This is a genomic window from Gemmatimonadota bacterium (genome assembly GCA_026705765.1).
Classification (GTDB): domain Bacteria; phylum Latescibacterota; class UBA2968; order UBA2968; family UBA2968; genus VXRD01.
Genome location: JAPPAB010000011.1, coordinates 1 through 57,671, shown reverse-complemented (window position 1 = coordinate 57,671; position 57,671 = coordinate 1). Strand labels below are relative to the sequence as shown.

Here is a 57,671-nt window from a genome sequence, read left to right as displayed (position 1 = left end):
ACTTGTATCTTTGGGGCAATCAGTTGAGTGGCGAGATTCCAACAGCATTGGGCAACTTGTCCAATCTCACTTACCTGGACCTCGGCGACAATCAGTTGAGCGGTGCGATTCCAACAGAATTGGGCAATCTATCTAACCTTACGCTATTGGCTCTTCACAACAATCAGTTGAGTGGTAGGATTCCAACAGAATTGGGTAAACTCTCCAATCTTGAGTTTCTGAGTCTCCAGGATAACACATCCTTGATGGGTGCGCTTCCTCAGAGCCTGAGGGGGCTGACAAAGCTGAAGGAATTTTACTTTACTAATACAGGGCTATGCGCGCCGCTTGATGCCGCCTTTCAAACGTGGCTTCAGGGTATTACAGATGCCAGTGGCTCGAATTGCTCGGGATAGGCGTCTCTCAGGCAGATTACAATAAGATGAGATAAACCCCAACCCATCTCCCAGGCGGTATTATCAGGCATAGGATTGGGACAAGACGGGCGTCGGCAAGGGAATGGATAACCCGTCGCTGTTCTTTATCTTATTGAATATACCTCAACGGATCAAGTCCATTTTGGACAAAAAAAGGGACGCGATTGTTTTGCGTCCCTTTAAGCATGATCATGATACCGCTCGTAGAAATCTTTTATCTTTTTCGGCGTGTTGGGTGATTCGCATAGCCCTCGACAGATTCTCTGCAACACATCAGAGGATATATCTGGTTGATATATCCCATTACGGAGAATAGTGGGAACCATTCGTTCGGCAAATAAGCAAGCATGCTGATAAAGAACGACGGACTTTCTAATAATAAATGGATGATCATTGGGCTGCAAAACAAATGTATCATCTATTCCAAAACGCCATGAACTGACATTCACCATGATTATTTGTAGCGGTGTCCCTGCGCCATCCGTTATTACAATCCATAAATGACTACTACCTGAATCGTCAAGTAAGACACATTTCCCTGCAAATGCCATATAGTATCGTACCTTACTCTCTTGTCTTTTCACTCACAGTCGTATTATCAATCATGTTTTCAAACATTGCTATGGCGTTAAACTCTTTTCTTATTGCGACTAAGTCATCACCAGTCCACCCCACGGCTTTGAGTAGCCTGTCCCACTCCATCGGCGCAGAAGAGTGACCAGGGTCATCAAATTCTGGCAAAGAATGAACATATTTTTTTAATTCATTAAACGATTTATTTTTAAATTTTTCATATATTTCACGTATTAAATTCATCTCAAATTGGGATAATTCTCCGTCACCTATATCATTATTGAGTAACCTGATAATGTTTTTTTTCGGAAGCGAAAAAGACCGAGACCAATACTCCCCGTCCCACGGATTCCAAATCAAATGATAAGTATGACTCGGTGTAGGTCCCAATGGAAGGTTATAGGGCCGGTCAAACGTCACGGGATGGCCCCTGCGTTTCAACGACTCTCTATCAATAAGATAAATTAGCTTAATTAGCTTATACAGATCAATTTTACCACCACTATACTTTACTAATAACACTGCAATTTGAGTCGTTTTATGCTCTTTGAATCGAGGGACAGCCATCTCTGAAACTGATTCCTCGGTAAAAATGGGAGGCTTCATGGTATTGTCCGAGATTATGGTTTGATTTGCAGGTTGTTGTGTTATTGCGATTTGTTTTGATAAAATATCATATCTCAAATTTTATGCAAGCCTTTAAGCATTTTTTGCATAGTGGATCAGTTGGGCTACCAGAATAATAAACCGTCGGTTTTTCCGGCGGGCTTTGTCTGTTCTGTTTGCGGGCGGGCACAGGGGCATAGCCCCTACTAATCCACGGGTTCAAAAATTTCTTTTCCCCCCAGATAGGGGCGCAGGATTTCGGGGATGGTGACGCTGCCGTCACTGTTCTGGTTTTGTTCGACGATCGCGGGGATGATGCGGCTGGTCGCCAGGCCCGAGGCGTTGAGGGTGTGTACGAGTTCGTTTTTGCCGGTTTCTGTGCGTTTGAATCGGATGCTGCCGCGTCTGGCCTGATAGTCGCTGGCATTGGAGGCGGAACTGACTTCTTTGTATTCGTTCATGCTGGGGATCCAGACTTCGATGTCGTAGGTTTTGGCCATGGATGCGCTGACGTCTTTTGCGGCGAGCATGGAGACGCGGTGATGCAGGCCCAGGTCCCGGGTGAGTTGTTCGGCTTTGTGGATGAGTTCTTCGAGCGCGTCTTCGGAGTCTTCGGGGCGGGTGAATTGGAACATTTCGATTTTGTTGAATTGGTGACCGCGAATCATGCCCCGTTCCTGTGCCCGATAACTGCCGGCTTCTTTGCGATAACAGGGGGTGTAGGAGAAGAATTTTTTGGGCAGGTCTTGTTCGGGGATGATTTCGTCCCGGTAGAGGTTGATCAATGCGGTTTCTGAGGTGGGCAAGAGGAATTGCACTTTGTCGTCGCCGGTTTTGAGGTGGAATACGTCGTCGGCAAATTTGGGGAATTGTCCGGCGGTAAAGCCACATGCTTCGTTGAGTATGTGTGGGGGGAGTACAAATTCGTAGCCGTCGTCAATGTGGCTGTCGATGAAGTAGTTGAGCAGTGCCCATTCGAGGCGTGCGCCGTCGCCGATGTAAAGCCAGAATCCGGTTCCGCCCATTTTGACGCCGCGTTCGTAGTCGATCAGGCGCAGATGGGTGACGAGTTCGATGTGGTCCTGAGGATCAAAGTCGGGTGCGGGTTTTTCGCCCCAGGTGCGTACGACGCGGTTGTTTTCTTTGTCTCCGGGGGGTACGTCGTCTGCGGGTATGTTGGGGAGGCTTTCGATAAACAGATGGATGTTTTGCTCGATTTCCGCGAGTTCGGTTTCAATGGTTTTGATGCGGGTCGAGACGTCGCGCATTTCTGTTTGTATCTGGGCGATATCTCCGCCCGCTTTTTTTATTTCGGGGATTTGGGCGGAGACGCTGTTGCGTTTTGCGCGTAGCTGTCCGGTTTCTGCGATGTGCGCGCGGCGTTTTTCATCCCAGACGAGCAGGTCCGTGAAGTCGATGTCGTCCATGCGTTTTTGCAATGCCCGGATGACGTATTCGGGGTTTTTGCGAATGAGGTTGATGTCGAGCATGAAGGATTACTCCTGAAGAGAATAGGAAAAAATGTGCCAATTTGTTGGGTTACAGGTGGTCATTTTGACCATAATGTTCCATTTTTGCCACATGAATTTTTTAGCTATATATGAGCGTTTTGGGATAAGTTCTGTAAAATCAGCTATTAAAAAAATATTATAAAAAATAGTAAAAGTGGCACGGGATTTGCTTATGAATAAAGGTAAAGAAAAACTGTCACCCACAGAAGGAGAAATAACATGACGTGCATCGATCTGGAAAAACGCGACCAAATGGCGTATCGCGCGCTGTTTTATGCGATTCACGGTGATGTTGACCGGTCCGAGAAGATTCGGACAATGTTGCGCTGGGATCACGAGATACGGGAACGGGTTCCCGTTCGTGAATTTGTTCCGGTTTAAATGAGGCCTCTTTTCTGTAGTGCGTTTTGCGCTTTTGCAAAGCCGTCTATGGCTTCGCGGTCTCGTCCCCATTCGACGAGTTCTTCCATGCCGTGTTGAAAACTGACACTGGGCTTAAAGCCCAGTGTTTTTTTTATGCGTGAGATGTCGGCAATGCTGTGGCGGGTGTCGCCCTGGCGATAGGTTCCGGGGATGTCGGGCGCGAGGTGTTCCGTACCCAGGATGTTGGACAGGGTCCGGGCGATGTGTTCAATGGATGTGCCGATTCCGCTGCCGACGTTGAAGGCCTGATAATCTCCTTCAGATTTTTCCATGGCGAGGATGTTGGCCCGTACGATGTCGTGGACGGAGATGAAGTCGCGCGATTGTTTGCCGTCTTCGTAGATGACGGGTCGTTTGTTGTTTTTGAGGCGGCTCATGAAGATGGCGGTTACACCCGTGTAGGGGTTGGAGAGGGACTGCCGGGGTCCAAAGATGTTGAAGTAGCGCAGGGCTATTGAGGGGATTTTGTAGGCGCGGCCTATGTTGAGGACCATGTCTTCTTGATGCGTTTTGGTTTGTGCGTAGATGGTGTGGCAGATGCGTTCGGTATTTTCAGGTACAGGCGCTGGGGGCATGTCCTGGTTACATATGGGACACTTGTGTTCCCAGTGGGCATTTTTTAGCTGGTTTTCTGGGCGGAGACCCGGGTGTTGCGTGCCGTGTTCTGCACAGGTGTAGCGGCCCTCGCCGTAGCTGGTTTGCGAGGCTGCGACGATGAGTTTTTCTATGTTGTGTTTGTTGTTGACGAGGATGTCGAGCAGGTTCGCGGTGCCGCCGGTGTTGATGTCAACGTATTTTTTGATTTCGTATTGCGATTGTCCCACGCCAACGGCGGCGGCTTTGTGAAAGATGATTTCAATGCCTTGAAGGGCTTTTTTTAAGGCGTCGTAATCGCGCACATCGCCCTGGATAAATTCGGCATGGGGGTTGGCGTAGTCCGGCAGTTCGCGGTTGGGGTGTACCTGAGGGTCCAGGTTGTCAAAGATGCGGACGCGGTGTCCGCGTTGGATGAGTTCATCGGCGAGGTAGGAGCCGACGAATCCCATGCCGCCGGTGATGAGGATGTTTTTGGTGGTCATTTATTCCAAAATTTTTCGAATGTTGAATTTTTCATTGGGCTGGGGACCCCGGGTCAACATGTCGGCGAGCAGGCCCGTGCAGACGAATTGTACGCCGAGTACGGTGAGGAAAACCCCGAGCATGAGCAGGGGATACCGGTATTGAATGGTGCCGGTTTGGAACCAGAGGGATGCGATGTATGCGTTGACGAGCATGCCCGTGATGCCAAAGATGAGGCCCACTGTGCCAAAGAGGTGAAGGGGACGGCCCATGTATTTGCCGATGTACATGACGGTGAGAAGGTCAAAGAAGCCTTTGAGCAGGCGTCCCCAGCCGTATTTGGTTACGCCGTATTGTCGCGGGTGATGCTGGACGGGGATTTCACCGATGCGATATCCCTCCAGGTGGGCGAGTACGGGGATGTAGCGGTGGAGTTCGCCGAGTACGCGTATGTCTTTTGTGACTTCGTTGCGATAGATTTTGAGGCCGCAATTAAAGTCGTGTATGTCTATGCCCGATACAAAGCCGGTGACCCAGTTGAAGAATTTGGAGGGGAGGGTTTTGCCCAGGGGGTCAAAGCGTTTTTTCTTCCATCCCGAGACGAGGTCATAGCCTTCTTCGATTTTGGACAGGAGGTTGGGAATTTCTGCCGGGTCGTCTTGCAGGTCGGCGTCCATGGTGATGATGTATGTGCCGCGTGCGCGTTGAAATCCGGCGGTATAAGCGGCGGCTTTGCCAAAGTTGCGTCGGAATTGGATGACTTTGACTTCGGGATAGGTGTTGTGGAGGTCTTCCAATACGGTGATTGACCCATCGGTGCTGCCGTCGTCGATGAAGATGACTTCGTAGGTGCGGTTCTGGGTAGAGAGTACGCCGCGGATTTGTTCCATGAGCGGGCGCAGGCTTTCTTCTTCGTTGAGCAGGGGTATGACGAGGCTGAGGTCGGGCATGGGGCGCGTGTTGTTGAGGTTAGAAAATGAGAGTTAAAAAACAAAGATAGCAAAGGGCGCGTTTTTTTACAAATGTGAATGTCATTTGAATTTTAAGACGTAGGTGTTGGGATTGCGCGCGATGTGGATGATTTTAAAGCGGTTTTCATGTGCCTGGACCGCGGGGACGAGAAATTCGGATGTGGATTGATATCCGATCTGGTCGATGACGACGATGTCGATGTTTTTTTGTTCAAATTCGGCAATCACCTCATCTGGGGTTTTCCATGCATAGCCCGTAGCTTTGCGGTTGGCAATCGCGTTCATGAGATACGGCTTGCGGCAGGCGATTTTGACATCGGGTTCGGTGTTGTTTTTTATCCATTCTGCAGCGGCAAAGTAAGTGTCCCAGTTGGGTGGCAACCATCCGATGCGTTCGGTGAGGTAGTTGGTCTCAAGGATATTTGAGCCGAGGAGAAAGAGAAAAAATAGTACAGTGCCCGCGCGCGAGGCGGTTTTTTTGAGTGCTCGGGCGAGAAGTCGGAGCAGTTCGTCCATGCTGGTGAGGATGGCGTAGAAGAGGATGGGTATGGCCGGGACGAGAAAGCGCGTGTCGGACCACATATCAGGCCAGAGGATGTAGAGGCCCAGATAGCAGGTGAGATACACGATGAGCAAATGCCGTTTTATGAGTCCGACGATCAGGGCATAGAGGATCAGGGCGGAGAAGAAGAGTCCGACGCCGACAAAAGCGCTGGTGTCGATAGAAAAGGGTAGCAAGATGTAGGGGATGACGAGCATGCCGTAGAGTTCGAGATTTGCGAGGATGCGTTCGATCAGGGCGGTGAATGTGAGCATGCCCTCTTCCGGACGATAGGGGTTTATGCTGAGGAGTTGTTTGATATAGGGGGTGCCGCCGAGTGATGCGTTGCGGATTTGCCAGGGCAGGGCGAGGAGAAAACTGCCTATGGCGATGAGTCCCGCTTCTTTCCATTTTTTGTGCAGGGCAAAGTAGATGATGCCGGTGGCGATGAGGATGATGCCCGCGCTGCGGATGTAGTAGGCTGCGATTATGGCGATGATTGCAAGTGCGAGTGTAGATAGGGTATTGGATGCGCGTGCGCGGTGGAGGAGGAGAAGCGCAATGAGAGAGCACAGGAGAAAGGGGATTTCGGACATGACCTGATGCGAATAATCCAGGAGGAGGGGAGAGGCGAGACATAGCGCGCTTACGCCGAGTGCCATGGGGGGACTGGCAAAGCGGCGGATGAGGAGATAGGTGAGGGGGATTGAGATGGCGTAGAGGAGGACAACGAGGCTTTTGAGTGCGATGAGGTTGCCCGGGAAGATGATGTCGGTGATGGCGAGGAGGAGCGGAAATCCAAAGGGGTATTTGGTGTGTGGGATGGGTTCGCCTTCGATGGTTTCCGAGAGTCCATACCCATCGGCAAGGGATCGGCCCAGGTTGATGAATTGGGCATTGTCGCCAGTGAGGGAGAGGTTTGCGTCAAAGAGGAGGATGCCCATGAGCAAACCGCACAGGCCGAGTGCAGGCAAGAAATAGGGTTTGCTTTCGTGCTGCGCGAGGTTAAAGAAAGGAGAGGATGTCTTTTGTTGATGTTTTGAGCGTTTTTTGTTCATGTTGCGCGTAGCCGTTTTTGCCAGCTTGTGACAATTTCGGCAAAGGTGTCTTCGAGGGTTTTTGTGATGTCCCAGTTGGGATAGTGCGATTTCATTTTGCGAAGGTCGCTGTAATAGCATATATGATCGCCTTCGCGGTTCTGGTCGGTGTAGGTGTATTGCATTTTTTTTTCGGAGTATCGGGCGACGAGGTCAAAGGCTTCGAGGATGGAGCAACTGTTGTTTTTGCCGCCGCCGAGGTTATAGACTTCGCCGAATCGGGGCGATTGGACAAAGGCCCACATGAAACGGGCGACGTCGAGGGCGTGGATATTGTCGCGTACCTGTTTGCCTTTGTAACCGAAGATGGTGTATGTGCGGTTTTCCATGTTGCATTTGACCAGGTAGCTCAAGAAGCCGTGTAGTTCAACGCCGCTGTGATTGGGTCCGGTGAGGCATCCGCCGCGCAGGCAACAGGTGGGCATGGAAAAATAACGCCCGTATTCCTGCACCATGATGTCGGCGGCGACTTTGGATGCGCCGAAGAGCGAGTGTTTGGACTGGTCAATGGTAAATGTTTCGGGGATGCCGTGTTTGTATGCAGGGTCGTCGTAATCCCAGCGGGTGTCCAGTTCTTTTAAGGGAATGTGGTTGGGGGCATCGCCATAGACTTTGTTGGTGGACATGTGGATAAAGGGGGATTCGGGACAGGTTTGACGCGCGGCTTCCAGGAGGTTGAGTGTACCTACGGCGTTGGTGTCAAAGTCGTCGAAGGGGATGCGTGCGGCGAGGTCGTGCGAGGGTTGGGCGGCTGCGTGTACGATGGCGCCGGGTTTTATTTTGGATAGGAGTTTGCAGATGCCCGCACGGTCGCGGATGTCTATTTCGTGGTGGTGGAAGTGTTTTAAGACGCTGTTTAAGCGCTTTTGATTCCAGCGGGTGTCTCCCTGGAGACCAAAAAAGACGGCGCGCTGGTTGTTATCTATGCCGTGGATCGCATATCCCTGTTCGGCAAAATAGATGCAGACTTCTGAGCCTATGAGGCCCGATGAACCAGTGACGAGGAGGGTTTTCATGGATGAACTCTCAGTGCTCAGCTATACATTATTTTATAACTTTTTTAAAAAATTCTTCATACTGCGATGCCACGAGCCGATAGTCGCATTTGGCCAATACGTTTTCGCGTGCTTTGCGGCCTATTTCTGGATTGACGGGTGTGCTGGTGAGTTGGAGTATTTGTTTGGCAAAGGCGTCGATATCGTAGCGGGGGATGAGGTACCCGCTTTTTTCGTGTTCGATGACTTCATGTAGGGACGGGAGATCAAATGCGACAATATTGCGCCCGAGTGCCATTGCGCCCAATAGCGAATGCGGGATGAGGTTGAAGGTGGTGGTGATTACAACGCACCGCGCTCTGGCCTGGTAGTCGGGCATTTCGTTTTGGAGGACGGCGCGCTTGGATACATTGGGGTAGTTGTTGGGGTCAATTTCGGGATTGATGCCCAGGAATTCGAAGTGTACTTCGGGGTCTTGTTCATAGACTTTGTGAATGATGGGTTCCAGATATTCCCAGCCCATAATGTCGCGGGAGGCAAAGTGATTGCCCACGCATAAGACGCGCTTAGGGTCGGGGTCTTCTTCTCTTAAGGCGAAGATGTCCGGATCTACGGGGCAGTACATGACTGCGGAGTCCATGTTCCAGTGTTTCAGGAGATATTCGCGGCCCCATTCGCATACGCTGATTTGATGGGCAAATTTGTACACGGTTCCCGCAAGTCGCCTGATTGATGGGACCCACCAGTGGGTGAGTACTATGGGAATAGTGGGACGGAGTTTTTTCCATTTGTACAGCAACGCGTATCCCACGTCCTGTGTTGAGCCGACCCATATAACATCGGGATTGCTCGGCTCTTCGCGTTTGACGCCTTCGGGTATCGGAGCCTGGTTGTCATCCCACGGTCCAACGCCTTCGGTGACGTAGATTTCATGATCGCGTGCGACCCATTCACGCAATAAGCTTTCATGGACACCTGAATGGCAGGCATAGACCTGAATTTTCATAACAAAATTCCTCGTTCTATTTGTTTTCAGAGAATGATTGAATATAGGATTTTTTGATGCGTAAAATCAAAAAAAGTCAACTTTTACCCTAAAATAAGAGGTATCAACTTATTCAGGTGTTGTTTTCGGGTAAAGGTCTCGCGGTATCGGTCAATGGATGCCCGACTCATCGCTTCAAACTTGCCTGGTTCTCGGATGTACGATTCGATTGCGCGTGCGATTTTCTCAGGTTGATCAAAGGGAATCAATTCCGCGACCGTACCTTCTTCTACCATTTCCGGTATCGTGCGATAGGGTGTTGTAATCACAACCAGCCCAAATGCAAGTGCTTCGATGATCGATATCGGTTGTCCTTCGTACACATAGCGGGTTGGAAGTAAGAAGAAGTGACTTTTTTGGAGGAAACGAAGTTTTCGATTTCCATCGACGGGACCATGCCAGAACGCGTGTTCGTCCAGTCCCAATTTTTCAATCCGCTGCAGAAAATCGGCTTCCGCTTCTTCGGGGGTTGAGTACGGGCAGATGTCGGATGCCAGGACGAAGCTGCCGCAAAAATGACATTCGGCGTCGGTTTCCAAGTCATGTACCAGGATGTGCAGTGCTTCGAGTACCTGAAGGTAGCCTTTGCTCACGATCAAGTTGGAGAGGAAGAGGAGCTTTGGGCGTTCTCCCGATGGCAGATGCTTTGGTTCAACGGATAGGTCCTCTATGTCGTACGGCAGGCCGTTAAAGACGACCCGTGTTTTATCCCGCAGGGCAGGTTCAAAATCGAACATGCCGCGCAGACTTTTTCCAAGGATCAGTATTGTGTCCACAGGTTTGAGAAAGGCGCGCACCGCATGTTGTTGCCAGGGCGAGAGGGAGGCGTAGAAGCCGTCGTAATTTCCTCCGTGTACGTGAATCACAATGCGCTGTCTGCCGATGGTGGCCAGGAGTATGAATATGCTGTCTCTGAGAAATCCCACCCAATTTTGAGCGGCACTGAGGTATAGATTTTTTTTGCCAAATAACAGGATCAGTGCTCTGAAGAAGGGGTTGAGAAGTTGTATGAACCGCCTTAGAGTGAAGCCGCCCTCTGGCCTTGTGTGTTCTCCTCCGCTGAGGTTGATTACCCGATATGGCAACTCGCGCTCTTGAAATTCCTCGCAGACCATCTGAAATGCAATGGTTTGTCCTGTGAGAGGGGGAGGCAATGATCCGATCAAAATTGTCTCTGGCATAACTTTTTCAGGCCTGGAAAAACCCTCATGCGTTTTGTTGTGTATCCCGAAGTTTTTTGTAAATATCCAGATAAGACTTTGCGGCTCTGTCCCAGCTGTATTGGTTGGCCCATTCGATCATTTTGTTGGCTTTAGATTCATTAAAATTTTTGAGACCCACCTCAATGACATCTGCCATTTTATGAGGATCAAAACTCGTAAAATAATGCGCGTGGTTCCCGCAAATTTCGGGCAGGCTGGTCTTGCGAGAGACGAATGTTGGTTTTCCCTTTGCCATACTTTCAATAGGCGGAATGCCAAATCCCTCCAAAAGTGATGGGAATACGAAGGCATTACAATTTTCAATGAGATAGGATTTTTCTGCTTCGTTCACTGTGCCGACCAGGAAAACCCGATTTTCTAAATTTTTTTCTTTTATTTGCTTGCGGATCATGTTTGCATAAGGTCTTTCTCTATTTAAATGTGTGGTGCGTGTATCACCCACGATGATGAGAGACTCATCGCGCAGTTCCATTAAATCAATTAGCGTATGGAAGTTCTTTTTTTCTGCAACGACACCAATAGTCAGGAAATATTTTTCTGGGATTTGAAAGGTGGGTTTGACTATGCTTTCACTGAAGGTCACGCCGTTATAGACGACAGACATCTTGTCTTCGGGAATATCAAAGTAGTGAAGGGCTTGCTGCTGAGCAAATTTTGAAATGAAGACAATATGTCCTCCTCTTTCCTCCACGTGTTCTATTTTTTCTTCCAATTGGCGAAGAAACCGCTTTTTGAAACTCTCAGACTTGTTCATGCACATATTGTTCAGGTCATGAATGGTTAACACGAGGTCTGAATATTTGGGAATATATAGGAATTCCTGGTGCATGGCATGCCAAATTTTAGATTTGGGGAGTAGCGTGGGAAAAATCCGATGCAGGGGATTGGCCCGGTAACACATGCCCCTGTGCATTTCGATATTGGAACCGTAAAAGCCAAAAGTCAGGTCTTCATTTAGCTTTAACAGAGCCTGACTTAGATTCAGACTAAATCGTCCAAGTCCGGTATAGGGACGCACGGCTGCTTCCATGTCGAGGATAACGTCTTTCACAATATGTCTCCTGAGGTATGAGAAGGGGTATTCGCCCCTATTTTTTATTATTCTTTTTCATAATAATTATTTTTAGAATAATAATGAGAATGGATGCAAATGCCAATGGCGTTTCATGATTTGATGGCGCGGATGACGGTTTTGATTTCGTCGATGAGTGTTTTGCGTTCGACGATGAGGAGGCCGATGGCATAACCCGTGGTGAAGATCGCGCTGCCTGCGAGGACGCCCATTGGGATTGGCAATGTGTTGAGCCATTCGGCAAGGGCATAGTGCATGCCCGTGCCAATGGCTGCGGCGATGAGTGGGGGGGCATAAGTTTTGGCGATGGGGATATCGACATATGCGCGGACGAGGATGAGTGCGAGGATGAGGCCGACGATGGCGATGGCGTTCATGCTTATGGCAATGCCGATTGCTTCCATGTGATGGGCGAGGTAGGGGGCGAGGATGAGGAGGATGAGGGCTTGAGCCGAGGCGAATTTTGCAATGCTTTTTGGGCTGCCGATGCTGTAGAACAGGGCGTGTACGTCGTCGAGTATGGGGCGACAGAGGGAGTAGATGATGAGCCATTGAAGCAGGGGGGCGGCAGGTGCCCAGTCGGGTTTGAAGATATGTATCCATCGGTTGGCTTCGAGCGCGAGTACGAGGGAGATGGGGACTGTGGTGCGGAGGATGAGGCGCGTGGTTCGGCGGTATGCTGCGGAGAGTTGGTCGCGGTTGTTCTGGTAGCGCGCGTACACTGTGGCGGTGATGCGTACGATGACCATGGTGATGGCCCCGCTGGGTATTTGTGCAAAATTGTGTGCGGCGTCGTATATGCCGCGCAGGCTTAACCCGAAGAACAGGCTGATGATGAGTTTGTCGTAGTGTTGGACGAAGATTTTGGGTATGCCGCCGATCCAGAACCAGATACCGTAGCGGATCATGCGCTGCGCGGCTTGCGCGTTGAAGGTGTGTAGCTGGTTCAGGGGAGGGGGATGGCGGAGCCAGACGACGGTGCAATAGAAGAGGATATAGGTGACGCTGTACGGGAAGAATCCGAGGATGAGTGCCCATTTGCCATATCCGAGGTAGGCAACGGCGAGGCCGACGAGGGCTGCGAGAGTGGTTCCTCCTGCATGTGCAACGGCGAGGCGTCCAAATTCGAGGTCGCGTTGAAGCTGGGTTTCTGCGGTGAGTGCGGCTGTTCGGAGGAGTTCGAAAGCGCCCAATATGCCCAGGGCTATGGCGACTTTGGGGTAGGTTAGGGTATCTGTAAAGCCGAGGTAGGTGTTGAATGTGTGGGTGAGTTCAAACAGGTGTTCGGAATAGAGGGCGATGCACAGGGCGAAGAGTGTGCTGATGCTGCCCAGGCCAATGCTGAGTACAAAATGGGTGGGGGCGAGGTCGTGGACGCGGTCGTGTTCGTGCAAGAGGGCGTAGTGCAATCCGAGGTCGCGGATGGCGATGACGAGGGCGAGGATGGAATAGGCCGTTGTGATGGCGCCAAAGTCTTTGGGTACGAGGATCTGATAGAGCAGCAGGAGGACGGCGAAGTTGATGAGTCGCGCGGGATAGGTGCTGCCGAAGGTTTGTATTGCGCCGTGCGCTATGCGCTGGATGGCGGATTTTTCAGTTGGTGGTTTTTTCATTGTATATGCAGAGGGGAATTGCGATGAGGAGGATGGCGATACCGCCGAGTGTGATCCATCGCGTGGGGGCTACGATGGGGTCGCGGTAGGTGAGTTCGACGGTGTGTTCGCCGGGTTCAAGTGCGACTGCGGTCCAGAGGTAGTTGGCGCGTATGAGGGGTTTGGGTTCGCCGTTGACGGTGGCAGTCCAGTTGGGGTGGTGGTTTTGCGAGATGACGAGGATGCGGGGTCCTGGGGCTGTTGTGCTGAGTTTGAGATGGCCCCGATGTTCGTTGTATTCGAGGCGTTCAATGCTGCCTGTTTCGCTGGTGTTGGGGGTGGAGGTGATGCCGGGATTTTCTTCGAGTAGTGCTGTTTGCTCGGGGTTGGTATTGGGGTCGCCCAGTTTTTGGAGGATCTGGTTTTCATCGGGGATGATTTCGTATTGGGGCGCGAGATAAAACCATGGTAGTGCGCCGGGGTTGCGGTAGATGTGCAGGCCCTGACGTCCGGCAATTTTTTGGAGATATGGATCACCCAGTTCAGATGGGGCGACGATGTATCTGGTGTTGAGGAGGTTGCGGATCGCGGGGTTGGGGTTGTAGAGTGCATCGGATTTGAGGATGTGGTCGTAACGCCTGATGGCGAAGTCGTGAAATCCAGTTACGAGGTCTATGCCGGGCAAGGGCATCTGGTTGTGGTCGGGTAGCGCGAGTACGCGGAAGAGGCTGTTGTCGCGTTTGAGGAATGCAACGGCGTCGGCGTTGACGCGCTCGCGGGGTGGAACGCGGTTGGGGTTGACGTAGTTGAGAAATAGTTTGTCAATGCGCCAGGTGTCGATGAGGAGGACGGTGAGGAGTACCAGGACAAAGGTGTGGATTTGGAGTTTGTTTTGTGCGCGGAGATACGAGATGACGGTGAGTATGCCGACGAAGAGGGCTGCGAGTAATGCGCCCTGTCCTGTGAGGGGAAGATTATTTCGGGCGATTTGGAGGCGGGGGGCGGGTATGTCCGTCCAGACGATGTTTTGCCAGAGGGATAGGAGCGCGGAAGGGGCAAAGGCAAATAGGAGGAGGATTGCGGTGCATATTCCGCCTGTGATGCCGAGTTTTTTCGCGGTATCAGAGGTGATGTCGTCGGTTATGAGGCGGTGGAGGCCGTACGCGCCGAGGGCGCATAGCGCAAAGGAAAAGAGGAAGGCGATCATGCCGGGTGCGCGCAGTACGTTGACGCCGGGGACGATGTGAAAGAGGAGTTTGTGCAGGGGGATGTGGGGACCGAGTGCGTAGGCGACTGCGAGTATGAAGAGGCCGAGGAGGAATGCGATGTGGGTTTTTTTGCGTATGCGCGAGAGGGCGAGGATGGCGAAGAAGAGGGGGACGATGCCGACGTATTCCGAGTTGATTTTGAAGGCGTTGCGTCCCCAGTATTTGTGGGTTGTTGTGTTTGTGTCAAAGCCGACGAATTCAGGGATGACGAGGGCGAATATTTCTTCGGGGTGAAGCGACCAGGATGAGGCAAATTCATATCCGTCTTCTTGTGCGGTAGCGGCGCGTTTTGACGATGTTTGTGCGTTCCAATATTGGGGGATGACGCCTTCTGCGCCTATGGCGAGGCCCAGGCAGATCGCGCCTGCCGATAGGAGGGTTTGATAGAGGGCGGTTTTTGTGTTTCGGGTGCGGGACAATCCCCGTATGAGTTTGTAGAGAAAGAGCAGGCCCAGTGCCCAGAGGGCAAAGTAGGCCATCTGGAGGTGCGGGCTGTAGATGGCGATGCCGACGGTGCCGCCGAGGATTAAAAAATAGATGATGCGCCGCGTGTCCATGCCGCGGTTGAGTGCCCAGTACATGAGGGGGAAGAGGCCAATGACGGTCATTTTTGCATAGTGCCCGGCATGGGTGAAGGTGAGGAATGCAGGGGCAGAGGCGTAGGCCGCACCCGCGATGAGGGCGGCGAGGGGATGGAGGCCAAAGCTGCGTGTGCAGAGGTACATGAAGTATCCGGCTGTGAACATGGCGAAGATATAACGCCAGCCAAAATAGCGGTGTTCGCTGGTGAAGAGGTCGATGATGACGAGGGGATAGTATTGGGATCGCAAGGCGGACGATGCTGGCATGCCACCCATGTATCGACTCCAGTTTTTTGGTGGCAATTTGCTCAGGGCCTCTGTAAAGGGTTCGTTGCCTTTGTGAAATTCTGTACCGGTGTCGGTGCCGTAGATTACATCGCCCGTGATGAGGAAGTGATAGAAATAGATAGTCGTGAGCAGGGCAAAAAAGACAATGGGTACCCAGGGGCGGGATAGGAAGCGGGTGAAGTCAAACGCCGATTTGGTCTGGGTGGATGGACTACGCCTGCGTCGTTTGCTCATTGTTGGGGTTCCTGTAGTGAGTTATTGGCAACTTTCAGATAGACCTCTTCTTGCGCTTGTGCTGTGCGGTCCCAGGTGAATTGTGCAGCCCATTTGCGGCCCGCTGTTCCCAGGCGTTTGCGCAGGATAGGATCGCCGAGCAGGCGTTTCATGGCGCTGGCGAGTGCCTGGGGATTTTCCGATGGGACGAGGAGGCCGGTTTCATTGGCGCGGATGGCATCTGTTAAGCCGGGGATGTCGGTGCCTATGACGGCTTTGGCTGCGGCTGCGGCTTCAATGGCGACGATGCCCCAGCCTTCGTAGCGCGAGGGGATGCAGACGAAGAGGGCGTGGCCTATGAGAATGTTTTTTTGTTCGGGTGTGACGGCGCCGGTGAATCCGACGCGGTTTGCGATGTTGAGATCATTGGCGATGGATCGTATTTCGCGTTTGCTTTGCGGGGTTCCGCGTCCCGAGAGGATGAGGCGAATATGCGGTGCGTTGAGTTTGGCAAAGGCGGATAGGAGGATGTCGATGCCTTTGTTGTGGATGTCCATGCGCCCAAAATAGAGGATGTAGTTTTCTTCTGCCCAGGGGGCGTCGAAACAGATTTGATCGACGCCGGTATAGACGAGGTGAAATTGTGCGTTTGTCGCGCGTTTTTCAAGCTGGCGCGTGACGGTGGGCGAGATGGTCAGGATGTGCGGGTGAAGGCGCAGAGCGCGCTGTTCGGCTTTGCGGGCAATGTGGCCGAGCACGGGATATTTTGCAGTGGCGTGGTCGTCCATGAAGTGGAAGAATTCGAGGAGGCTGTCGCGCCTTTTTTTTTCGGAGACGTAGAGGGGGGCAAAGGCCGAGAATTGATGGACCCACAGGTCGGTGTTTGTTCGGGCGATTTCGCGGGAGGCATAGTGGGCAAAGCTCATTCGGCTGAGGAGATACGAGCGGTCCGATCCCACGCGGCGGATGTGTACGCCTTCTCGGGTTTCTTCTCTGGGTGCGTTGGGATACGCGCCTGATAGAAGGGTGATCTGGTGTTTGTGCGATAGGCGACGGGCTATTTCATAGGTGCGCAGGGCACCGCCCCCACCACACCAGGGGTTGTCGATGTCGTCGTATAGGGTGTGTAGAATTTTCATTATAGATGGTTCATTCCCGGAGCATCTGGTCTATGACGTCGAATAAGTCGCGACCGATGTAGTTTATGCGGTTGCGCGTTTGTCGGTCGATTTCTGCAAGGGCGTTTTCACCAGAGCCGGTGCGCACGAGGGCTGCGCGACAGCCGGCGTTCCATCCGGCTTCGAGGTCGGTTGCGTTGTCGCCTATCATGATAGAACCCGCGAGGTCGATGTTGTGTTCACTGGCGGCGCGCAAAATCATGCCCGGCGCGGGTTTGCGACAGGTGCAGTTGTCTCGCCCGTGATGGGGGCAGTGGTAGATGGCATCGATGGATGCGTTGCAGGCTGACAATTGATGTTTGAGTTCGCGGTGGATCTCAGAGAGTCCAGGTTCTGTGAGCAGGCCGCGTCCGATGGCGGATTGGTTGGTGATGACGATGACGGGATAACCGGCCTGGTTGAGGCGCGCAATGGCTTCTCCGGCGCGGGGTATGAGCTGGAGTTGTTCCACGCGATTGAGGTCGTGGACCTCGATGTTGATTGTGCCGTCGCGGTCGATGAATGCTGCGGGTTGTGCGTTCACAGGCTTCCTTTGGTCGAGGGTATGCCGCTGATCCTATTGTCGAGGGTGACGGCCTGTCGCAGGGATCGGGCGACGGCTTTGAAGATGGCTTCCATGCCGTGGTGCGCGTTGTTGCCGCGGATGAGGTCGATGTGCAGGTTTAAGCGGCCGTTGTGCGCGAGTGCGGTGAAAAATTCGAGGCCCAGGGCTGTGGGAAATGCGCCGATGCGTTCTTCGGCAAATGTGGCGTTGTAGATGAGGTGCGCGCGGCCTGATAGATCGACTACGGCGCGGGCGAGGGCTTCGTCCATGGGTACATAGGCGGAGCCGAATCGCGCGATGCCGGTTTTGTCGCCCAGTGCGTTGGAGAGGGCAAGGCCCAGGCAGATGCCGACGTCTTCGACGGTGTGGTGGGCATCGACTTCGAGGTCGCCTTTGCAGGTGACGGTGAGGTCGAATAAACCGTGGCGGGCAAGGGCTGTGAGCATGTGGTCAAAGAAGCCGATGCCGGTGTCGATATTTGACTCTCCCTTGCCCGTGAGGCTGAGGGTGAGGTCTATGTCGGTTTCAGAGGTTTTGCGCTGGATGTGTGCGGTGCGAGAGGACATTGGTGTGCCTTTTTTAAAGCGAATAGACGAATAGACGAATAGACGAATCAACGAATAGACGGAACGGGGTACAACTGGCCGTCTCTCAGGCCAGTTCATCGGCGAATCGGTGGTCAGCAGGTTCGGGGAGTGTGCGGTCAATCTGGTCGTGTTTGTATCCAAAGCCGGGTCCTGTGACTGTGGAGATGTCGATGTGGCCGTTTTGTCGGCGATAGACGCCGGGGTGTACAGCGGCTTCGGGGATTGAGGCGTCGGGGTAGAATTGCATGGCGTTGGTTTCAAAGCCCATGACGGTGCCGGCATGGGCGGTGAGGAGGGCGTGGGGGATTTGCGCGAGCATGGGATTTGTGAGGTCCTGTACCATGAGTGTCATGCCGTGTGCGCGCGCCCAGCAGAGGGAGAGCAGGGCGCCGGTCTGGGTTTTGCAGGTTTTGAGTGCGACGCCGGTCCAGCCGAGTTGTCGTCCCAGGCGGATGATGCGCCAGTCGTGCGCGCTTTCGTCCATGAAGAGGGGTTTGCGTGCGGAGATGCTGTGTACAGGGAGGGGGTTTTCAGAGAGTTCATAGGCGAAGGGCTGTTCGACGTAGAGGATCATTTGATAGATGCGCGGGTGGTCGGTGAGGAGGCGGTCCAGGATGTCGTTGACGTAATCGACTTGTTGGACGGTACAGTTGAAGTCTGTGCACAACCACATGGCGTTGTTTTCGATGCCGATTTGTCCGATGCGGACGATGCGGTCGTAATCCCATCCGGGCTCTTGTCCGGTGAGTTTGATTTTGAGGCAGGTGATGCCGTCGCGGCGTATCCAGTCGGGGAGGACTACGGGATAGCCGTCGTCGGGTTCTTCGCCTGTGCGTTCGGCGTCGTCGAGGAGGTCGTTGCCGCCTACGGCGTGCCATGCGGGCAGGCGGTTTGGTCGCGGGCGGATGAGGTAGTTTTCGGGATAGCGACAGGTGAAGTTGTCGTCGATGTCGTCGGCGGGGTCGAGGTAGTGCGCGAGGTCGGCGTTCATGAATTCTGCGTTGTACGTGTCGTAGATGTCGATGTTGTGGCAGATGCCATAGGCGTCGTGCAGGGCGAGGTCATAAGCCGAGGCGCAGACGAGCGCGGATAGGCGGGGCATGTCGCCTGTGGTGTTTTGTTGTTCGATGTTGAAGGCCCAGAGGAGGTCGGGGAGGATGTTTTCCTGGACTATGTGGCCGATTTCGATGGGGTGACCGGCGGTGTCGATATCTGCATAGGCGCGTCCGATTTTGAGGCAGAAGTTTTTCATAGCGGTTTCCCGGATGGCGTATGTGAGGTGCGGCGATGGCCATGCCCAGGGCGCGCTCAAGGGTGTTTCTCCCCAGCCAGAAGCGGTGTTGCCCAGCCTGTCTTCGACGTCGATGCGGACTCTTACGCAGGTGACGCTGTCGAGTTGTTCGGTGCCAAAGCGGTAGGGTATGCGCGTTTGGACGGGGAGGAAGTAGGTGGCGACGGTTTTGATTTTTATGTCTGTTGGTTTTGACATGGGTTTGTCTTTCGGGTCATTAGGTTTTGTCTTTGCTTTTCATCCTGATCATCCTTTCATCCTGCCTATCCTGATGAACTGGTCTGGAAATCGACCAGTTTTACACCGCTTCAGACAGTGTCCTTTTAAGGGCGTCTAAAAACAGGTCGTTTTCTCGTTCGGTGCCGATGGATACGCGCAGCGCCCTGTCGAGCATGGGATAGGATGTGACGTTGCGGATGAGTACGCCTTGTTCGATGAGTCCGGTGAAGACGCGGTCTGGGTCGGCGACTTCAAAGAGGATGAGGTTGGCGTGTGATGGATAGGGTGTGACGCCGTCTATTTGGGTGAGGGATTGGAAGACGCGCTCGCGTTCTGCGCAGATGAAGGCGATGCGTTTTTGTATGAGGTCTTTGTGGTTGAGGATGGCCATGGCCGCTGTGTGCGAGAAGATGTTGATGTCAAAGGGGATTTTGCCTTTGATGATTTCGTCGCGCAAGTCGGGATGGGCGATGAGATATCCAATGCGGATGCCCGCGGCGCCAAATGCTTTGGAGAGGGTTTTGAGTACGATGAGGTTGGGGTGTTTGGGCAAGAGGTCTATGGCGGTCTGGGTGTAGAATTCGCCGTAGGCTTCATCGACCATGACGAGGGCGCTGGTGCTGGATAGGAGTTTGTCGAGGTCTGTGTTTGAGATGGCGCAGCCCGTGGGGTTGTTGGGGGAGCAGAGGATGATGAGGCGCACGTTTTTTTCGCTGGCAGCGCGGCATAGAGCCGGGATGTCGAAGCCGTAGTTTTCCGTGAGGGGTATGTCGAGGACGCGTCCGCTGAATATGTCGGTGTAGAGACCGTAGAGTGAGAATGAGGGCGAGGGGATGACGACCTGGACACCGGGTGCGGATACGACGCCGAGGACGAGTTGTACGAGGGTGTTCGATCCGTTACAGACGATGAGGCCTTCGGGTTGGACGCCCACGTGGTCGGCGAGTGCTTCGACGAGGTCCATTTGCATGGGTTCGGGATAGCGCGACCAGGATTTGTCGCGGACGGCGCGCAAGATGTCGTCTTTCAAGCTGTCGGGTACGTCAAATGGGCTTTCGTTCTGGTTGAGCTTGATGGGACAGTCGTAGGCTGTGAGATGGTACCCGTGCAGGGCGCGGACTTCGGGTTTTATGTTTTGGAGGTAGGTCATGGCATCCTGATCCTGATGGCATTGGCATGGGCGTCGAGGCCCTCGGTTTCGGCCATGCTGATGATGTGGCCCGCGGTTTTTTGCAGGCGCTGGTCGGTGTATTGTAAGATGCTGATGTTTTTGGTGAAGGTGTCAACGCCAACGGATGACGCGAATCGGGCGGCACCGGCTGTGGGCAGGATGTGGTTGGTGCCCGCGTAGTAGTCGCCCACGGGTTCGGATGATGCCGCGCCGAGGAATACGGCGCCGGCATGGCGAATGGTTTGCAGGTGTGCCCATGGGTCGGCGACGATGAGTTCGAGGTGTTCGGGTGCCATGCGGTTGGCGAGGTCAATGCCTTCGGCGAGGTCGCGCACGACGACGATTGCACCAAAGCGGTCGAGTGCTTTTTGTATGGCTTCGCGGTGTGTCAAATCGGCGGCTTGTTGGACGATTTCATCGGCGATTTGCGCTGCGAGGTCGGCAGAGGGTGTGATGCAGACTGCGGCTTCGTATCCGCTGCCGTGTTCGGCCTGTGAGAGGAGGTCGGCGGCGATGTGTTTGGCGTTTGCGGTGTGGTCGGCGATGACGACGATTTCGCTGGGTCCGGCGATCATGTCGATGTCAACGGTTCCAAAGACGCGTTTTTTTGCGATTTGTACATAGGGGTTGCCGGGTCCGACGAGTTTGTCAACGCGGGGTATGGTTTCGGTGCCGTAGGCGAGTGCGGCGATGGCCTGAGCACCAAATACTTTGTAGATTTCGCGTATGCCTATGTGATGGGCTGTGGCGAGGACGGCGGGGTGTATGGCGCCGTTTGGCTGCGGGGGCGTGGCGATGCAGAGGTGCGGGACGCCTGCGATTTGCGCGGGGATGGCGGCCATGAGCAGGGTGGAGAATAAGGGGGCACTCGCGCCGGGGATGAGCAGGGCTACGCGTTCGATGGGGAGGATGCGTTTGCCGAGGATGACGCCGTCGCCGTCTTCGATGAAGTAGGATGTTTGTCGCTGGGTTTCGTGAAATTTGCGGATGTTTGCCGCGGCTGCGTCTATGATTTCGATGAATTTGGGGTCGGCGTTGCGATGGGCGGCTTTGATTTCGGTTTCGGGTACGCGGATGTCGGCGGCTTTCATGGTTATGCCGTCGTATTTTTTGGTGTACGCGAGGAGGGCGCGATCTCCCTGCTTTTTTACGGTGTGGACGATTTCCCACACGGTTGCTTCCTGTTCGGCGGAGAAATCAGGGGTGCGCGAGAGTATGGCGTCGAGTTTTGGAGGTGTACTCTGACGGTTGTATTTGATGATTTCGATCATTTTATTGCTGCTCGTTTAATTTATCCATCTGGATAGGTCGGCCTCTAATTTGGGATCCAGTTCCAGTGCCTTTTGAAAGTGGTACAGAGCTTTTGGCTGGTCGTTCAAGAATCGGGCCGTGATTTTCCCTATCGTGGCGTGTACATCAGCTTGTTTATCGTCTAACTGTAGCGATTGTTCGAAATACTCTGTCGCCTGTTTGTGGTCTTCTCCTTGTAGAGCGATATTTGCCAGAAAATTATAAGCCACAGGTAGTGGGTGAATTTGGGTTGAAAACAAGAGGACTTTCGCGGCCTCTTCCTTTTCCTGGCGGTGGTATAGACGGTAGGCGAGAATGATATACAGATTGGCTGCCTCGATTTCCTTTCCTGGGACGATTTGCCGAGCCCCTTCCTCGAGCACAGATAAAGTTAAATCGGTCAGGCCCAATTCCAATAAACTCTGTCCGCTTCCCCAGAGCAGCCAATGCGAACTCAGATTGCGTGCTATCTCTGCCCAGTATGCCCGGCGTAGTTCCAGGGCCTCTTCATCTCCCCTTTGTTGGTGTATCTCTGATGCAATGAGATAGGCAATTTTCGATTGGGGAAATTGCGCTATCGCTCGTTTGGCCGCCAGGAGACTTTGGTTAAAATCTCCTGAATGAAGGGCGGAACAGGCTGTCTCCAACAGAGAATCGACACAATGGGGATTTGTCGAGGCCTGTTTCTGCAGGTGTGCTATGCCCTGCTGATAGGCAGTGTTTTTTTTAAAGATCATGACAGTTGGGTGATCAAAGCCTACAAATGTCGGTTCACTGCCCTCATCTTTAAACACTATGCTACCCAGAGAGGGATAGTGCCTGAAGCGCTGGACCAAATCAAAACCCAACGCACCTTCTACCAATGTTCGGTAGAAAGCCGCACCCCCCGGAACCAGTTCGGGGGCGGCAGTGAATTGTTGGTAGCGGTTGATGTCTGTTATGGCTATATAATCCAGGTGGCGTAGCTGATCTTCTATAAAAATGAACTCTGCTTTACAGGTTGTGAATCCACGTAATGTAAAGAGTACTCCCATCTTGATTGGACGAACGGAATATTGCTCTGAATTGATCATTCCGCGCATAGAGAACCCACCTCTTTCGACACCGATCCGGCTATTGGCGGGGATGTGTTGGTCTATCCAGCGTGCGGCCTGGATGCGGCTGTCTTCCCTGGTATAGAGGCTGGCAAAAGCAACGCCGTAGATGGTGCTGTACATAAATATTGCAGCGCAGATCCCAACGGCCAATTTTCGCGCCCGGGCGAATTGAGGGGATCGGATGAACCAGACGCAAAAATCCGCAGCCAAAAGAGCCAAAAAGGGCAATAGAGGCAGGAGATACCTTATGGGCTTGGCCTGCAAGCCGCCGATTACATAAAAATAGATCCCGATCCAGAGCAGGATCAGTCCTTTTTGATGATCTATTTTCCAGAGGCTATACGATAATCCAAAGACGAAGAGGATGGTAAGCGGCCAACCCACCCCCAGAGGCCACAGATGGCTCCAGTGATACAGATAAGGGATGGTGTGGATATCCACCAGGCTCCAGATGGTGAGGAATTCTCCTCGGGCCCATTCCATCGCAAAACCCAGACCGTAAGGATTTGTATCCTCAAAAATGAGATCATAGTCTAATAAGAGAAAAGGCTGGAGAGCGAGCAGACACAACACGGTTGATAGACCCGCCAGCCAAATGGCGGGTGTCAGGACTGCTTTTAATTGTCGCTGACGAGTGACATGGCCGACCAGCATAACGAGTCCCATTGATAAGCCTATCAGGCGCACGGCGGCACTGAGTCCGATCAATATGCCCGTGAGTACATACCACCGCCAATCAGGTCGTTCCAATGCTCTTAAAAGGACATACACGGTGGCCAGAATCAGCAGTGTGAACAATCCATCTACGGTATAAAAATGGGCCAGTTGGATTGCTATTGGGGCTACGGCTACGACGCAAACAGCGAGCAGACCCGTCAGGTCACTGAACCACCGGGCACCCAGTAACCAGACCAGATACAGGGTCAGACAGGAAGCCAATACTGCCAGAATACGAGCGGTGAAATATACGTATCGGACCCTATCGGGTGATTTCTGGTTTGTAAAGTCCTGACGGAAAATCGTGCTGTTAAATTCCAGTACACCTCGCAAAAGATAGATGGGTAGCATACCATAGCTGGTGATTTTGGGGGATAGTGGGTCAATGGGACCTGAAGCGGCCTGGATGAGGGCCGTTTCGTCGGGATGGAAATGGTAAAATGCCCTCTCAGATTGGCCCGATTCGTCCAGTACAAACGAACTATCTCCTCTGGTCAATCCCACAAAGCGCAGCGCACAGCCCAGTATGAGGCATAATATTACGCAGTGAGAAATTTTGATCTGTGCTCTAATCCCACGCATGGGTTCGCTTCCTGAGGAGAATTTTTAATTAATAGATTACTTTGTTTAAGGGATATTCGATGATGCCTTCGGCACCCGATTTTTTGAGTTTTGGTATGAGGTCGCGCACGATGCGTTCATCGACGATGACTTCGATGGCGACCCAGTTTTCGTCGAGTAAGTTGGCGATGGTGGGGTTGTTGAGCGCGGGCAAGTTTTTGACGATTTGCGCGAGGTCGGCGCGGCGTACGTTCATTTTGAGGCCGACTTTGTCTTCGGCGTTGAATGCGCCGATGAGCAAGGTGGCGATGTGTTGCGCTTTTTCGCGTTTCCACGCGTCGCTATAGGCATGCTTGTTGGCGATGAGTCTGGGTGTGGTTTCAAACATGGTGTCTATGACGCGCAGGTTGTTGGCGCGCAGAGAGGATCCGGTTTCGGTGAGTTCGGCTATGGCATCGACGAGGCCGGGTACGCGCACTTTGGCTTCGGTGGATCCCCAGGAGTATTCGACTTGGGCGGTTATGCCCTGGTTTTTGAGGTGGTTGCGCGTGGCTGTGACGAGTTCGGTGGCGATGCGCTTGCCCTGCAGGTCCTGGATGGTCTGGATGTCCGAGTCTTCGGGTACTGCGATGATCCAGCGCGCGGGTTGCGATGTGGCTTTGCTGTAGGCAAATTCGGCGATTTCGATGATGTCGGCTTCGTTTTCGCGAATCCAGTCGATGCCTGTGAGGCCGATGTCGAGGACGCCGCGTTCGACGTAGTGCGCGATTTCCTGGGCGCGCAAAAATAAGCCTTCGAGTTCGGGGTCGTCGATGACGGGCGTGTAGGATCGGTGGCTGGCGCGGATGCGATAACCGGCTTTGGCAAATAGGGTGAGCGTGGATTCCTGAAGGCTTCCGGAAGGGAGGCCGATTTTTAGTATGGGCATGGGGGATCTGCTCCTGTATCTAACACATAAATCAAATGAGCCATCGGGCACAGCGCGCTATTCCGTTATCTAATTTATTAAAGATACGATTTTTTGTTTTTTTTGGGAAATTTAATGTATATAATTATGAAAATTCGTTTATGGGCAAAGATTTATTACGCGGGAGTTCAATACTATGGGAAAATCACATCTGGTTGGTTTGATTACGGATACACACGATAATAAACACGCGATTGAGAAGGCCGTTGCGCTTTTTAATGCGCGCGATGTGGGGCTGGTGCTGCACGGGGGGGATTATATCGCGCCGTTTAATGCGCGCTGGATGAGTGATTTGACGGTGCCTTTTGTCGGTGTTTTTGGGAATAACGATGGGGAGAAGTTCGGTCTGCGGGCGCTTTTTGAGGACCTGGGTCCGATTCACCGCCCGCCTTATGTACACGAGTGGGAGGGCAAGCGCATTTTGATGTTGCACGAGCCAGATGAGGTGGATGCCCTATCACAAAGCGGCGCTTATGATGTGATTTTTTACGGGCATACGCATGAGATTGATGTGCGAAGAGGCGATACGCTGGTGATTAATCCGGGGGAGGCGTGCGGGTGGACGACTGGGAGAGAGACGGTGGGGATTCTGGATTTGAATGCGATGGATGTGGAGATTGTGGAATTGTAGGGGAGAAGCGCAATATGAGCGAACATATTGACGGTGTTGTGGCGCTGATGCCCAGAGAGCCTGGTGTGTACATTATGAAGGGTGACGAGGGGCAGATTATTTATATCGGCAAGGCGAAGGTGTTGCGCAGCCGGGTGCAGCAGTATTTTCGCCCGAATGCCCATGATGGGCGGCGGCAGTTTCGGGCGCTGGTTCGCAATGTGCGCGATCTGGAATATATTGTTACGGATACGGAGTTGGAGGCGTTGATTTTAGAGGCGAATTTGATTAAGGCGCACAAGCCGCGCTATAATATCAGTTTGAAGGACGATAAGAAGTATCCGTATATCCGCATTACAAAGGAGGCGTTTCCCCGCGTTGTGGTGACGCGCGATGTGGTGAAGGATGGGTCGCGCTATTTGGGTCCTTATACGGATGTGCGGGCGATGCGGCGGATGGTGGAGACGATGCACCGGTTGTTTCGGATTCGGAGTTGTGATTACGATTTGCCAAAGTCCAATGTGCGGTTGTGTCTGGATTACGAGATCAAGCGGTGCGATGGTCCGTGCGAGGGGTTGATTGTGGCGGAGGCGTATCAGAAGATTGTGGATGAGGCGGTGTTGTTTTTGACGGGGCGGCATACGCAGGTTATGGCGACGCTTGTCGAGCGGATGAAGCGGGCGGCAGAGGCGCTGAAGTTCGAGGAGGCGGCGATTTATCGGGATCGCATTCAGGCGCTGGAGCAGGCTTCGAGCCGGCAAAAGGTGGTGTCCAATGATTTGGCGGATTGGGATGCGATTGCGGTTGCGCGGGAAGATGACGAGGCTTGCGGGGTGGTGATGGAGGTGCGCGATGGGCGGTTGATCGGGCGGCAGAATTATTTTATCGGGGGGGTGCTCGATGCGTCTGAGGAGGAGGTGGTTTCAAAATTTGTGCAGTTGTTTTACACGACGGCTACGTTTGTGCCGCGTGAGGTGTGCCTGCCGTGTGATATCGAGGATCGAGAGACGGTGCTCGATTGGCTTACAGCGCGTTCAGAGGGTGGGGTTGAGATGCGCGTGCCCCAGCGGGGGGATAAGTTTCGGTTGATTAAGATGGCGGAGAATAATGCGCGGTTGTTGTTGACGGAGCGGCGGTTGAAGCGCGAGAATCGCAGGTCGCAAGCGCCGACATCGGTGCAGGCACTTCAGCGCGATTTGCATCTGGAGAAGCCGCCGCGGTGGATTGAGGCGGTGGATATTTCAAATATTCAGGGGTCGGATCCGGTGGCGTCGCTGGTGTGTTTTGTGGATGGCAGGGCGCGGAAGCGCGAGTACCGGCATTTTAAAATTACGGGGTTGGAGGGGCCCAATGATTTTGCGATGATGCAGCAGGTGGTGACGCGGCGGTTTAAGCGGCTGATGGAGGAGGGCAAGAAGTTTCCGGATTTGTTGCTGGTCGATGGGGGCAAGGGTCAACTTTCGAGCGTGGTTGAGGCGTTGAAAGCGTTGGGGATTGAAGATCAACCGGTGATTGGGCTGGCGAAGCGGTTGGAGGAGGTGTTTTTGCCGGGGCTGTCCGATCCGCAGAATATTCCGAAGTCGTCGTCGTCGTTGAAGTTGTTGCAGATGTTGCGCGATGAGTCGCACCGTTTTGCGATTGCATATCACCGCAAGTTGCGCGATAAGCGGACGCTGACGTCGGAGCTTGACGAAATTCCCGGGGTGGGTCCGTCGCGTCGCGTCGCTCTGTTGAAGCATTTTGGTTCGGTGAAGCGGATTCGAGAGGCAGAGGTTGAAGAGGTGGCAGAGGTTGAGGGGGTGGGGATGAGGCTGGCGGAGGTGATTTGTGAGGGGTTGAGGAAGGTGTAGGGGCGAGGCATGCCTCGCCCTGAAGGTTAAGTTTTATTCAGCGTCAAAATGATGGTGATAGCCGTTCCGATATTGGTAAGGAGAACTGTAATCAATAAGCCGACTGTCCACTTAAAGTTGCTGTTGATTCGATTCTCGATATTCGTAAAACGGTTGTCCATGTTGTTCAATCGATTGTCGATGCTATTCAATCGGTGGTTGATCTGCTCAACGATCGCTTCAAGGGCTGCGACACGGCTTTCAATGGTGAGAACGTTCATAATGCGTCCTTTCTGTGTGCAAAGATAGTATATTCAGTTCTACGTGTTTTGTCAACGCGATATCCTCAACCGCCTTTAAGCTCTCGGATGAAACGTCCGGTGGACCTCCTTCAAATACTCCCGATCCACATGGGTATAAATCTGCGTCGTTGAAATATCCGCGTGCCCCAGCATCTCCTGCACTGCCCGCAAATCTGCACCCCCCTCCAGCAAATGCGTCGCAAAAGAATGCCGCAGCGTATGCGGACTCACCTTCTTCTCCAACCCCGCCAGCACCACGTATTGCCTCAGCAACTTCCACACGCCCATCCGCGAAAATGGACCACCGCGAAAATTCAAAAACACCTCTGACCCCGTACGCGGCTTAGCCAGACCTGGGCGCACCGCATCCAAATACGCCGTCACCCACTCAATACCCTCTGACCCAATCGGCACCACCCGCTCGCGCCCACCCTTGCCCAGCACCCGAACCACCTCCACGTCAAACAGCAAATCCGTCAGCGACAACCCGATCAACTCCGACACCCGCAGCCCCGCCCCATAAAGCATCTCTATAAGCGCGCGATCGCGCAACCCTAAGGGCGTCTCCACATCCGGCGCCAACATCAACCGCTCAACCTCGTAAATATTCAACACCGACGGCAGCTTTCGCCCCAACTTAGGCGGCTTCAAATGCTCTGTCGGATCTCGACGCGCGAGACCTTCTCCCAACAAAAACCTGTGAAACATCCGCACCGCCGTCAAATTGCGCGCCACACTCGACGCCTCCAGCCCCATCTCCGAAAGCAAATTCAACAGCGCGGACACCTCTGCCTGAGAAATCTCATCCGGCGCATCAATCCCCAAATCCGTCAACAGCGTCAAATACCTGTTCAAATCGCGTTGATATGCACTTGCCGTATTATCCGACAACCCGCGCTCCAGCGTCACAGAATCGAGAAACCGCTGCAACGCGCGTTCCAGTTCTGGGGCAATTTGTATCTGGTTTATAGGCATGGTTTGCCCTATCTAACTGTATTATACTTCGAGAAATTTCGGATAGGTCGTCAGGTTTTCGAGTCCGTCTTCGGTGACGACGGCGAGGTCTTCGATGCGCACGGCGCCCCGGCCCGGGTAGTAGAGGCCCGGTTCAACGGTGACGATGTGCCCGGCGCGGAGGGTGTCCGGGGTTTTGCCGATGCGCGGGGGTTCGTGGATTTCGAGGCCCAGGCCGTGACCGGTGCCGTGGAAGAAGCCCTGCATGCGGCCGTCTATGTTGCCGGTTTCGAAGTTGCGGTTTTCAAATAGTTCGGTGAGTGCCCGATGGATGTCCTGGCCGTCTGCGTCTGCGCGGATGCTGTCGAGGACGAGGTTTTGTCCGGCGAGGACCGCGTCGTAGATGTTCTGGAGGTCGGCAGAGGGTTCGCCTTTGACGACGGTGCGGGTGAGGTCGGCGAAGTAGCCAGTGGTGTTTGAGCGGGGGAAGATGTCGATGATGATGGATTGGTGCGCGTGCAGGGGTCCGCTGCCTTCGTTGTGGGGGTCGCAGGCCTGGTCGCCACCGGCGACGATGGTGTGACCGGCTGTGTAGTCGCGTTCGAGGAGGAGAAAATTTATGTCGCGTTTGACGCGTTCCGAGGTGAGGGGTTCGCCGTTGTGGTAGAGAGTGTCGCCGCGGATTTCCGAGTTGCGGATGAGGGTTATGGCGGCGTCCATTGCGGCTTCGGTGTGTTGTTGTGCTTCGCGGATGTATTCGATTTCTCGAGGGGTTTTGATTTCCCGGTCGGGCCAATACGCGCCTTCTGGAAATGCCACGGTGTATCCGCGTTCGCGCAGGTCGTCTGCCGTGGCTATGGCAAAGGCGCGGGGGACGTTCAGGTGGGTGATGTTTTTTTCCTGCAGGACTTCGTGTAAGGCATCGATTTGAGAGGGTTCTTCGTTATTTTTTTTTGCTTTTTCCTGGTATTCGGATAGGGAGAGTACATGATCGACCTGGGCTTGCGCGCGGGCGCGGTCGCGTTCCAGGTCGGACATGAGGAGGTGTTTTTCTTCGCCGATTTGAAAGAAGATGAAGGGGTCGGGCGCGAGGAAGCGCGTGGCGTAGTACATGTCGGCGTCGGTTTCGCTGGCGGCTATCACGAGCCGCGCTTCAGAGGTGCTCATTACTTGGATCCTTATATTTTGAGGGATAGGAAGCGACGGCGACCATCGCGCATGATGACTGAAAATGCGGCGTTTTTCCCTTTTTTGAGTTTGGATACGGCAGTTTCAAAGTCGTGTACTGTTTTGATGTCTTGCTGAAAGGGGCTTTGACGCACGCCAAAGATGATGTCGCCTTCGCTGAAGCCGGCGTTGCGCGCTTCGCGGGAGACGTCGGTGACGACTACACCTGTGGTGTTTTCAGCGATGCCGTATTCTGCGATTGTTTTCGCGGTGATGTCGTGGACGGTGAGGCCGATTTCTGAGACGGATGCATTTTCTCGTTCTTTTTCGGGCGCGTCATCAGCGCTGGCCAGGTCTTCGGGTAGGCGTTCGCCCAGAGTGACGCGGATGGTCAAGTTTTCGGTGTTGCGCCTGATGGCGAGTGTTACGGTGTCGCCCGGGTGTTTGCGGGCGACCAGGCTCTGGAGGTGGTTGGGTCGATTGACGGGTTGGCCATCTACTGAGAGGACGATGTCGCCTTCTTTGAGGTTGGCTTTTGCGGCCGGGGTATTGGCCAGGACATCGTTGATGAGTACGCCTTTGGGACGGTCAAGTCCAAAAGCCTCTGCTGTTCCCGCATCTACGGAACCGAGGTTGATGCCGATATAACCGCGTTTGACTTTGCCGTGTGCAACGATGTCGTCCATTACTTTTTTGGCGAGGTCTATGGGTACTGCAAAGCCATAGCCGATGAAGGATCGGTTGGATGTGGCGATGGCTGTGTTGACGCCGATGACTTCGCCGTTGAGGTTGACGAGGGCACCGCCCGAGTTGCCCGGGTTGATGGCGGCGTCGGTCTGGATGAAGTCTTCGATGCTCAAGCCCTGCTGGTCGCGAATGATGTTGATGTCGCGGCCAACGGCGCTTACGATGCCGGCTGTGACTGTGGATTTGAGGTTGAGGGGCGCGCCTACGGCGAGTACCCATTCGCCTATTTCAACGGCGTCTGATTTGCCTATGGTTGCGGGTTTTAGTCCCGTGGCGTCAATTTTGATGACGGCGATGTCGGTGCGCGGGTCAGAGCCGACGAGTTCGGCGTCGTATTCGCGGTTGTCGCTGAAGGTGACGGTGAGTTTTTCGGCGTCACCCGCGACGTGGTGGTTGGTGAGGATATAGCCGTCGGCAGTTATGACGATGCCCGATCCCGTGGTTTGTGGGTCTGGCATGGGCTGTGGTCTTCGGTTTCTCGGGTTTGGCCTTTCTTCGAAGTCAAAGGGGAAGGGGAAGCCGCGGCGGCGAGGCATGTCCTCTGCACTGAGGGTGACGTTGATGGTCACGACCGATGGGGTGACTTCTTTGGCAATGGCTTTGAAGGCGGTGTTATAAGCTTTGATTTGGGCAATGGCCTGTTTTTCTTCGGGTGTGAGTGCGGCTTCGCCCGTATGGGCGGGGGACAATAGCAGTGCGATGAGGCCCAATAGCGCGATGGTGCGGTGTGTCATGGCGGGTAACTCCTTTTGGAATTTGGAATTAAGAATTTTGACGGTTAGACCCACGACCCTGTTGGATGGTTCCGAGAAATTCTACAAATCGTATTGATCGATCTTCCGATACAACGTGCGCACGGCCATGCCGAGTAGTTTTGCCGTGCGTTCGCGGTGGCCTCCGGTTACGCGCAGGGCATTGGCGATGGCTTCGCGTTCGAGTTCTCGCAAGGGGCGTATGTCTTCTTCGGTAGCAGGTGCAGGTTTTAAACCTGCACCTGCGTCGGTTTCTCTGATTTCCGTGTCTTCTATGGGTGTGTCATAGATGGGGAGTACGGGTGTTGGTGTATTTTGTACAGGCGTTTGCATGCTTTGCATGATATAGGCTTTGAGTTCTTTGACGTCTTTGGCGACTTCGAGTATGGCCCAGTAGAGCAGGTCGCGATCGGATTCTGCAGGTGTTTTGCCCGCGAGGACGGGCAGGTAAGAGGGTTCTGCCACCGGGGATGTGTCGAGGAACTGCGCGAGGTCCGCGGCGGTTATGTGTCGGGTTTTGGATAGGACCATGAGGCGTTCGATGAGGTTGATGAGTTCTCGGACATTGCCCGGCCAGTGGTATTGCTGGAGTGCGTTCATCGCGTCGGGTGCGAATTCTATGGGGGGCATGCTCAGTTCGTCGCTTTGTTTTTGGATGATGTTTTGCGCGATGAGGGGGATGTCCTGGGGATGGGCGCGCAGGGGGGGCATTTCGATTTCTATGACGCGAAGGCGCTGGTAGAGGTCTTGCCGAAATTTGCCTTCGGCAACGGCTTGTTGCAGGTTGCGATTGGTGGCGGCTATGACGCGGACGTCAACAGCTATTGGGGCGGTGCTGCCCAGGCGGGTGACTTCTCTGGCGTCGAGGACGCGCAATAAGCGCACCTGTGCAGAGAGGGACATTTCGCCGATTTCATCGAGGAAGACGGTGCCGCGGTTGGCGGCTTCAAAGATGCCGGATCGCTGTGTGCGCGCGTCGGTAAATGCGCCTTTTTCGTGGCCGAAGAGTTCGCTTTCGAGGAGGGTTTCGGGGATTGCGCCGCAGTTGATGATGAGAAATGGTTGGTCGCTGCGCGCGCTTTGCCGGTGGATGGCTTCGGCGATGAGGTTTTTCCCCGAGCCGCTTTCTCCGGTGATGAGTACGCTGACGGGGGTGGGCGCGATTTGTGCGATGCTTTCCCGGATTTGTTGCATGGTGTCTGAGCGGCCCAGGATGGCGGTGTCGGGCGGGGTGCGTTTTTGCGTCAGGGCGTCCTGCAATTCTACGGGGATGAGTGGATAGGAGAGCAGGACATCGGGATCTAAGGTTGTTTGGAGTTGCGTGCCGCCTTGTGTGGTGATGACGAAGATGGGGATTTTTTCAGGTCGGTCGGATAATATGTCGGCCAGTTGCACTTCGGGCAATGTGGTTTCGTCCAGGATGAGGAGGTCAAACGGGTTTTCTGAGAGGAGTTTTCTGGCGGGTCTCACGCTGTTGGTGACGAGGGTTTGCCAGCCGAGTTCTTCGAGTGCAGCGCGCAGGTCCCGGCCCAGTTCGGTGGGCTGTTCGACGATGATGAGGGCTTCTTTTTGGTCGGTGGGCATGGTTATTGTCGTTGTGCTTTTATTTGTTGAATGAGCTTTTCCGCGCCAATGCCGTACATGCTGGCCACGCCGTGGCTGCGTTTGATGGCTTCGAGTTCTTGTAAGGCTTGTTCAATATTGTTTTGTGCCGCATAGCATTCTGCGACTTTCATTTGTGCGGATACGATCCACATGACCCCCGCGTTCTGGTTGTAGCGCATGATCAAAAATTCTCGGAGTGCGTTGGCATAGTCGGCCATTTCAAAATAGTTTTCTGCAATGGCGTATTGGATGTTGGCTTTTTCGTTTTCTTCGGTCACGAGTTTGAGCAGGGGCCGAAGTTCTGCAATGGCTTGTTCGTGGGCGCCTTTGTTGGGGAGATATATGGTGCCGATGTCGATGCGGGCGTCCAGGGCGAGGCGGTCCTGGGGAAATTCTCGGATGAGTTGGCGCGCAAAGTTGATGGCGAGGTCATAGGCGTTGAGGTTGCTGTAATTTTTTGCGAGTTTGTGGAGGATGCCGGGTTTTTCGGATTTGGCGACGCCTTTTTCAATGGCGTTGCGATATGCGCGTGCAGAGAGGTTGTATTCTTCGTTGCGTTCCCAAAATGCGGCGAGTTCGAGGTTGGCATCTACCCAGTGCGGGCTGTCGGGATAATTTTTTATGAAGGTGGTGAGTGCGTTGAGATAGGGGTCGTTGTTGCCGTCTTTGTCGGGTCCTTCGTCGCGATAGGCGCGGATGATGTAATAGCGCGCGTCGGCTTCTGCTTCGGTTCTGGCGTATTTTTTGGCGATGTCTTGAAAGATTTGTCGCGCTTTTTTGGGGTTTTTGACGGCGAGTTGATATCTGCCTTTTTCGACTTCGAAGCGGGCGATCCATTCGGTTGCCGTTTTATAGGTTTTTTTGAATTGGCCCGCGGCTTTGTTGGCTTCGCCAACGCGCCGGAGGCGGTAGAGGCTCAGGACTTCGCGGGCGGCCATGGTTTCGTTGCGCGCAGGTTCTGGTACGCGCTGGTACGCGGCGATGGCCTGGGCGTATTTTTCCGTTTGATAGAGGAGGTCGCCTACAGCCTGATCCGCCTGTGTGCCGAGCGGGCTGTTGGGGTATTTTTTGGAGAATTCGCGGAAGGCGGTGAGGGCTTCTGATGTGCGGTTGAGATATGATAGGTGTTCGGCGCGCGTGTAGGCGATGCTGTCGGCGTCGGGTGCTTGTGGATATTTTCGGAGGTACATGTTATAAGTTGTGACGGCTTTGTCGCGCTGGTTGTTTTGCGCATAGGATTCGGCGAGGCGGCGCAATAGTTGAGGGGTGGTGTTGTGGGTGATCAGGCTTTCGTCTATTTCTATGGCGCGTTGATAGTTGCCCAGGCGATGGTGGCTTTCCGCCAACAGGTCGCGGGCAGACCGCTGGAGTGCGAGCGAGGGAGATGCGGATAGGAGTTCGGAGAATGCTTCGGCGGCGCTGGCGTAAAATTCCCGGTCGAGGAGTATGCGTCCCAGTTGAAATTGCGCGTGGGATGTCAGGTCGCTCTGGGGGTAGTTGAAGAGGAAGTTTTTCAGGGTTTCTTCGGCGCGCGCGTGTTGTTGTTGCTGTGCCTGACACAGGCCGATGCCATAGGTGGCTTTTTCACTGTGTGTGGGATTGTCGGATTTTTTCTGTACCTGGAGGTACAGGCTCAGGGCGCTGTCGATGTGGGTGTTGGAAAAGTGGGCGTCGGCGATTCGCAGGAGGAGGTCGGGGCTGTTGGCGTGTGTTTTGCTATAGGCGCGATAGGCGCTCAGACGCGTTTGCGCGCGGAGGGTGTCGGGTTGTATGTGGGCTGTTTCTGTGTGTATGACGGTGAGTGCGGCGTCTTTTGTGTGGTCGTTGTCGGGGAATTTTTGGATGAGTATTTTGAGTGTTGTGAGGCCCCTGTCTTGCCATTGGTCTGGGGATTTGTTTTCGAGGGTGGCTCTGCGGGCCTGTTTTAGATAGCTGTTGCCGAGGAGATAATAGGCTTCAGGTACCCAGGGGGGCGCGTTGTTGAATGTTTCGTCGGATGTGTCGGCCGATGGGGGTGTGTCGGCGACTGTGTCGTCGTTAGCCGACGCGGGCAGGTCCTCCTGTGCCCGCCCGTCAGCCAATGCGAGGATGGCTTCGGCTGCGCGTGCGGCTTCGGCTGCAAGGGCGAGTGTGTCGTCAGGTGTGGTTGCGGGCGTGTTTTCAGGGGTTTCGTTTGATGGTTCGACGAGTATGTGTTCATAAGCCGAGGGGGGTATTCCCTGGATTGTCAAGGCGGTTTCGAGGTGGGTGATTGCGCGGTTGTAGTGTTTTTGGTTGTAGAAGGTTTTGCCGAGTTTTAATTGCGTGTGTGCATCGTCGGCGATGCCGGGCAGGTTGGCGAGGAGTTCGATATAGGTGCGGTCTCGGTCGGTCTCGGTGCCGTATTCGGTGAGGAGTTGGATGCGCGTTTCCGCTGTTTCAGCGCGTGCGGCGTCGCCGTGATTTTTGATGTAGGTGCGGTATTCTCGCAGTGCGAGTGCGGGTTCTCCGGTTTTTTCAAATACGCGGGCAAGGCCGTATTGACCTTCAGAGGCGTAGTGCGCGCTTGCGCTGTCGATCAGGGTGCGGTAATTTTCGGCTGCGAGGTCGTGCCAGTGCAGGTCTTCGCAGATTTGCGCGATGAGGAGTCGCGCTCTGGCTTTTTCGCCGGGGGATTGTATGCGCGTGAGGTATGTTTGATAGGCGGATAATGCCTTTTGATGCGTTCCAAGCGCGCGCCAGATGTTTCCGATGTCGCCATAGGCCTGGATACTGATGTCTGTGTCTGGATATTTTTCCTGAAGATTTTTAAAGGCGTCCAGGGCATTGCGATAGTTTTTCAGGTCTGCAAATGCGCGCCCATAACCTATGAGGGCATGGGCGTGGAAGGGGCTTTTGGGGTAGGTTCTTAGAAATGCGGCGTAGCGCTGTCGTGCACTTTCGCTTTTGCCGAGTTTGCGTTTTGCATTTGCACTTCCCAACAGGGCTTGTTGGCGACGGGTGTTGTTCGGTATTGTTGCGAGGGCGTTGTTATAGGTTTTTTCAGCGCTTGCCCAGTCGTTTTTGCGGGCGTGCCACGCGCCTGTGATGAGGTGCGAGTTCTGGGCGGCGGGTGTCGTGGGATATCTGGCGCGCAGGTTTGCAAAGATGCGCTCTGCTTCGGGCAAGTTGTCGCGCGATAGGGCGATGTTGCCCATTTCGAGGAGGGCGTCGGGTTTGTGTTTTGCAGGACCGGGACGTTCGGAGAGGGTGCGAAATTGCGCGAGGGCTTCTTCGGTGCGCGATTCTTCGAGGAGGACGCGGCCCAGGTTGAAGGTGGCTTCGTTGATCAGGGATGATTTGGGATATTGTTCGACGAGTTGACGATAAGCCGCGCCCGCTTCTGATAAGGCGCCGCCTTTGTGGTAGTTTTCGCCGGCTGATAAGAGGTCCTGGGGCGCGTTTGTCGAGGCGGGATAGGCCGCGTGTACCTCGCGATAGGCTCCGCCAGCTCGGGTGTGTTCTCCGAGTTGGCGGAGGGCATTGGCGCGTGTGCGCATTGCAGTGGCTACTTCGATGTGGGTGGCGTAGCGGTCGATGAATTGTTGAAGGGCTTCGAGTGCGAGGTCGTATTGTTCGGCTCTGGCATATGCCTGCCCAACGCGCAGCATGGCATCGGGCAGTCGCTTGCTGGTGGGGAAGTTGATGATGAATTGCTTGTATTCTCGCGCGGCGTCGGCATAGAGGCCATCTTTGAAGATCCGCGTGGCGAGTTCGTAATGGGCGTTTTCATCCTGGGTCCCCTGCGCGCAGAGGTGGGATGAGATGAGGAGGATGCAAAATGCAGTGGCGATACCGCGGGTTAATATGTTCATAAAGATCATGTAGAAATTCCGCATGGTATTGTAGGGGACGGCCCCCATATAGAGGCATTACGGGGCAGGCTCCCGTGTGTCATCGCGGCATGCAGTTGAGCCGCGATCCAGAAGGTTCTTTATTTTTTGAATGTATTATATTTTACCAAAAGCGTCAATGGGAGATAGTGTTTTGGAGATTGTCGAATACGCTTATGCAAAGCTCAACCTGGGGCTGAAGATTCTCGGGCAGCGCAGCGATGGGTTTCACGATATTTTGTCGGTTTTTCAGACTGTGGATCTGTGCGATCGCCTCGTTTTTGAGCCAGCGGAAGAGGGGCAGATTATTTTGTCGTGCGACGATGCGGATTTGCCCACGGGTCCAGAAAATCTGGTGTATAAGGCGGTTCTGGCGTTTCGGTCTTATACGGGGATGGATCGCGGGGTGGCGATTGCGATAGAGAAGCGGATTCCGATGGCGGCGGGTTTGGGTGGGGGAAGTTCAGATGCAGCGGCTGTGTTGCGGGTTTTGAATCGGGTGTGGGATGCGGGTCTTTCAGGTGACGAATTGCGCGAGATCGGCGCGTCTATAGGGTCCGATGTGCCGTTTTTTGTGCGGCAAAAGGGTACGGCAGTGGTTTCGGGGCGGGGGGAGCATTTGCGGTATGTGCCGTGGTCTGCAGATGTGGCGTATGTGCTGGTTTGCCCGGGGTTCCAGGTGCATACGGGCTGGGCGTTTGCAAATTATAAAAAGACCTTGACAGAGCATGGTGAATATGATAGTTTCCTTAATTCTGTAAAAAATTTGCCCGTTTCGGGTTTTTTTGAGCGTATTGAGAATGATTTTTTGCCTCTTATTGTTCAATCGCATCCAGAAACGCGCGATATTTTGTCGCGGTTGACAGATGCCGGCGCAATCGTTGCGTCGATGTCTGGTAGTGGTTCCACGCTTTACGGTGTTTTTGAGTCGCGAGATGTTGCCGAGGCTGTTTGGGCACGGTTCAGGTCCGATCAGTTTCGGGCGTTTTTGTGTTGTCCGGTTTGAGAATTAAAAATTAAGAATTAGGAAGCGGGAATAGGAGAAATAATAATGTCCGATCAAGTTTCTCTCACTGTAGATGTTCGCACGGCTTCGGGAAAGAAGGTCGCCAAAAAGTTGCGCTTTCGCGGTCAATTGCCCGCAGTTGTTTATGGCGAAGGTGTCGCGTCTGTTGCCTGTTCCGTGGATCAGCGCACGTTGACCGATTTGTTGAGGTCGCACGGTCGCAATGCCATTATTTCGCTGAGCGCGGGCGATACGAGCCAGAGTACGATTATTAAGGATATTCAGTATCATCCCGTGCGCGATGAGATTTTGCATGTGGATTTTCACCGCATTGATCTGGCGCGCAAAATTGTGGTTGAGGTGCCTATTCACGCTATGGGATCGGCCGTTGGCGTGCGGATAGGCGAGGGGATTCTGGAACAGATGTTGCACGATCTCGAGGTCGAGTGCCTGCCCACAGAGATTCCCGATCATATTGAAATTGATGTGTCGGATCTGGATATCGGGGATTCGCTGCACGTTTCGGATATTGTCGTGCAGAGCGATGATTTTTCTATTGTGACGGATAGTGACCGCACGGTGTTTGCGGTGGCTGCGCCCACGCTTGTCATCGAAGAAGAGGAAGAGGACGTGGAGGACGAAGCGTTGGTGGATGTGGAAGGGGAAGAAGAAATGCAGGAGCCTGAGGTTATTGAGCGCGGCAGAAGGCGCGACGATGACGAAGAAGGCGATGAGTCGTAGTGTAAAGGCGATTGTGGGGTTGGGCAATCCGGGCGCGCGCTATGCACAGACGCGCCACAATGTGGGGTTTTGGGTTGTTGATGCGCTGGGCAAAGATGCACCCTGGCATGCGTTTGAATTTTGTACGTGGTGCAGGTTTTCAGATGATTTGTTGCTGGTCAAGCCGCTGACGTATATGAATAAGAGCGGTTTGGGTGTGGCAGAGGTTGCGCGGTGTTTTGAGGTTGCACGGGCAGATGTTCTGGTGGTGGTTGACGATGTGCATATCAATTTGGGGCGGTTGCGCTTTCGGCGCGCGGGCAGTCACGGTGGGCACAATGGTTTGCGGTCTGTTGAGTGCGCGCTGGGGTCTGCAGATTTTCCGCGGTTGCGCATCGGTATTGGGCAACCCGCCGGGTTGGATGATATGATTGATTACGTGTTGGGTGAGTTTATATCCGATGATCGAGATGTGATTGCAGATGCGGTTGGGCAAGCGGTTGACGGCGCGCTGTGCTGGGCAAGCGAAGGTATTGAACGGGCGATGAATCGGTATAATGCGCGTTGATGTATTGGAGATTTATATGATTTTGGCACCTGTGCTGGGCGTGGTTGGGCTGATTTGCGCTGGTTTGATTTATCTCTATGTTGCCAGGCAATCAGAGGGTACGGAGCTGATGCGAGAGATCGCAGCGGATATCCAGGATGGGGCCGTGACTTTTTTGAAGCGCGAATACAGTGTGCTCGCTGTTTTTATTGTGCTGGTGTTTGCGCTGGTGTACTGGGGTATTAATCGGGAGACGGCCATCTCTTTTTTGGGCGGCGCGCTTTGTTCGCTTGGCGCGGGTTTTATCGGGATGAAGGCGGCGACCAAGGCAAATGTGCGGACGGCTTATGCCGCGAGTCAAAGCGGGCGGGATAAGGCGTTGAATGTCGCGTTTTCCGGCGGGGCAGTGATGGGGTTGGCCGTGGCGAGTCTGGGGCTTTTTGGCGTGGGCTTGCTTTTTTATTTTTACGGCAAACCCGATCAGGCGGCGATGATTAATGGTTTTGCTATGGGTGCGAGTTCTATTGCGCTCTTTGCCCGGGTTGGGGGGGGTATTTATACCAAGACGGCAGATGTGGGGGCGGCTCTGGTGGGCAAGGTGGAGGCCGGGATACCGGAGGACGATCCGAGAAATCCGGCTGTTATTGCCGATCACGTGGGCGATAATGTGGGCGATGTAGCGGGGATGGGCGCAGATATTTTTGAGTCTTATGTGGGGTCTATTATTGCGACGATTGCGATTGCGGCAACGGCTGGTGGCGCGGCGTTGACTGTGTTGGGGGGCGATTCGGGAGCGGTGCGGATCGCGGCGATGCAATATCCGCTTGTCGTGGTTATGATCGGTTTGTTGGCGTCGATGATCGGCGTGGGGTCCATTCGCATTTTGCAGTCTTTAAATCCGGATGCCGCACTGCGCTACGCTACGTATATTTCCGCTGTTTTGATGCTTGTTGGGGCTTTTTTTGCCGCTGAATATCTCGGTTTGGCTCGCGGGGTGTTTTGGGCGATTCTCTTTGGTTGTCTGGTTGGGATTGCCATTGCGCTGATGACGGAGTACTATACGGGCGGGGCACCTGTAAGGCGTATTGCCCATTCTTCGGAGACGGGGTCGGCGACCAATATGATCGCGGGGCTGGCAGTGGGGATGGAGAGTACGACGTTGCCGATTTTGGGGATTTGTGTCGCGATTGCAGGGTCGTTTCACTTTGCGGGTTTATACGGTATTGGCATTGCCGCTGTGGGTATGTTATCGACTGTGGGTGTTACGATGGCTGTGGATGCTTATGGTCCGATTGCGGATAATGCGGGCGGTATTTCCGAGATGGCCAATTTGGGTCCCGAGACGCGCGAGATTACCGATGAGTTGGATTCGCTGGGGAATACGACGGCGGCGATTGGCAAGGGGTTTGCGATTGGCTCTGCTGCGCTGACTGCGCTGGCGCTGTTTTCCGCGTATTCGGCGGCTGTGGGGATCGAGTCTATTAATTTGACCAAACCCCTGGTTGTGATTGGTCTGTTTTTGGGCGGTGGCGTGCCTTTTTGCGTGGCGGCACTGACGATGACGAGTGTGGGCAATGCGGCGTTTAAGATGGTCGAAGAGGTGCGTCGGCAGTTCCGCGAGATTCCCGGGCTGATGGAGGGGACGGGCAAGCCGGATACGCGCCGCTGTGTGGATATCAGTTCTGTGGCGGCTTTGCGCGAGATGGTGGTGCCCGGTCTGGTGGCTGTGCTGACGCCGGTGCTGGTTGGCTTTTTTCTGGGTGCAGAGGCGCTGGGTGGTATGCTGGCGGGTGCGACGGTGTCGGGTGTGTTGCTGGCGCTGATGATGGCGAATAGCGGGGGTGCGCTGGATAATGCGAAGAAGTTGATCGAGGAGGGCAATTTGGGCGGTAAAGGGTCCGAGGCTCACAAGGCAGCCGTGGTTGGCGATACGGTTGGCGATCCGTTAAAAGATACGTCTGGTCCCGCGTTGAATATTTTGATTAAGTTGATGTCGGTGGTTTCACTGATGCTGGCGCCTTTGCTGGCGTGACTGCTGACGCTTTTTTCCAACCCCGTTCAGAACACATGATTCTGAACCACACGTCCATGGGGGATAGTTTATGTCACGAGATTACGAGATGGCTTTGATTGTCGATTCGCAGGAGAATGCGGATGAGACGGTCGAACACTATGCGTCGCTGCTCGCCGATCAGGGCGCTACGGTGGTCAATATCGACCGCTGGGGCGTGCGCAGGCTCGCTTATGAGATTCAAAAGCGGCAGCAGGGCGACTATACGTTTTTTTATTTTCAAGCCGATCCGGGCGCGATTGCAGATGTTGAGCGGGCGTGCCGTTTGGATGAGGCTGTTTTGCGGCATCTGATTCTTCAGACTGAGATTCCTCCTCAAGAGGAAGAGGAGGACGCTGAAGAGGTTCCAGTAGAGGAGGACGACGATGAATAGAGGACGAATAAAGGGTTGCCATATTTGCGATGGTCATTCAAGGGCCTGTCGATTTGAAGAACACCGTTTGGATGTTCACTATAAGAATGATCGTTTGTTGCGCCGGTTTGTGACTGAGCGCGGGAAAATTGTCCCGCGGCGTATGACGGGTACCTGTGCAAAGGGTCAGCGCGCATTGGTGCGCGCGATTAAGCACGCCCGCTTCCTCGCGCTTATGCCTTATGTGAATGATTCGATTCGGTAGATTGGAAATACACTATGAAAATTATTCTTACAGCAGATGTGGATGCGCTGGGCAATGCTGGCGATGTGGTTGAGGTGAAGGATGGGTACGCGCGAAATTTTTTGCTGCCGCGCTCGGTGGCGTTGATTGCAAATGAGCGCAATATGGCGGTGTACGAGAAGGTGCGCCAACAACGCGAGGCCCAACAGGTTCGCGAAACGCGCGATGCCGAGTCTCTGGCAGAGGCTCTGAAAGAGGTTTCGTGCAATGTGGCGGTCAGGGCAGGCGAAGAGGATCGCATTTTTGGGTCGGTGACTGCACAGCAAATTGCAGATGCGCTCAGTGACCTGGGGTTTGATATTGATCGCCGAGATATAGAACTCGAAGAGCCGATTCGCGCTCTGGGCGTCTATGATGTGCCCATTCGGCTTTATGCAGGGATTGTGGTGTCTGTGAAGGTGTGGGTTGTTAGAGAATGAAGTGTGAAGTAGGAAGTGTGAAAAAAACGGAAGACATTCTCGCGTCTTCCGTTTTTTTTGTCTATTCGCTGATTCGTCTATTCGCTGATTCGTCTATTCGCGCCTCACCTCGCACACCGAAACCCCAAATTCCCGGTGGAACTGTCCGGGGTGTTTGCGCTGCGTGCTGCCACGCGGTATCGGTTGCAGTAGGAGTCGTGGCAAAGGTAGGAGCCGCCGCGCATGCTTTTCGCCTGTCCGATGTGGGGTCCCGTGGGGTTTTTTGCGTCGCTTTTGAGGTGGAAGGTGGGGCTGAACCAGTCGCTGCACCATTCCCAGACGTTGCCCGAGATGTTGTAGATGCCGTAGTTGTTGGGGGGGAAGGAGGTGACGGGTGCGGTGCCGATGTACCCGTCTGCGCGGGTGTTTTGTTCGGGGAATGTGCCCTGCCAGATGTTGCACATGTGTTTGCCGTTGGGTTCGAGGTCGTCTCCCCAGGGATAGCGCATGCTGTTTAAGCCGCCCCGTGCGGCAAATTCCCATTCGGCTTCTGTGGGCAGGCGTTTGCCGGCCCAGTTGCAATAGGCAACGGCGTCGTTCCACGAGATGTGGATCGCGGGGTGGTTCCAGCGGTTGTTGATGTTTGTGCCGGGTCCTTCGGGGCGGTGCCAGCAGGCGCCGTCAACAGCAAACCACCAGGGGGTATCGACGACGGTTTGCGAGATGTGCGAGGCCGTGCTGGGGGGGACAAAGAGGTGGAAGACAAAGGACCAGCCAAAGCGTTCGGCTTCGGTTTTGTACGCGGTTGCGCGGACGAATTTGGCAAAGTCGGTGTTGGTGACGGCGCACAAGTCGAGGTAAAAGGGATCGACTGTGACTTCGCGCACGGGTCCTTCGCCGTCTTCTGCAAAGCCTTCGGTGCTGTCTGTGCCCATGAGAAAGGTGCCGCCCGATAGGCGGACCATGTTTTTGAGGGTTGTATCACTTCTGCGCCTGTTTTTTTGTTTGCGCGTTTTTCTTTTTTTGGATGAGGCAGGTCTGCTCGCACCGCAGCAGGGGGAGGACATAGGGATTCTCCTGAGGTTATGGGTTGCGTGAATGCTTCTTTAAAATGATACAATGCGACGCGCAGGCTGTCAAGAGAAGGGAGAAGTAGGGAACGGGGTACAACTGGTCGTTTCTCAGACCAGTTCACGGTGAAGGGTGGCTATGGTTTTGTTTGTGGTTTTGATTTTCATCCTGTTCATCCTTCCATCCTGTACATCCTGATTCCGCTTGCTTTTTGTCTTTGTATCCTTCTATATTGTTTTAGCCTTTTATCCGTGTTTATCTGTGTTCATCTGTGGTTGCTTTACCGGAAGGAACTCTCGCATGACAGAAATGGAAGTGATTGCCGTGCAGCTCGAACCCAATAGCAGTCATCCGCTGGTCTGGTTAAAGGATAAGGACCAGACGGTTTTTTTGCCGATTGCGATTGGCAATTTTGAGGCGGTTGCGATTTCTCTGGTGCTTCACGATGAGCCGCCGCCGCGTCCCATTGCGTACGATTTGTTGTGTGCGATTATGGAGGGGTTCGATGTACGCGTTGAGCAGGTGGTGGTCAGTGCGCTGAGGGACGAGACGTTTTTTGCCGAGATTACAATTGTGCGCGATGGGGAGTCGATTGTTATTGATTCGCGCCCGAGCGATGCGCTGGCACTGGCGCTGCGCGTCGATGCCCCGGTTTTTGTGGCGGATCAGGTGATTGCAGAGGCGGGGCTGTCGGTTGAGGCGCAAGATGTGCCCATGGAAGACGGTGAGAATATTGCGGCTTTTGTGAGGTCTGCCACAGAGGATGAACCCGCCGAAGAGGGGGTGACGCAACAGGTGGATGCGCTCAAGGCGCGTTTGCAAGAGGCGGTCGCGCTGGAAGAGTACGAAGAAGCCGCCAGGCTGCGCGACGAGATCGGCAGGCTTGAACACAGTATTGAGAAGTGATTGCGTTATAATAATATTGTGCGGGACGGTCTCTGTGCCGTCCCGTGCGTTTTCTATTCACAATTCGGGCCAGCGGCGTCTGCAATGCCCTGTAGCCATGTCTGAATACCAGATGGCGCACACAGGCCCCTGTTGTTCCCAAAGGAAAAAGTCATCAGGTTTGTCAGTCTGGTCAGGCTCTGGGGAAGCTCACCACTTAACTGATTAATGTTTAAAATCACGACTTCGAGATTGGAGAGGTTGCCCAGTGTTGCTGGAAGCGCACCGCTTAACTGATTGCTGACAAGCCACATGACTTCGAGATTGGAGAGGTTGCCCAGTGTTGCTGGAATTTCGCCACTTAGCTGATTGAAGCTAAGATTCAGGTTCTCCAGGTTGTTCAAGTTGCCCAATGCCGTGGGAATCGCACCGTTTAACTGATTACCTGTAAGATTCAAGTTCTCCAGGTTGTTCAAGTTGCCCAATGCCGCGGGAATCGTCCCCATCAGATTATTCAGACTGAGATCCAGGCCCGTAACCTTCCCGTTGGAAACGCTGACGCCATGCCATGTGGAGATGTCGTTGTTACTGAGCCAATTGGTTTTAGTCGTCCAATTGGTTCCACCCGTTGCATTATAAAGTGCCACCAGTACATCGCGCGCGTTCTGGGGCGTGACTGGAAATGTTTTGCCCCAATTGGCAAGGAAGAGCGCGTAGTCCGTTGAGTTGATGATCCCATCACTGTTCAAATCGAACTTCGCATCCCAATTTGGGTCATCTGTTTGCTCCCCCCAATGAGACAAAAACAGCGCATAGTCTGATGAATTGACGATCCCATCGTCGTTAAAGTCGGGATCTGTATGAGAATTAGCAGAGACTGGACCCGCGAAAAAGAGTCCAATGAGTCCGACAATTGTTAAGTTCTTATACATATAATATATCCTCACTTTGTTTTGCGCCTTGCCCGATGACCGCTCTCAGGCAAATTGCGATTAGAGGTCGCGTGTTGTTTGTCCAATACGCGCCCTTTCTCCATTTAGACGCCATTGTATCTATAGATACTATTTATAAATCATCAATCGTTGTCAAGACAAAATTGCCCTTTCTGTTCATTCTGATTGTTTTTGCCTTTAAGATGTCATCGCGGTATGCCGTTGTAGGGGACGGTCCCCGTGTTTTTTTATCGCGGTAAAAAAAGAACTGAGAATGAAAATGGCAAAAAGAAGGAAGACAAGGAGGACGCGCCGCCGCGATCCACGCGGGGATCGGCAGCGGTCGCCAGTTTCTTTGGTGGATCGTTTGTTGCATTTGCAGTCGCCCGATGAGCGTCCGTGGAAGTTTTTGTTGCCGGTGCTTGTTTTGGCATTCGCGGTGCGTGCGGCGATTGCGCTGTGTGGCGATTTTGTTCTGCACCCGGACGAGGTGATGCAGTATTTGGAGCCAGCGCATCGTCTGGTTTTTGGCAGTGGGGTTACTTATTGGGAGTTTTTTTACGGGGCGCGTGCATGGCTGGTGCCCGGTATGGTTGCCGGGGTGTTGAAGGGGTTTGATCTGGTGGGGCTTGGTGAGCCGTTCTGGTATGTGGGCGGTGTCAAGCTGATGTTTTGTGCGGTTTCCCTGCTGATTCCGGTGGGGATGTATTTTTTTGCGCGGCGGCATTTTGGGGAGTCATCGGCGCGGGTCGCGCTATTGGCTGGCGCGTTCTGGTATGAGTTGGCGGGGTTTGCCCACAAGCCGATGACGGAGTTTGTGGCTGCTGCGCTGTTGATGGTGTTGCTGGTGCTGTGTGTGCGGTCGTCGGTACACAGGGTGGGGACGGTCTGGCTGGTGGCGCTCATAGCGGTGCTGGCTGCGGCGGTGCGGTTGCAGTACGCGCCGATTGCGTTGTTGCTTTTGGGTGTGTTTTTTTTGAGGACGGAGAAGAAGGTTTATCTCGCAATTGCTGCAGGTGTGTTTCTGCTGGCGGTGGGGGCGTTCGATGCGATGACGTGGGATGGCGGTTTGTTTCATTCCTATATTACGAATATCCGTTTCAATCTCATGGTTGACCAGGGGCGCGCTGGCGAGTCCTCGGGATACCAGTTTTTGTGGTGGCTTTTGCTGGCGAGTGTGGGGTTGGGTGCGCTGTGTGTGGTTGTCGCACTGCGGGATTTGCGGCGCTATGGGTTTTTGCTGGCGATGGTGGCTCTGGTGGTGCTGGTTCATTCTGTGCAGGCACACAAGGAGTACCGGTTCGTTTTTGCGGTTGTTCCGCTGTGGCTTTTGATTGGTGCAGATGTGGTGGTGCGATTTGCGGTACGCGGGGATGCGCGCGTTTGGGGAGTGGTGGGTGTTTTGTTCGCGGCGGTTTCGATAGGTGGGGTTCTGAATGCGCTGCCGTCCCAGGATCAGGTTTATCGCGCTTATTCCAAAGAGACGGGGAAGGTTGGGTTTGTCCGCGGTCAGGATCCGATTTTTGCCGCGTTTCGCTACCTCGCCCGCGCGCCCGGTGTTCTGGGGGTGTGGCAGGTTGACCGACCGTATTACAGTCTGCCCGGTTACTATTATTTGCACCGGGAGATTCCGTTTTACGATGTGTTTTCAGGGCGCATTATAAATAAGGATATGGAGACGGTCAGGGCATCGGTCAGCCATATTGTGTCGGATAATGCCGATCTCGCCATTCCCGGCTATGCGGTGGAGAAGCAATTTGGCACTGTCCAGATCTGGTGCCGCGATGAGAATGATGCGCCGGTCCGCCAATGGGCGGGGTACAATCCGATTGTTGTCGGTGGTTTGGATCAGATTATGGCGCGCATCAATCCCCATGCGCCAGAACCCCCGGACAATAGCGGTATCCGCTTTGTGAATGAGAGCAGGTGATTTGTAGGAGATGAAATGGCAAAAAGAAGGAAGACGAGAAGGACGCGCCGCGAAAGACCAGACGCAATGACGACCGCGCGGGCTGGGGGCAGAGTGGCTTTGTCGAAATACTTTCTGCCCGTTCTTCTGTTTGTCGGGTGCTTCGGTGCGTACGTGAGCAATGGCGATTTTCTCCCCGGTGGGGATCAGGAAGGCAATATGCTGCTCAGCCTGAATCTGCTAAAGCGACACGCCTTTTCGCTCGGCCCACCAGATGCACCGGGTGCTTTCTTCTGGGAATTGGAACAGCCGGGCGAGAAACCGCTTAGCGTCGCCGTCAGCGCCTGGGCTCAAGAGGTCAATGACCTGTATGAAAAGGGATACCTGAAGGCCAGGGGGCACTACTATCTCGCCCAAACCACGCGGCCCGATGTGTATGTCAATGCCTTTGGTGTTGGATCGGCAATTGTTGGGTTGCCGGTATATGTGGTTCTCGATCTTTTTGTCGATATTGAGTCCGATCGGTACTGGTGGTGGCACGGCGGTGCCCTGACAGCTTCTTTGCTGATTGCGCTCGCGACGTTGCTCATTTTTTTCTCGGCGCGCTATTTTGTCGCGCCCATACCAGCGTTTCTGGTGGCTCTGGCATTTGGGCTGGGGAGTTGCGCGTGGCCCATCAGCAGTCAAGCGCTCTGGCAGCATCCGTCGAATGCGTTTTTTTTGAGTCTTGGTGCCTATTTTTTATTGGGTATTCCAGAACGAAAGTATTATGCGGTTTATTGTGGTGCCGCCCTCGGCCTGGCGGTTTTGTGCCGTCCGACGAGTGCTGTGGTGGTTGTTTGCGTGGGGGCATATTTGTTGTGGGTGAATCGCCGCGGGTTCGTTGCCTTTGTGCTCGGGGGGATGCCTTTCGCCGTCATGCTTGCCGCGTACAATGGCTACTACTTTGGTAATATTCTCGAGTTTGGGCAGACCGTCACGTCAAAAAATATCGCGCTTGCGACCACGGGATCTGACAATCTTTGGCAGAGCGCTATATGGGAAAGCCTGCCGGGGCTTTTTATCAGTCCATCGCGTGGGCTGATTTTCTTTTCGCCAGTGTTGTTGTTCGGCTTTGTCGGCGCGGTGATAGCGTGGAGAGATCCGCGGTACCGTCCTTTGATTCCCCTGCAAGTGGCGACTGTGCTGCTGATCCTGCTGGCGTCTAAGTGGTACGACTGGTGGGGCGGCTCGACCTATGGCTATCGGTCTATTGTGGATACGGCTCCGTTTTTTGCGCTGTTGATGATTCCGGTTATTGAGCGGGTTGTTGCCGACGGTCGAATGCGGGTGCTGTTTGGTGTTTTGTTGATATGGTCCGTTACAGTGCAATTCATCGGGGCTTATAGCTATAGTGTGACGGGGTGGACCGAGCAGTGGTGGAACGAGAAACGCGATAACAATCCCGACAAGGATAGTCTATGGCAGTGGACGCGGCCGCAGATTGCCTATCACATCGCCAACTTTGAGCGGGAAAGAGCGCTTAAAAAAAGATTGATGCAAGCATATACCAGCAAGAAAATGCCGATTCTCTATTTTTCTTCGCGGGAATGAGGGTGGCGATGTATTCGTAGAGCCAATCCAGTTTGAAAGCGGCTATTTCAACTCAATACAGGGCTTGTATTATTTCGGAAAGGGCGTTATATTGTCCCTTGGGCAATATAACGCCCTTTTTTTAACATATTGTTAATAAGTAAAATAGAACTATAATAATAGTTTATGGACGGTATATAATCCTAATTAAACCATTTTAAACACCAGGGCAGTCTCTTCTTGAATTACGTTCATCTCTCATTTAAAGTCACACGTGACGTAACTGTGTTTTGCTATCGGATAAATAAATGACAAACGACTGATAGGCGATAGGAGTGATTAAAGATGAAGGCAGTTATTCTGGCAGGTGGCCTGGGTACGCGCCTGGCGGAAGAAACCACGACCAGGCCAAAGCCGATGGTCGAAATTGGCGGGCAGCCTATGCTCTGGCATATTATGAAAATATACCAGCAGCACGGGGTGTCCGATTTTATTGTGTGCCTGGGATATAAGGGCGATGTGATCAAGCAATATTTTCTCAATTACCGCAGCTATGTTTCCGATGTTTTTGTCGATCTTGCCAGTGGCAAGGTCGATTACGGCAAAGACCAGGTGGAGCCATGGCGCGTGACGCTTGCCGATACTGGGGAGAGAACGCAGACGGGGGGTCGGATTGGGCGCGTGCGCGACTATATCGGGGCTGAGACCTTTTGCATGACTTATGGCGATGCGGTTACGGATCTGGATATTGGGCGGGTGATTGATTTTCACCTGTCGCACGGGAAAATGGCGACGGTTACAGCTGTGCGGCCTATCGCGCGTTTTGGAACAATAGAGTTGGATGGGCATCTCGTGTCGCATTTTGAAGAGAAACCACCGGAGGAAGGCGGGTGGGTCAATGGTGGATTTTTCGTTCTGTCTCCCGATGTTTTCGATCTCATTGACGGCGATGACGTTGTGTGGGAGCACTTCCCTATGCAGCACCTAACCGCGGAAGGCGAATTGGCTGCCTATCTTCACGATGGGTTCTGGCACTGCATGGATACGCCTCGGGACAAGCTCAGTCTGGAACGGTTGTGGGACAGGGGGAATCCGCCCTGGGCGACCTGGAAAGGGGCGGTTTGATGAATGTATGGCAGGGGAGGCGGGTTTTTGTGACTGGGCATACCGGGTTCAAGGGCGGATGGCTGAGTTTGTGGTTGCACGAGGTGGGGGCATGCGTCTCTGGTTATGGTCTGTTGCCGGAGTCTGAGCCAAATTTGTTTGCGGCTGCGGGTATTGATCGCATTGTCGATAGTACAATAGCCGATGTTCGGGATCTTTCCGCGCTGCGCGAAGCCCTGTCTCGCAGCAAAGCAGAGGTCGTTTTTCATCTTGCGGCTCAGCCGCTGGTGCAACGCGGCTATGCAGATCCCATTGGGACTTATTCGACGAATGTTATGGGTACGGCACACGTTCTGGAGGCGGCGCGCGCGTGCGAGCGTGTGCGGGCGGTGGTTGTGGTGACGACGGATAAGTGTTACGAGAGCAGGGAATGGGTTTGGGGATATCGGGAAAATGATCGGTTGGGGGGGGATGATCCATATAGCAGCAGCAAGGCGTGTGCCGAGTTGTTGACGCATGCTTATCGACGGTCTTTTACTGGACGGGATAGGCGGGATTTGCTGATTGCTACGGCGCGGGCGGGAAATGTGATTGGCGGTGGAGATTGGGCGCGAGATCGGTTGATTCCCGATGCTGTGCGCGCTTTTGGGGCGGGGGAGGTGTTGTTGATTCGCGCCCCTCAGGCGGTGCGCCCGTGGCAGCATGTGCTGGAGCCGCTCGGTGGGTATATCGCTCTGGCGGAGCGGTTGTTGAATGGCGAGGCGAGGCAGGCCGGTGCGTTTAATTTTGGTCCGCTGCCGGGCAATGCGCGGTCTGTGCAAGAGGTCGTCAATGCTGTGGCACAGTTGTGGGGGAATGGGGCGCAGTACCGGGTTGACTGTCGGGATTATCCGCCTGAGACGCGGTTGTTGTCTATCGATAGTGCAAAGGCGATGACGATGTTGGACTGGTGCCCGCGGCTGGATCTGGCGACGACTTTGGAGATGACGGTTGATTGGTACAGGGCGCACTTGAGGGGCGCGGATATGAGGGGCGTGACCCGTGAACAGGTCTGCGCTTATATGGAAACGCGAGTAATGCCTTATGAATATTAGCGATTCCAGTATAGGGATCCACCCGGATCCCATTATTGCGGGCGATATAACCCGGATTATATCTTCCGATATTGAGTGGCGCCGTTTGGCGGGGTGTTCGGTGCTGATTACGGGGGCGACTGGTTTTTTGCCCGCTTATCTCGTCGAGGTTGTGATGGCGCTTCGGCACTGTCCGGCGCTCGTGGGGAATGATCCGCCGCGGGTTGTTGCTCTGGTGCGGTCGGAAGATCGCGTGCGGGCCAAATTTGGACGTCATTTGCAGGATCCCAATTTTACGCTTCTGGTGCAGGATGTTTGTGCGCGGTTGCCCGTTGATATTCGGCCTGATTTTATTTTTCACGCGGCGAGTCCGGCAAGTCCCAAATACTATCGGGACGATCCGGTCGGTACTATCGGGCCCAATACGGTGGGTACTGAATACCTGCTCGAGCGCGCCGCAGATGTCGGTGCAAAGGGTTTTTTGTTTTTTAGTTCGTCGGAGATATACGGCGATCTGCCGGAGACTATGATTCCGACGCGGGAGTCCGATGTGGGTGTGCTGGATCCGATTGATCCGCGCAATTGTTACGCCGAGTCGAAGCGTTTGGGCGAGGCGCTGTGCATTGCCTATCACCGGCAGTTCGGGGTTGCGGCTTCGATTGTGCGGCCCTTTCATGTTTATGGACCGGGTATGCGGTTTGACGATGGGCGCGTGTTCGCGGATTTTGCCGCTTCTGTTGTGCAGGGCCGGGATATTGAACTTCTGAGCGCGGGTACGGCGAGTCGGTCTTTTTGTTATTTGGGGGATGCAACCGAGGGGTTTTTTCGCGTTTTGTTGTGCGGTGAGTCCGGAACGGCATATAATCTCGGCAATCCCGATTGCGAAGTTTCGATTGCAGAGTTGGCGGAGATACTGACTGCGCTTTATCCCGAGAAGGGCTTGAAGGTGATCCGCGCTGTCCGGAAAGCAGGGGATCCCTATATGCCGAGTAAGGTCGAGCGGTCGTGTCCAGATATCGGGCGACTCAGGTCGCTTGGATGGCGGCCCTCAATTGATATTGGGACGGGATTTCGACGCGCTATCGATAGTTTGTCTTTGGGTGCTTTGCGATGAAGGATTTGGACATCCAGGCGCTTTGTGATCTGCGGCGATCTTATGAGCAGGGCGATCTCGACCGGCAGAGGTTCTGGGAGTTGATGCGGGATTGCCATCTTCGTTTGCGCGCCTATTCGCCGCTTTTGGCAAAGGGCGAGGTCGCGTCCATACAGATCGGTGAGACGGGTTTGATCGCTCAGCTCAAATCGGGGTTGAGATTTTTCTGGAATCCCGAGAATCTTCGAGAGCCTGTTTCCGAGGCGATCAATCACGGGGCTTATGAACGGTTTGCTGGCCGCGTGATTGACCGGTGCGCCAGGCGCGCTTCGCTCGCGGTTGATGCGGGCGCGAATATCGGCTGGTATTCGGTTAAGATGGCAATGGGGGGTGGACGGGTTATTGCCTATGAACCGGTGGGGGATACAGCCGCGGTGCTGAAGGCGAATATCGCGCTCAATGGGTTTTCTGATCGCGTAACTGTGATATCGCAGGGTCTCGCCGCCCGTCCGGGTCAGGGCGAAATTTTTTTGCCGCGGGATACGGGGCATGTCGGTGCCTCGCTGCGGGCGTTGCATCCCGGGGAGATGAGCCGCAAGTTGACGGTTCGTCTGACGACGCTCGACGAGTCCCTGCCGGGCAATACAGGGGTTCCGCTCGATCTTTTGAAGTGCGATGTTGAAGGTGCAGAGTTGATGGTATTGCAGGGAGGGGCTGGGGTTATAGCGCGTGATCGACCGGTGCTTTTTTTGGAGCTTCTCCGCAAGTGGTCGGCTGCGTTTGGGTATCATCCCAACGAGGTGATTGCATGGACGAAAGCCCTCGGCTATGACTGCTGGGCGGTTGGTGAAGGGCAGCTTCGGTATTGTGAAACGATTGCGGATGATACTGTTGAGACGAATTTTTTGTTTGTGCAGTTAGCGCGCGATGCCGCGCTGATTGAGGGGTTGACTTAGGGGGTTGCGTATGTCTTCATCGGAGAATTCCGGGTCGAGAGCGGATGTGCTGCGGTCCGAGATATTGCGGCTTACGGCAGAGTATGCTGCGCTGGCTCATCCCCCGGGTGTATTTGATGCCGAGCGCAGTCCGGTTCCGGTTTCGGGACGGGTGTACGGTGGGGAGGATATGGTTTCTCTGGTCGATTCTGCACTCGATTTCTGGCTTACGACGGGGCGGTTTAATGCGGCGTTCGAGCGGCGGCTTGGCGATTTTCTGGGGCGCAAGCATGTGCTTACTGTCAATTCTGGGTCTTCCGCCAATCTGGTCGCGTTTGCTTCCCTGACGTCGCATTTGCTCAGGGATCGCGCACTGCGGGCGGGCGATGAGGTCATTACGTGTGCGACCGGGTTTCCGACGACGGTGAATCCCATCATGTTATATGGTATGGTGCCGGTTTTTGTCGATGTGGATATTCCTACTTATAATATTGATCCTTCAGGGCTGGAGGAAGCTGTTACCGATAAGACCAGGGCGATCGTGCTGGCGCATACGCTCGGGAATCCATTTGATCTGGGGCGCGTGATGGAGGTCGCTGATCGCCACGATTTGTTTGTGATCGAAGATTGTTGCGACGCGCTCGGCGCGCGCTATGACGGTCGGCTTGTGGGTACTTTTGGGGCTATTGGGACGCTGAGTTTTTATCCGGCGCATCACATTACGATGGGCGAGGGTGGTGCTGTATTTACTAATAGAGCCATTTTGCGCCGGGCTATGGAGTCGATTCGCGACTGGGGCAGGGATTGTTTTTGCGCGCCGGGTATGGACAATACTTGTGGTCGTCGGTTTGATTGGCAACTCGGCAATCTGCCGTATGGGTTTGACCATAAGTACATTTACTCACATCTCGGTTTTAATTTGAAGATTACGGATATGCAGGCTGCTGTTGGGGTGGCACAGCTTTCTCATCTGGACGGGTTTCTCGAGAAGCGGCAGCACAATGCGGAACGGTTGTTGCGCGGTCTCGCTGAGTTTCAAGACTGTTTTATTTTGCCCGAAGCGACGCCGGGCAGCGAACCGTCCTGGTTCGGATTGCCTCTTACCGTGCGCGATGGCGCGTCTTTTTCCCGCGACGAACTGGTGCGGCATCTAAATGCGCGGCGAATAGGTACTCGTTTTCTCTTTGGCGGCAATCTGGTGCATCAACCCTATATGCGTGGCAGGGAATACCGGGTTGTCGGCGATCTGGGCAATGCGGATGTTGTTATGGATCGGACGTTCTGGGTTGGCGTTTATCCCGGTCTGGACGATGCCCATATCGATTATATGCTCGAAGTGATTGCCGATTTTGTGCGCGTTTGAGGACATGTGCTATGACGGCGAGAAAAAAAATTGGCATTGTCACGCCTTGCTACAATGAGGAAGAGACCGTGGCCGAGTGCCATGCGACGGTGAAAGCCCTGTTTGCAGGTCCTCTGTCTGATTATGACTATGAACACCTTTTTTGTGACAATTGTTCTACGGATGCCACGCTTGAGCGATTGCGCGCTATTGCCGGTGCCGATTCCAATGTGCGGGTGATTGCCAATTCGCGGAATTTCGGGGCTTTTCGCAATCTGTTCAATGGCACGATGGCTGTTGGCGGGGATGCTGTGGTGCCGTTTTTGCCGGCTGATCTGCAGGATCCCCCTGATCTTTTGCCCACTTTTGTCCAGCATTGGGAAGATGGATATAAGGTGGTCTATGGTATTCGCGCCAATCGGGAGGAGTCGTGGCCGATGCGTACTATGCGTCGGTGGTTTTACAGGCTGGTCAATCACTGGTCGCCTTTTGAGATTCCCCAAAATGCCGGGGAGTTTCAGTTGATTGATCGCGTTGTGGTGGAGAATCTCCGCGCTTTTGACGACCACTTTCCCTATTTGCGAGGGATGATTGCCTATTGTGGTTTTGATTCGATTGGCGTGTCCTATACCTGGAAGAAGCGCGGCCGCGGTTTGTCCAAGTCATCGGCGTCTTCGCTGATTGAAGATGGGTTGAATGGTCTCATTTCTTTTAGTATGATGCCCATCCGGATCGCGCTGTTTGCCGGGTTTGCTCTGGCGTCACTCAGCATCCTGGTCGCTTTGATTATGTTGATTATCAATTTGATCTACTACAGGGAATTGGCGCCGCCCGGGATTCCACTGCTGACTGTTTCTCTGTTTTTTTTCGCTGGTTTCCAGCTTTTTTTTATGGGTCTTCTCGGCGAGTATATTCTCGCGATCCATTCCCAGGTGCGCCGCCGTCCGCTGGTGATTGAACGAGAGCGCGTGAATTTTTTGGATAATCCGCAACGGGAACAAGAGGTTTAAATGGTGAGACAACGAGGTACGCGAATTGCCGGGGATGATCGGCGGATTGGAAGCGCGCATGGGTAAGGGCACGCGGAGAGGTAGGCGTCGGGATAGGAGAGAACGCATACGCGCTTTGAACGGGCGGTCTTTGCCGGATATACTGCTGCATCCACAGGGGACCGATGCACCTGTTTGGAAATATTTCATTCCCGTGCTGGTGCTGGCGTTTGCGGCGCGCGCCGGTATCGCTCTTTACAGCGACTTTTTCTTACATGCAGACGAACTCTATCAAGTCTTGGAGCAGGGGCATCGCCTCGCTTTTGGCAATGGTCTGGTTCCCTGGGAGTATTTCTACGGCGTGCGTCCATTGCTGCTGCCTGTGGTGGTCGCGGGGATGTTGATGGTGTTCGATGTATTCGGTCTTGGTCAACCGGTGTGGTATGTGGATGGCGTCAAATTGTTGTTTTGTGCGATTTCCCTGTTGATTCCGGCGGGAATGTACTTTTTTGCACGACAGCATTTCGGCGAAACTTCGGGGCGGGTCGCGCTGTTGGCCGGGGCGTTTTGGTACGAACTTGTCGGTTTTGCACACAAGCCGCTGGCCGAATTTGTGGCAACCGGACTCCTGTTGGTTGCGCTCGCTGTTTGTATGCGCCCTTCGTCGGATAAGATCAGGACAAAAATTTGGCTGCTGGCATTTCTGCCAGTCATGCTGGCGGCTTTGCGGATACAATATGCGCCCATCGCGTTTATGCTGCTCGGTCTGTTCTTTTTGCGTACAGAAAAGAAAATGGCGTTCGGGGTGGTTGTGGTCACGTCTGTGATTGCGGTTGGTGTATTTGATGCGCTAACATGGGGCGGCGGGTTGTTTCACTCTTATATCTCCTATTTTCGCTACCACAATGCATATCAAACACTTGTTGTCAGTCACATCGCCAAGCATCCCGGTTATCAATATTTGATTTGGCTGGCGATTGCCAGTGTCGGGTTGGGTTTGCTGTGCGTTGTACTGGCTCTGCGGGATGTGCGTCGCTATGGGTTCCTGCTGGTACTGCTGATCGCGCTCGTGGTCTTGCACTCAGTGCCGGGCCACAAGGAATATCGCTATATTTTTCTCGCCATTCCCCTCTTTCTCATGATCGGTGCAGATATTGTGGCGCAGTTCGCAATGAATCGCAAATACCTGTGCGCGGCTGTGGTGTTTGTCGTTGTTTCAGTGGGCGGTATTTTAGAGCGGTTGCCGTATCAAGACAGGATGTATCTGGCATTCTTTGGGCAAGAACCTCATAAAATCGGCATCATTGACAAGCAGAATCTGTTTTTAGACGTTTCGCCTGATCTTTTCGATGCCTACCGTTATCTCGCCCAGGCGCCCGATGTGGTCGGGGTATGGCAACTCGGTCTATCGTATCCTTCAACACCGGGGTACTACTATTTACACCACAAAATACCGTTCTATGATCGTAAAACAGGCATGGCGCATATAGGCGCCAATTTAAACAAGATACTTACTTCGGTCAGTCACATTGTATCTCTACGGGACATTTCCATACCTGCCTATATGCTGGAAAAAAAATTTGGCTCTGTGCGGATTTATTGCCGGGAGCAAAAAGATCTGGCCGTGCGTCAGTGGGAACACCATACCCCTGTCTTTGGGGAGGCTTTCGCGGAGGGTATGCTCAGGACCAGTTCCGACGCGCGTCCTTTTCCGCCCAATGCGGGGATTCGCTTTTTGGACGAAGACCGGCGTTGATCTGGTGCTTTGACGGAGGGTGGGAGATCTTTATGAACATTGAAGACATTGCCACATTTGCCGCGCGGATTCGTCGGCATGCGCTGTGTATGGTGCATCGCGCGGGGGCTTCGCATATCGGTACCTGTTTGTCTATGGCCGATTTGCTGGCGGTGCTGTATTGCCGCACGCTGAGGATTGATCCGCGGCGGCCCGAGTGGCCGGGGCGCGACCGATTTGTTTTGAGCAAGGGGCACGGTACCGCGATTTTGTATGCGGTGCTGGCAGAATGCGGGTTTTTTCCGGTGGCATGGTTGGACCGCTATTGCGCGGATGGTTCTCCTTTGACCGGGCATATCAATCATCTGGGTGTGCCGGGGGTGGAGGTGTCAACGGGTTCGCTTGGGCACGGGCTTTCTATTGGCTGTGGCATGGCATTGGCCGGGCGCGCGGCGTCCGATCCGTACCGTTGTTTTGTGTTGCTGAGCGATGGAGAGTGCGACGAGGGGTCTATCTGGGAGGCGGCGCTTTTTGCACCGCACCATCGGCTCGGCAATTTGACGGTTATAATTGATTATAATAAGATTCAGAGTTTTGGCACGGTTGCAGAGGTTCTCAATCTGGAGCCGCTTGCAGATAAGTGGCGGGCTTTTGGCTGGCGGGTTTTGGAGATTGATGGTCACGATCTGGTCGCTATTGACGATGCTTTGCACGGTGCGG

At 53.9% G+C, this 57,671-nt stretch carries 49 protein-coding genes (1 of these 49 running past the window's edge); 22 read left to right on the top strand and 27 right to left on the bottom strand.

Annotated elements, in window-relative coordinates:
• On the top strand, positions 1 to 395 hold the final stretch of the coding sequence (locus OXH16_01605) for a leucine-rich repeat domain-containing protein (GenBank protein ID MCY3680063.1). It extends 1,963 nt beyond the left edge of the window; the window shows 395 of its 2,358 coding nt (coding positions 1,964-2,358); the start codon falls outside the window, past its left edge; the stop codon is at positions 393 to 395.
• A gap of 585 nt (positions 396 to 980) precedes the next feature.
• Here OXH16_01605 and OXH16_01600 read toward each other — a convergent pair.
• Both OXH16_01600 and serS read right to left on the bottom strand, forming a co-directional pair.
• Complete coding sequence (locus OXH16_01600) at positions 981 to 1,595, bottom strand: Panacea domain-containing protein (protein MCY3680062.1); 615 nt, start codon at positions 1,593 to 1,595, stop codon at positions 981 to 983.
• Between the two features lie 206 nt (positions 1,596 to 1,801).
• Positions 1,802 to 3,085 (bottom strand): serine--tRNA ligase, encoded by a 1,284-nt coding sequence (gene serS, locus OXH16_01595; protein ID MCY3680061.1) that lies wholly within the window; start codon positions 3,083 to 3,085, stop codon positions 1,802 to 1,804.
• A gap of 240 nt (positions 3,086 to 3,325) precedes the next feature.
• Here serS and OXH16_01590 point away from each other — a divergent pair, with 240 nt between their 5' ends.
• Entirely contained in the window at positions 3,326 to 3,487 is a 162-nt protein-coding gene (locus OXH16_01590; GenBank protein MCY3680060.1) for a hypothetical protein, read from the top strand.
• Here the strand turns inward: OXH16_01590 and OXH16_01585 are convergent.
• From OXH16_01585 to hisG, 17 genes are all read right to left on the bottom strand, one after another.
• Positions 3,484 to 4,608: an SDR family NAD(P)-dependent oxidoreductase gene (locus OXH16_01585; protein ID MCY3680059.1), complete on the bottom strand. Its 1,125-nt coding sequence runs from the start codon at positions 4,606 to 4,608 to the stop codon at positions 3,484 to 3,486. The genes OXH16_01590 and OXH16_01585 overlap by 4 nt on opposite strands.
• On the bottom strand, positions 4,609 to 5,538 hold the full coding sequence (locus OXH16_01580; protein ID MCY3680058.1) for a glycosyltransferase family 2 protein: 930 nt from the start codon (positions 5,536 to 5,538) through the stop codon (positions 4,609 to 4,611).
• 81 nt (positions 5,539 to 5,619) lie between these two features.
• Positions 5,620 to 7,158 carry a glycosyltransferase family 39 protein gene (locus OXH16_01575; protein ID MCY3680057.1) on the bottom strand — a complete coding sequence of 513 codons (1,539 nt, stop codon included), beginning with the start codon at positions 7,156 to 7,158 and terminating at the stop codon, positions 5,620 to 5,622.
• Positions 7,155 to 8,213, bottom strand: coding sequence for an NAD-dependent epimerase/dehydratase family protein (locus tag OXH16_01570; GenBank protein MCY3680056.1), 1,059 nt, complete (start codon positions 8,211 to 8,213; stop codon positions 7,155 to 7,157). Before OXH16_01570 ends, OXH16_01575 begins: the two co-directional genes overlap by 4 nt.
• Before the next feature lie 28 nt (positions 8,214 to 8,241).
• Positions 8,242 to 9,198 carry a glycosyltransferase family 4 protein gene (locus tag OXH16_01565; protein ID MCY3680055.1) on the bottom strand — a complete coding sequence of 319 codons (957 nt, stop codon included), beginning with the start codon at positions 9,196 to 9,198 and terminating at the stop codon, positions 8,242 to 8,244.
• 83 nt (positions 9,199 to 9,281) lie between these two features.
• Positions 9,282 to 10,418, bottom strand: a complete 1,137-nt coding sequence (locus OXH16_01560; GenBank protein ID MCY3680054.1) for a glycosyltransferase family 4 protein — start codon at positions 10,416 to 10,418, stop codon at positions 9,282 to 9,284.
• Between the two features lie 25 nt (positions 10,419 to 10,443).
• Positions 10,444 to 11,490 carry a glycosyltransferase family 1 protein gene (locus tag OXH16_01555; GenBank protein MCY3680053.1) on the bottom strand — a complete coding sequence of 349 codons (1,047 nt, stop codon included), beginning with the start codon at positions 11,488 to 11,490 and terminating at the stop codon, positions 10,444 to 10,446.
• A gap of 134 nt (positions 11,491 to 11,624) precedes the next feature.
• Positions 11,625 to 13,145, bottom strand: coding sequence for an oligosaccharide flippase family protein (locus OXH16_01550; protein ID MCY3680052.1), 1,521 nt, complete (start codon positions 13,143 to 13,145; stop codon positions 11,625 to 11,627).
• Positions 13,126 to 15,495 (bottom strand): YfhO family protein, encoded by a 2,370-nt coding sequence (locus OXH16_01545; GenBank protein ID MCY3680051.1) that lies wholly within the window; start codon positions 15,493 to 15,495, stop codon positions 13,126 to 13,128. The genes OXH16_01550 and OXH16_01545 overlap by 20 nt, the downstream gene beginning before the upstream one ends.
• Positions 15,492 to 16,613, bottom strand: coding sequence for a glycosyltransferase family 4 protein (locus OXH16_01540; protein ID MCY3680050.1), 1,122 nt, complete (start codon positions 16,611 to 16,613; stop codon positions 15,492 to 15,494). The genes OXH16_01545 and OXH16_01540 overlap by 4 nt, the downstream gene beginning before the upstream one ends.
• 10 nt (positions 16,614 to 16,623) lie before the next feature.
• The gene (locus OXH16_01535) at positions 16,624 to 17,175 is read right to left on the bottom strand and encodes an HAD family hydrolase (protein ID MCY3680049.1); all 552 of its coding nucleotides are present in this window, start codon (positions 17,173 to 17,175) and stop codon (positions 16,624 to 16,626) included.
• A complete protein-coding gene (gene hisB, locus OXH16_01530) occupies positions 17,172 to 17,762 on the bottom strand; it encodes an imidazoleglycerol-phosphate dehydratase HisB (GenBank protein MCY3680048.1) in 591 nt (196 codons plus the stop codon). Before hisB ends, OXH16_01535 begins: the two co-directional genes overlap by 4 nt.
• Positions 17,763 to 17,847: 85 nt before the next feature.
• Positions 17,848 to 19,272, bottom strand: a complete 1,425-nt coding sequence (locus OXH16_01525) for a hypothetical protein (GenBank protein ID MCY3680047.1) — start codon at positions 19,270 to 19,272, stop codon at positions 17,848 to 17,850.
• A gap of 100 nt (positions 19,273 to 19,372) precedes the next feature.
• Positions 19,373 to 20,443: a histidinol-phosphate transaminase gene (hisC, locus tag OXH16_01520; protein ID MCY3680046.1), complete on the bottom strand. Its 1,071-nt coding sequence runs from the start codon at positions 20,441 to 20,443 to the stop codon at positions 19,373 to 19,375.
• On the bottom strand, positions 20,440 to 21,735 hold the full coding sequence (hisD, locus tag OXH16_01515) for a histidinol dehydrogenase (GenBank protein MCY3680045.1): 1,296 nt from the start codon (positions 21,733 to 21,735) through the stop codon (positions 20,440 to 20,442). Before hisD ends, hisC begins: the two co-directional genes overlap by 4 nt.
• A 15-nt stretch (positions 21,736 to 21,750) precedes the next feature.
• Positions 21,751 to 24,150: a glycosyltransferase family 39 protein gene (locus tag OXH16_01510; GenBank protein MCY3680044.1), complete on the bottom strand. Its 2,400-nt coding sequence runs from the start codon at positions 24,148 to 24,150 to the stop codon at positions 21,751 to 21,753.
• Positions 24,151 to 24,178: 28 nt separating this feature from the next.
• Positions 24,179 to 25,057, bottom strand: coding sequence for an ATP phosphoribosyltransferase (gene hisG, locus OXH16_01505; GenBank protein ID MCY3680043.1), 879 nt, complete (start codon positions 25,055 to 25,057; stop codon positions 24,179 to 24,181).
• A gap of 175 nt (positions 25,058 to 25,232) precedes the next feature.
• On the opposite strand from hisG, the gene OXH16_01500 reads away from it, so the two are divergent.
• Together OXH16_01500 and uvrC are read left to right on the top strand one after the other, a co-directional pair.
• Positions 25,233 to 25,727 (top strand): metallophosphoesterase, encoded by a 495-nt coding sequence (locus tag OXH16_01500; GenBank protein MCY3680042.1) that lies wholly within the window; start codon positions 25,233 to 25,235, stop codon positions 25,725 to 25,727.
• Positions 25,728 to 25,741: 14 nt separating this feature from the next.
• Positions 25,742 to 27,556 (top strand): excinuclease ABC subunit UvrC, encoded by a 1,815-nt coding sequence (gene uvrC, locus OXH16_01495; GenBank protein ID MCY3680041.1) that lies wholly within the window; start codon positions 25,742 to 25,744, stop codon positions 27,554 to 27,556.
• A 26-nt stretch (positions 27,557 to 27,582) separates the two neighbouring features.
• Here uvrC and OXH16_01490 read toward each other — a convergent pair whose 3' ends face one another.
• The 6 genes from OXH16_01490 to OXH16_01465 all read right to left on the bottom strand — a co-directional run bounded on the left by OXH16_01490 (position 27,583) and on the right by OXH16_01465 (position 36,904).
• A complete protein-coding gene (locus OXH16_01490; protein ID MCY3680040.1) occupies positions 27,583 to 27,816 on the bottom strand; it encodes a hypothetical protein in 234 nt (77 codons plus the stop codon).
• A gap of 75 nt (positions 27,817 to 27,891) precedes the next feature.
• Positions 27,892 to 28,812 (bottom strand): site-specific tyrosine recombinase XerD, encoded by a 921-nt coding sequence (gene xerD, locus OXH16_01485; GenBank protein MCY3680039.1) that lies wholly within the window; start codon positions 28,810 to 28,812, stop codon positions 27,892 to 27,894.
• 21 nt (positions 28,813 to 28,833) lie between these two features.
• The gene (locus OXH16_01480; GenBank protein MCY3680038.1) at positions 28,834 to 29,958 is read right to left on the bottom strand and encodes a Xaa-Pro peptidase family protein; all 1,125 of its coding nucleotides are present in this window, start codon (positions 29,956 to 29,958) and stop codon (positions 28,834 to 28,836) included.
• Between the two features lie 11 nt (positions 29,959 to 29,969).
• Positions 29,970 to 31,439 (bottom strand): Do family serine endopeptidase, encoded by a 1,470-nt coding sequence (locus OXH16_01475; GenBank protein ID MCY3680037.1) that lies wholly within the window; start codon positions 31,437 to 31,439, stop codon positions 29,970 to 29,972.
• An 81-nt stretch (positions 31,440 to 31,520) separates the two neighbouring features.
• Positions 31,521 to 33,041, bottom strand: coding sequence for a sigma-54 dependent transcriptional regulator (locus tag OXH16_01470; protein ID MCY3680036.1), 1,521 nt, complete (start codon positions 33,039 to 33,041; stop codon positions 31,521 to 31,523).
• Positions 33,042 to 33,043: 2 nt separating this feature from the next.
• Positions 33,044 to 36,904 carry a tetratricopeptide repeat protein gene (locus OXH16_01465; protein MCY3680035.1) on the bottom strand — a complete coding sequence of 1,287 codons (3,861 nt, stop codon included), beginning with the start codon at positions 36,902 to 36,904 and terminating at the stop codon, positions 33,044 to 33,046.
• A 163-nt stretch (positions 36,905 to 37,067) separates the two neighbouring features.
• Here OXH16_01465 and ispE point away from each other — a divergent pair, with 163 nt between their 5' ends.
• From ispE to rplI, 7 genes are all read left to right on the top strand, one after another.
• A complete protein-coding gene (gene ispE / locus OXH16_01460; GenBank protein ID MCY3680034.1) occupies positions 37,068 to 37,919 on the top strand; it encodes a 4-(cytidine 5'-diphospho)-2-C-methyl-D-erythritol kinase in 852 nt (283 codons plus the stop codon).
• Positions 37,920 to 37,964: 45 nt separating this feature from the next.
• The gene (locus OXH16_01455) at positions 37,965 to 38,660 is read left to right on the top strand and encodes a 50S ribosomal protein L25 (GenBank protein MCY3680033.1); all 696 of its coding nucleotides are present in this window, start codon (positions 37,965 to 37,967) and stop codon (positions 38,658 to 38,660) included.
• The gene (pth, locus tag OXH16_01450; GenBank protein ID MCY3680032.1) at positions 38,650 to 39,207 is read left to right on the top strand and encodes an aminoacyl-tRNA hydrolase; all 558 of its coding nucleotides are present in this window, start codon (positions 38,650 to 38,652) and stop codon (positions 39,205 to 39,207) included. The genes OXH16_01455 and pth overlap by 11 nt, the downstream gene beginning before the upstream one ends.
• Positions 39,208 to 39,223: 16 nt before the next feature.
• Positions 39,224 to 41,218, top strand: a complete 1,995-nt coding sequence (locus tag OXH16_01445) for a sodium-translocating pyrophosphatase (GenBank protein MCY3680031.1) — start codon at positions 39,224 to 39,226, stop codon at positions 41,216 to 41,218.
• Between the two features lie 70 nt (positions 41,219 to 41,288).
• On the top strand, positions 41,289 to 41,630 hold the full coding sequence (gene rpsF / locus OXH16_01440; protein MCY3680030.1) for a 30S ribosomal protein S6: 342 nt from the start codon (positions 41,289 to 41,291) through the stop codon (positions 41,628 to 41,630).
• The gene (gene rpsR, locus OXH16_01435) at positions 41,623 to 41,874 is read left to right on the top strand and encodes a 30S ribosomal protein S18 (GenBank protein MCY3680029.1); all 252 of its coding nucleotides are present in this window, start codon (positions 41,623 to 41,625) and stop codon (positions 41,872 to 41,874) included. Before rpsF ends, rpsR begins: the two co-directional genes overlap by 8 nt.
• A 14-nt stretch (positions 41,875 to 41,888) precedes the next feature.
• A complete protein-coding gene (gene rplI / locus OXH16_01430; protein MCY3680028.1) occupies positions 41,889 to 42,332 on the top strand; it encodes a 50S ribosomal protein L9 in 444 nt (147 codons plus the stop codon).
• 104 nt (positions 42,333 to 42,436) lie between these two features.
• Here the strand turns inward: rplI and OXH16_01425 are convergent, their stop codons facing one another.
• The gene (locus OXH16_01425) at positions 42,437 to 43,378 is read right to left on the bottom strand and encodes a formylglycine-generating enzyme family protein (GenBank protein MCY3680027.1); all 942 of its coding nucleotides are present in this window, start codon (positions 43,376 to 43,378) and stop codon (positions 42,437 to 42,439) included.
• Between the two features lie 304 nt (positions 43,379 to 43,682).
• Between OXH16_01425 and OXH16_01420 the strand changes: the two genes are divergently transcribed.
• Positions 43,683 to 44,288, top strand: coding sequence for a DUF151 domain-containing protein (locus OXH16_01420; GenBank protein MCY3680026.1), 606 nt, complete (start codon positions 43,683 to 43,685; stop codon positions 44,286 to 44,288).
• Positions 44,289 to 44,341: 53 nt separating this feature from the next.
• Here OXH16_01420 and OXH16_01415 read toward each other — a convergent pair whose 3' ends face one another.
• Positions 44,342 to 45,199 carry a dockerin type I domain-containing protein gene (locus tag OXH16_01415; GenBank protein ID MCY3680025.1) on the bottom strand — a complete coding sequence of 286 codons (858 nt, stop codon included), beginning with the start codon at positions 45,197 to 45,199 and terminating at the stop codon, positions 44,342 to 44,344.
• A 280-nt stretch (positions 45,200 to 45,479) separates the two neighbouring features.
• Between OXH16_01415 and OXH16_01410 the strand changes: the two genes are divergently transcribed.
• From OXH16_01410 to OXH16_01365, 10 genes are all read left to right on the top strand, one after another.
• Complete coding sequence (locus OXH16_01410) at positions 45,480 to 47,129, top strand: hypothetical protein (protein ID MCY3680024.1); 1,650 nt, start codon at positions 45,480 to 45,482, stop codon at positions 47,127 to 47,129.
• A 15-nt stretch (positions 47,130 to 47,144) separates the two neighbouring features.
• Positions 47,145 to 48,701, top strand: coding sequence for a hypothetical protein (locus OXH16_01405; GenBank protein ID MCY3680023.1), 1,557 nt, complete (start codon positions 47,145 to 47,147; stop codon positions 48,699 to 48,701).
• A 324-nt stretch (positions 48,702 to 49,025) separates the two neighbouring features.
• On the top strand, positions 49,026 to 49,805 hold the full coding sequence (rfbF, locus tag OXH16_01400) for a glucose-1-phosphate cytidylyltransferase (GenBank protein MCY3680022.1): 780 nt from the start codon (positions 49,026 to 49,028) through the stop codon (positions 49,803 to 49,805).
• Positions 49,805 to 50,878: a CDP-glucose 4,6-dehydratase gene (gene rfbG, locus OXH16_01395; GenBank protein MCY3680021.1), complete on the top strand. Its 1,074-nt coding sequence runs from the start codon at positions 49,805 to 49,807 to the stop codon at positions 50,876 to 50,878. The genes rfbF and rfbG overlap by 1 nt, the downstream gene beginning before the upstream one ends.
• Positions 50,868 to 51,971: an NAD-dependent epimerase/dehydratase family protein gene (locus tag OXH16_01390; GenBank protein MCY3680020.1), complete on the top strand. Its 1,104-nt coding sequence runs from the start codon at positions 50,868 to 50,870 to the stop codon at positions 51,969 to 51,971. Before rfbG ends, OXH16_01390 begins: the two co-directional genes overlap by 11 nt.
• On the top strand, positions 51,968 to 52,906 hold the full coding sequence (locus OXH16_01385) for an FkbM family methyltransferase (protein MCY3680019.1): 939 nt from the start codon (positions 51,968 to 51,970) through the stop codon (positions 52,904 to 52,906). Before OXH16_01390 ends, OXH16_01385 begins: the two co-directional genes overlap by 4 nt.
• A 10-nt stretch (positions 52,907 to 52,916) precedes the next feature.
• Entirely contained in the window at positions 52,917 to 54,248 is a 1,332-nt protein-coding gene (rfbH, locus tag OXH16_01380) for a lipopolysaccharide biosynthesis protein RfbH (GenBank protein ID MCY3680018.1), read from the top strand.
• A gap of 11 nt (positions 54,249 to 54,259) precedes the next feature.
• Positions 54,260 to 55,237, top strand: a complete 978-nt coding sequence (locus tag OXH16_01375) for a glycosyltransferase family 2 protein (protein MCY3680017.1) — start codon at positions 54,260 to 54,262, stop codon at positions 55,235 to 55,237.
• A gap of 34 nt (positions 55,238 to 55,271) precedes the next feature.
• Positions 55,272 to 56,972, top strand: a complete 1,701-nt coding sequence (locus OXH16_01370) for a hypothetical protein (GenBank protein ID MCY3680016.1) — start codon at positions 55,272 to 55,274, stop codon at positions 56,970 to 56,972.
• A gap of 32 nt (positions 56,973 to 57,004) precedes the next feature.
• Positions 57,005 to 57,671: transketolase (locus OXH16_01365; protein MCY3680015.1), on the top strand; the 667-nt coding region annotated here is incomplete at its 3' end.

Bases quoted from the DNA above. Each gene is read 5' to 3' on its own strand.
- uvrC (MCY3680041.1), top strand. From the start codon at position 25,742: ATGAGCGAACATATTGACGGTGTTGTGGCGCTGATGCCCAGAGAGCCT.
- OXH16_01415 (MCY3680025.1), bottom strand. From the start codon at position 45,199: ATGTATAAGAACTTAACAATTGTCGGACTCATTGGACTCTTTTTCGCG.
- xerD (MCY3680039.1), bottom strand. From the start codon at position 28,812: ATGCCTATAAACCAGATACAAATTGCCCCAGAACTGGAACGCGCGTTG.
- OXH16_01525 (MCY3680047.1), bottom strand. From the start codon at position 19,272: ATGTCAAAACCAACAGACATAAAAATCAAAACCGTCGCCACCTACTTC.
- OXH16_01555 (MCY3680053.1), bottom strand. From the start codon at position 11,490: ATGGAAGCAGCCGTGCGTCCCTATACCGGACTTGGACGATTTAGTCTG.
- rfbH (MCY3680018.1), top strand. From the start codon at position 52,917: ATGTCTTCATCGGAGAATTCCGGGTCGAGAGCGGATGTGCTGCGGTCC.
- OXH16_01385 (MCY3680019.1), top strand. From the start codon at position 51,968: ATGAAGGATTTGGACATCCAGGCGCTTTGTGATCTGCGGCGATCTTAT.
- hisC (MCY3680046.1), bottom strand. From the start codon at position 20,443: ATGACCTACCTCCAAAACATAAAACCCGAAGTCCGCGCCCTGCACGGG.
- hisD (MCY3680045.1), bottom strand. From the start codon at position 21,735: ATGATCGAAATCATCAAATACAACCGTCAGAGTACACCTCCAAAACTC.
- OXH16_01540 (MCY3680050.1), bottom strand. From the start codon at position 16,613: ATGAAAATTCTACACACCCTATACGACGACATCGACAACCCCTGGTGT.
- OXH16_01560 (MCY3680054.1), bottom strand. From the start codon at position 10,418: ATGCCAGAGACAATTTTGATCGGATCATTGCCTCCCCCTCTCACAGGA.
- hisG (MCY3680043.1), bottom strand. From the start codon at position 25,057: ATGCCCATACTAAAAATCGGCCTCCCTTCCGGAAGCCTTCAGGAATCC.
- OXH16_01470 (MCY3680036.1), bottom strand. From the start codon at position 33,041: ATGCCCACCGACCAAAAAGAAGCCCTCATCATCGTCGAACAGCCCACC.
- serS (MCY3680061.1), bottom strand. From the start codon at position 3,085: ATGCTCGACATCAACCTCATTCGCAAAAACCCCGAATACGTCATCCGG.
- OXH16_01375 (MCY3680017.1), top strand. From the start codon at position 54,260: ATGACGGCGAGAAAAAAAATTGGCATTGTCACGCCTTGCTACAATGAG.
- OXH16_01480 (MCY3680038.1), bottom strand. From the start codon at position 29,958: ATGAGCACCTCTGAAGCGCGGCTCGTGATAGCCGCCAGCGAAACCGAC.
- rfbF (MCY3680022.1), top strand. From the start codon at position 49,026: ATGAAGGCAGTTATTCTGGCAGGTGGCCTGGGTACGCGCCTGGCGGAA.
- OXH16_01600 (MCY3680062.1), bottom strand. From the start codon at position 1,595: ATGAAGCCTCCCATTTTTACCGAGGAATCAGTTTCAGAGATGGCTGTC.
- OXH16_01565 (MCY3680055.1), bottom strand. From the start codon at position 9,198: ATGAAAATTCAGGTCTATGCCTGCCATTCAGGTGTCCATGAAAGCTTA.
- OXH16_01410 (MCY3680024.1), top strand. From the start codon at position 45,480: ATGGCAAAAAGAAGGAAGACAAGGAGGACGCGCCGCCGCGATCCACGC.
- OXH16_01590 (MCY3680060.1), top strand. From the start codon at position 3,326: ATGACGTGCATCGATCTGGAAAAACGCGACCAAATGGCGTATCGCGCG.
- OXH16_01455 (MCY3680033.1), top strand. From the start codon at position 37,965: ATGTCCGATCAAGTTTCTCTCACTGTAGATGTTCGCACGGCTTCGGGA.
- hisB (MCY3680048.1), bottom strand. From the start codon at position 17,762: ATGTCCTCTCGCACCGCACACATCCAGCGCAAAACCTCTGAAACCGAC.
- OXH16_01475 (MCY3680037.1), bottom strand. From the start codon at position 31,439: ATGACACACCGCACCATCGCGCTATTGGGCCTCATCGCACTGCTATTG.
- OXH16_01405 (MCY3680023.1), top strand. From the start codon at position 47,145: ATGGCAAAAAGAAGGAAGACGAGAAGGACGCGCCGCGAAAGACCAGAC.
- rplI (MCY3680028.1), top strand. From the start codon at position 41,889: ATGAAAATTATTCTTACAGCAGATGTGGATGCGCTGGGCAATGCTGGC.
- OXH16_01465 (MCY3680035.1), bottom strand. From the start codon at position 36,904: ATGATCTTTATGAACATATTAACCCGCGGTATCGCCACTGCATTTTGC.
- OXH16_01580 (MCY3680058.1), bottom strand. From the start codon at position 5,538: ATGCCCGACCTCAGCCTCGTCATACCCCTGCTCAACGAAGAAGAAAGC.
- OXH16_01545 (MCY3680051.1), bottom strand. From the start codon at position 15,495: ATGAGCAAACGACGCAGGCGTAGTCCATCCACCCAGACCAAATCGGCG.
- rpsF (MCY3680030.1), top strand. From the start codon at position 41,289: ATGTCACGAGATTACGAGATGGCTTTGATTGTCGATTCGCAGGAGAAT.
- OXH16_01510 (MCY3680044.1), bottom strand. From the start codon at position 24,150: ATGCGTGGGATTAGAGCACAGATCAAAATTTCTCACTGCGTAATATTA.
- OXH16_01390 (MCY3680020.1), top strand. From the start codon at position 50,868: ATGAATATTAGCGATTCCAGTATAGGGATCCACCCGGATCCCATTATT.
- OXH16_01425 (MCY3680027.1), bottom strand. From the start codon at position 43,378: ATGTCCTCCCCCTGCTGCGGTGCGAGCAGACCTGCCTCATCCAAAAAA.
- OXH16_01575 (MCY3680057.1), bottom strand. From the start codon at position 7,158: ATGAACAAAAAACGCTCAAAACATCAACAAAAGACATCCTCTCCTTTC.
- OXH16_01500 (MCY3680042.1), top strand. From the start codon at position 25,233: ATGGGAAAATCACATCTGGTTGGTTTGATTACGGATACACACGATAAT.
- OXH16_01570 (MCY3680056.1), bottom strand. From the start codon at position 8,213: ATGAAAACCCTCCTCGTCACTGGTTCATCGGGCCTCATAGGCTCAGAA.
- OXH16_01585 (MCY3680059.1), bottom strand. From the start codon at position 4,608: ATGACCACCAAAAACATCCTCATCACCGGCGGCATGGGATTCGTCGGC.
- OXH16_01370 (MCY3680016.1), top strand. From the start codon at position 55,272: ATGATCGGCGGATTGGAAGCGCGCATGGGTAAGGGCACGCGGAGAGGT.
- pth (MCY3680032.1), top strand. From the start codon at position 38,650: ATGAGTCGTAGTGTAAAGGCGATTGTGGGGTTGGGCAATCCGGGCGCG.
- rfbG (MCY3680021.1), top strand. From the start codon at position 49,805: ATGAATGTATGGCAGGGGAGGCGGGTTTTTGTGACTGGGCATACCGGG.
- OXH16_01490 (MCY3680040.1), bottom strand. From the start codon at position 27,816: ATGAACGTTCTCACCATTGAAAGCCGTGTCGCAGCCCTTGAAGCGATC.
- rpsR (MCY3680029.1), top strand. From the start codon at position 41,623: ATGAATAGAGGACGAATAAAGGGTTGCCATATTTGCGATGGTCATTCA.
- OXH16_01445 (MCY3680031.1), top strand. From the start codon at position 39,224: ATGATTTTGGCACCTGTGCTGGGCGTGGTTGGGCTGATTTGCGCTGGT.
- OXH16_01550 (MCY3680052.1), bottom strand. From the start codon at position 13,145: ATGAAAAAACCACCAACTGAAAAATCCGCCATCCAGCGCATAGCGCAC.
- OXH16_01420 (MCY3680026.1), top strand. From the start codon at position 43,683: ATGACAGAAATGGAAGTGATTGCCGTGCAGCTCGAACCCAATAGCAGT.